Annotated in this window: 50 protein-coding genes and 1 tRNA gene (2 of these 51 only partly in view); 30 read left to right on the plus strand and 21 right to left on the minus strand. The window is 70.9% G+C overall.

What is annotated here, in order from left to right; all coding sequences use genetic code 11:
• From NR792_RS25385 to NR792_RS25400, 4 genes are all read right to left on the minus strand, one after another.
• Positions 1-339 carry the 5' portion of a hypothetical protein gene (locus NR792_RS25385; protein ID WP_375755266.1) on the minus strand. 762 nt of this gene lie to the left of the window's left edge, so the window shows 339 of its 1,101 coding nt (coding positions 1-339); its start codon is at positions 337-339; the stop codon falls past the left edge of the window.
• Between the two features lie 189 nt (positions 340-528).
• Positions 529-1,146, minus strand: a complete 618-nt coding sequence (locus NR792_RS25390; protein WP_375755267.1) for a hypothetical protein — start codon at positions 1,144-1,146, stop codon at positions 529-531.
• Between the two features lie 40 nt (positions 1,147-1,186).
• Complete coding sequence (locus NR792_RS25395) at positions 1,187-2,479, minus strand: AAA family ATPase (protein ID WP_375755269.1); 1,293 nt, start codon at positions 2,477-2,479, stop codon at positions 1,187-1,189.
• An 82-nt stretch (positions 2,480-2,561) separates the two neighbouring features.
• Positions 2,562-3,851 carry a tetratricopeptide repeat protein gene (locus NR792_RS25400; RefSeq protein ID WP_375755271.1) on the minus strand — a complete coding sequence of 430 codons (1,290 nt, stop codon included), beginning with the start codon at positions 3,849-3,851 and terminating at the stop codon, positions 2,562-2,564.
• 71 nt (positions 3,852-3,922) lie between these two features.
• Here NR792_RS25400 and NR792_RS25405 point away from each other — a divergent pair, with 71 nt between their 5' ends.
• The 7 genes from NR792_RS25405 to NR792_RS25435 all read left to right on the plus strand — a co-directional run bounded on the left by NR792_RS25405 (position 3,923) and on the right by NR792_RS25435 (position 13,120).
• Entirely contained in the window at positions 3,923-5,464 is a 1,542-nt protein-coding gene (locus NR792_RS25405; RefSeq protein ID WP_375755272.1) for an AAA family ATPase, read from the plus strand.
• Complete coding sequence (locus NR792_RS25410; RefSeq protein ID WP_375755273.1) at positions 5,461-6,288, plus strand: hypothetical protein; 828 nt, start codon at positions 5,461-5,463, stop codon at positions 6,286-6,288. The genes NR792_RS25405 and NR792_RS25410 overlap by 4 nt, the downstream gene beginning before the upstream one ends.
• Positions 6,285-7,991, plus strand: coding sequence for a M48 family metalloprotease (locus tag NR792_RS25415; protein WP_375755274.1), 1,707 nt, complete (start codon positions 6,285-6,287; stop codon positions 7,989-7,991). The genes NR792_RS25410 and NR792_RS25415 overlap by 4 nt, the downstream gene beginning before the upstream one ends.
• On the plus strand, positions 7,991-8,554 hold the full coding sequence (locus tag NR792_RS25420; RefSeq protein WP_375755275.1) for a hypothetical protein: 564 nt from the start codon (positions 7,991-7,993) through the stop codon (positions 8,552-8,554). The genes NR792_RS25415 and NR792_RS25420 overlap by 1 nt, the downstream gene beginning before the upstream one ends.
• Positions 8,551-9,849, plus strand: coding sequence for an AMP-binding protein (locus NR792_RS25425; RefSeq protein WP_375755276.1), 1,299 nt, complete (start codon positions 8,551-8,553; stop codon positions 9,847-9,849). The genes NR792_RS25420 and NR792_RS25425 overlap by 4 nt, the downstream gene beginning before the upstream one ends.
• 87 nt (positions 9,850-9,936) lie before the next feature.
• Positions 9,937-10,947: an aldo/keto reductase gene (locus tag NR792_RS25430; RefSeq protein ID WP_375755277.1), complete on the plus strand. Its 1,011-nt coding sequence runs from the start codon at positions 9,937-9,939 to the stop codon at positions 10,945-10,947.
• A 34-nt stretch (positions 10,948-10,981) separates the two neighbouring features.
• Positions 10,982-13,120 carry an ATP-binding protein gene (locus tag NR792_RS25435; protein WP_375755278.1) on the plus strand — a complete coding sequence of 713 codons (2,139 nt, stop codon included), beginning with the start codon at positions 10,982-10,984 and terminating at the stop codon, positions 13,118-13,120.
• Here NR792_RS25435 and NR792_RS25440 read toward each other — a convergent pair whose 3' ends face one another.
• Complete coding sequence (locus tag NR792_RS25440) at positions 13,121-13,915, minus strand: radical SAM protein (protein ID WP_375755279.1); 795 nt, start codon at positions 13,913-13,915, stop codon at positions 13,121-13,123.
• A gap of 11 nt (positions 13,916-13,926) precedes the next feature.
• A complete protein-coding gene (locus NR792_RS25445) occupies positions 13,927-15,864 on the minus strand; it encodes a RecQ family ATP-dependent DNA helicase (protein ID WP_375755280.1) in 1,938 nt (645 codons plus the stop codon).
• Between the two features lie 111 nt (positions 15,865-15,975).
• On the opposite strand from NR792_RS25445, the gene NR792_RS25450 reads away from it, so the two are divergent.
• The 8 genes from NR792_RS25450 (at position 15,976) to NR792_RS25485 (ending at position 23,755) form a co-directional block, all read left to right on the plus strand.
• Positions 15,976-17,466 (plus strand): asparagine synthase-related protein, encoded by a 1,491-nt coding sequence (locus tag NR792_RS25450; RefSeq protein WP_375755281.1) that lies wholly within the window; start codon positions 15,976-15,978, stop codon positions 17,464-17,466.
• Positions 17,467-18,660 (plus strand): glycosyltransferase, encoded by a 1,194-nt coding sequence (locus NR792_RS25455; RefSeq protein ID WP_375755282.1) that lies wholly within the window; start codon positions 17,467-17,469, stop codon positions 18,658-18,660.
• On the plus strand, positions 18,657-19,514 hold the full coding sequence (locus tag NR792_RS25460; protein ID WP_375755283.1) for an ROK family protein: 858 nt from the start codon (positions 18,657-18,659) through the stop codon (positions 19,512-19,514). The genes NR792_RS25455 and NR792_RS25460 overlap by 4 nt, the downstream gene beginning before the upstream one ends.
• 23 nt (positions 19,515-19,537) lie before the next feature.
• On the plus strand, positions 19,538-20,479 hold the full coding sequence (locus NR792_RS25465) for an HNH endonuclease (RefSeq protein WP_375755284.1): 942 nt from the start codon (positions 19,538-19,540) through the stop codon (positions 20,477-20,479).
• Positions 20,480-20,499: 20 nt separating this feature from the next.
• Entirely contained in the window at positions 20,500-20,994 is a 495-nt protein-coding gene (locus tag NR792_RS25470) for a hypothetical protein (protein ID WP_375755285.1), read from the plus strand.
• A 140-nt stretch (positions 20,995-21,134) separates the two neighbouring features.
• Positions 21,135-22,025: a S1C family serine protease gene (locus tag NR792_RS25475; protein WP_375755286.1), complete on the plus strand. Its 891-nt coding sequence runs from the start codon at positions 21,135-21,137 to the stop codon at positions 22,023-22,025.
• Positions 22,026-22,037: 12 nt separating this feature from the next.
• Positions 22,038-22,952: a S1C family serine protease gene (locus tag NR792_RS25480; protein ID WP_375755287.1), complete on the plus strand. Its 915-nt coding sequence runs from the start codon at positions 22,038-22,040 to the stop codon at positions 22,950-22,952.
• 80 nt (positions 22,953-23,032) lie between these two features.
• The gene (locus NR792_RS25485; RefSeq protein ID WP_375755288.1) at positions 23,033-23,755 is read left to right on the plus strand and encodes a phytanoyl-CoA dioxygenase family protein; all 723 of its coding nucleotides are present in this window, start codon (positions 23,033-23,035) and stop codon (positions 23,753-23,755) included.
• 3 nt (positions 23,756-23,758) lie between these two features.
• Here NR792_RS25485 and NR792_RS25490 read toward each other — a convergent pair whose 3' ends face one another.
• Positions 23,759-24,373, minus strand: a complete 615-nt coding sequence (locus NR792_RS25490; protein WP_375755289.1) for a DUF6992 family protein — start codon at positions 24,371-24,373, stop codon at positions 23,759-23,761.
• 294 nt (positions 24,374-24,667) lie between these two features.
• The gene (locus NR792_RS25495) at positions 24,668-24,904 is read right to left on the minus strand and encodes a hypothetical protein (protein ID WP_375755290.1); all 237 of its coding nucleotides are present in this window, start codon (positions 24,902-24,904) and stop codon (positions 24,668-24,670) included.
• A gap of 164 nt (positions 24,905-25,068) precedes the next feature.
• Here NR792_RS25495 and NR792_RS25500 point away from each other — a divergent pair, with 164 nt between their 5' ends.
• On the plus strand, positions 25,069-26,058 hold the full coding sequence (locus tag NR792_RS25500; RefSeq protein WP_375755291.1) for an oxygenase MpaB family protein: 990 nt from the start codon (positions 25,069-25,071) through the stop codon (positions 26,056-26,058).
• Here the strand turns inward: NR792_RS25500 and NR792_RS25505 are convergent.
• From NR792_RS25505 to NR792_RS25530, 6 genes are all read right to left on the minus strand, one after another.
• Complete coding sequence (locus NR792_RS25505) at positions 26,034-27,005, minus strand: nucleotidyl transferase AbiEii/AbiGii toxin family protein (protein WP_375755292.1); 972 nt, start codon at positions 27,003-27,005, stop codon at positions 26,034-26,036. The genes NR792_RS25500 and NR792_RS25505 overlap by 25 nt on opposite strands.
• A complete protein-coding gene (locus NR792_RS25510) occupies positions 26,980-27,582 on the minus strand; it encodes a hypothetical protein (protein WP_375755293.1) in 603 nt (200 codons plus the stop codon). Before NR792_RS25510 ends, NR792_RS25505 begins: the two co-directional genes overlap by 26 nt.
• Before the next feature lie 126 nt (positions 27,583-27,708).
• Positions 27,709-28,296 (minus strand): redoxin domain-containing protein, encoded by a 588-nt coding sequence (locus NR792_RS25515; protein ID WP_375755294.1) that lies wholly within the window; start codon positions 28,294-28,296, stop codon positions 27,709-27,711.
• Positions 28,297-28,363: 67 nt separating this feature from the next.
• The gene (locus tag NR792_RS25520) at positions 28,364-30,691 is read right to left on the minus strand and encodes a protein-disulfide reductase DsbD family protein (protein ID WP_375755295.1); all 2,328 of its coding nucleotides are present in this window, start codon (positions 30,689-30,691) and stop codon (positions 28,364-28,366) included.
• A 165-nt stretch (positions 30,692-30,856) separates the two neighbouring features.
• Positions 30,857-32,221, minus strand: coding sequence for a VWA domain-containing protein (locus NR792_RS25525; protein ID WP_375755296.1), 1,365 nt, complete (start codon positions 32,219-32,221; stop codon positions 30,857-30,859).
• A 419-nt stretch (positions 32,222-32,640) separates the two neighbouring features.
• Entirely contained in the window at positions 32,641-32,802 is a 162-nt protein-coding gene (locus NR792_RS25530) for a hypothetical protein (protein WP_375755297.1), read from the minus strand.
• Between the two features lie 455 nt (positions 32,803-33,257).
• Between NR792_RS25530 and NR792_RS25535 the strand changes: the two genes are divergently transcribed.
• Positions 33,258-35,468: a (Fe-S)-binding protein gene (locus NR792_RS25535; protein ID WP_375755298.1), complete on the plus strand. Its 2,211-nt coding sequence runs from the start codon at positions 33,258-33,260 to the stop codon at positions 35,466-35,468.
• 85 nt (positions 35,469-35,553) lie between these two features.
• On the opposite strand, the gene NR792_RS25540 is transcribed toward NR792_RS25535, so the two are convergent.
• Positions 35,554-36,054, minus strand: coding sequence for an ankyrin repeat domain-containing protein (locus NR792_RS25540; protein WP_375755299.1), 501 nt, complete (start codon positions 36,052-36,054; stop codon positions 35,554-35,556).
• Positions 36,055-36,269: 215 nt separating this feature from the next.
• Between NR792_RS25540 and NR792_RS25545 the strand changes: the two genes are divergently transcribed.
• The 3 genes from NR792_RS25545 to NR792_RS25555 all read left to right on the plus strand — a co-directional run bounded on the left by NR792_RS25545 (position 36,270) and on the right by NR792_RS25555 (position 37,804).
• A complete protein-coding gene (locus NR792_RS25545) occupies positions 36,270-36,692 on the plus strand; it encodes a DUF3592 domain-containing protein (RefSeq protein WP_375755300.1) in 423 nt (140 codons plus the stop codon).
• A gap of 93 nt (positions 36,693-36,785) precedes the next feature.
• Positions 36,786-37,256 (plus strand): DUF3592 domain-containing protein, encoded by a 471-nt coding sequence (locus NR792_RS25550; protein ID WP_375755301.1) that lies wholly within the window; start codon positions 36,786-36,788, stop codon positions 37,254-37,256.
• An 8-nt stretch (positions 37,257-37,264) separates the two neighbouring features.
• The gene (locus NR792_RS25555; RefSeq protein WP_375755302.1) at positions 37,265-37,804 is read left to right on the plus strand and encodes a DUF3592 domain-containing protein; all 540 of its coding nucleotides are present in this window, start codon (positions 37,265-37,267) and stop codon (positions 37,802-37,804) included.
• Here NR792_RS25555 and NR792_RS25560 read toward each other — a convergent pair.
• From NR792_RS25560 to NR792_RS25570, 3 genes are all read right to left on the minus strand, one after another.
• Positions 37,801-38,757, minus strand: coding sequence for a TolB family protein (locus tag NR792_RS25560; protein WP_375755303.1), 957 nt, complete (start codon positions 38,755-38,757; stop codon positions 37,801-37,803). The two genes, NR792_RS25555 and NR792_RS25560, sit on opposite strands and share 4 nt — an antisense overlap.
• Positions 38,758-38,892: 135 nt before the next feature.
• Positions 38,893-39,423 (minus strand): non-proteolytic archaemetzincin-like protein, encoded by a 531-nt coding sequence (locus NR792_RS25565; protein ID WP_120529853.1) that lies wholly within the window; start codon positions 39,421-39,423, stop codon positions 38,893-38,895.
• A gap of 59 nt (positions 39,424-39,482) precedes the next feature.
• Positions 39,483-39,556: transfer RNA gene (locus tag NR792_RS25570), tRNA-Gln, on the minus strand.
• 334 nt (positions 39,557-39,890) lie between these two features.
• Between NR792_RS25570 and NR792_RS25575 the strand changes: the two genes are divergently transcribed.
• From NR792_RS25575 to NR792_RS25610, 8 genes are all read left to right on the plus strand, one after another.
• Positions 39,891-41,282, plus strand: a complete 1,392-nt coding sequence (locus tag NR792_RS25575; protein WP_375755304.1) for a dihydrolipoyl dehydrogenase family protein — start codon at positions 39,891-39,893, stop codon at positions 41,280-41,282.
• Between the two features lie 42 nt (positions 41,283-41,324).
• Positions 41,325-42,545 (plus strand): glycosyltransferase family 87 protein, encoded by a 1,221-nt coding sequence (locus NR792_RS25580; RefSeq protein ID WP_375755305.1) that lies wholly within the window; start codon positions 41,325-41,327, stop codon positions 42,543-42,545.
• An 82-nt stretch (positions 42,546-42,627) separates the two neighbouring features.
• Positions 42,628-43,401, plus strand: coding sequence for an energy transducer TonB (locus NR792_RS25585; RefSeq protein WP_375755306.1), 774 nt, complete (start codon positions 42,628-42,630; stop codon positions 43,399-43,401).
• 31 nt (positions 43,402-43,432) lie between these two features.
• Entirely contained in the window at positions 43,433-44,194 is a 762-nt protein-coding gene (locus tag NR792_RS25590) for a MotA/TolQ/ExbB proton channel family protein (RefSeq protein WP_375755307.1), read from the plus strand.
• Positions 44,178-44,585 carry a biopolymer transporter ExbD gene (locus NR792_RS25595; RefSeq protein ID WP_375755308.1) on the plus strand — a complete coding sequence of 136 codons (408 nt, stop codon included), beginning with the start codon at positions 44,178-44,180 and terminating at the stop codon, positions 44,583-44,585. Before NR792_RS25590 ends, NR792_RS25595 begins: the two co-directional genes overlap by 17 nt.
• 16 nt (positions 44,586-44,601) lie before the next feature.
• Positions 44,602-45,033, plus strand: coding sequence for an ExbD/TolR family protein (locus tag NR792_RS25600; RefSeq protein ID WP_375755309.1), 432 nt, complete (start codon positions 44,602-44,604; stop codon positions 45,031-45,033).
• Positions 45,034-45,178: 145 nt separating this feature from the next.
• Positions 45,179-48,307, plus strand: coding sequence for a TonB-dependent receptor domain-containing protein (locus tag NR792_RS25605; RefSeq protein WP_375755310.1), 3,129 nt, complete (start codon positions 45,179-45,181; stop codon positions 48,305-48,307).
• A 35-nt stretch (positions 48,308-48,342) separates the two neighbouring features.
• Entirely contained in the window at positions 48,343-49,713 is a 1,371-nt protein-coding gene (locus NR792_RS25610) for a hypothetical protein (protein WP_375755311.1), read from the plus strand.
• A gap of 71 nt (positions 49,714-49,784) precedes the next feature.
• On the opposite strand, the gene NR792_RS25615 is transcribed toward NR792_RS25610, so the two are convergent.
• From NR792_RS25615 to NR792_RS25625, 3 genes are all read right to left on the minus strand, one after another.
• Complete coding sequence (locus NR792_RS25615; RefSeq protein WP_375755312.1) at positions 49,785-50,282, minus strand: hypothetical protein; 498 nt, start codon at positions 50,280-50,282, stop codon at positions 49,785-49,787.
• 123 nt (positions 50,283-50,405) lie between these two features.
• Positions 50,406-51,527: a metallophosphoesterase family protein gene (locus tag NR792_RS25620; RefSeq protein WP_375755313.1), complete on the minus strand. Its 1,122-nt coding sequence runs from the start codon at positions 51,525-51,527 to the stop codon at positions 50,406-50,408.
• Complete coding sequence (locus tag NR792_RS25625) at positions 51,524-52,903, minus strand: hypothetical protein (RefSeq protein WP_375755314.1); 1,380 nt, start codon at positions 52,901-52,903, stop codon at positions 51,524-51,526. Before NR792_RS25625 ends, NR792_RS25620 begins: the two co-directional genes overlap by 4 nt.
• A gap of 335 nt (positions 52,904-53,238) precedes the next feature.
• Between NR792_RS25625 and NR792_RS25630 the strand changes: the two genes are divergently transcribed.
• Together NR792_RS25630 and NR792_RS25635 are read left to right on the plus strand one after the other, a co-directional pair.
• A complete protein-coding gene (locus NR792_RS25630) occupies positions 53,239-56,049 on the plus strand; it encodes a protein kinase (protein WP_375755315.1) in 2,811 nt (936 codons plus the stop codon).
• 151 nt (positions 56,050-56,200) lie between these two features.
• Positions 56,201-56,724, plus strand: the 5' portion of a protein-coding gene (locus NR792_RS25635) for a hypothetical protein (protein WP_375755316.1). The gene runs 34 nt beyond the window's last position; only the first 524 of its 558 coding nucleotides appear in the window; it begins with the start codon at positions 56,201-56,203; its stop codon lies off the right edge, out of view.

Genomic DNA, 56,724 nt, shown 5'->3' on the forward strand with positions numbered 1-56,724 from the left:
CGCGGCCAGAAGCCGTGTGTCCGGAGCCTGGGTGCCAGTCCACACCGCACGGATGGCCTCCGGACCCCAACCAGGCGTCTCCTCCGGCAGGAGCGGATCCATCCCGAAGTCCGGACGTCCCGCCTCGAGCCATGCGGCGATGAAGGCCTCGCGCCATCCCCCCGCCGGATTCGCCCGGCGCAGCCGGACGAGTGCTTCGAGGACACGGCCTTCCGCCTGCTCGGGGGCCGCCTCGCGCAACCGGACCACGGTCTGGGCCGCCGCGTCCAGGGCGCCTTGCTCCAGCAGCACGCAGGCCTGGACCATCAAGGCTCCTGGGGTCTTCGGCGCTTCCTTCAAGGCCGCGCCGGCCTCCTGTCCCGCCTCGGCCAGCGCCCCCTTCCGAGCATGACTCGCGGAATCGCGGATCCGGTCCGCGACGGACTTCCGGGGCGCCTCTGTCACGGAGGGAGCAGGAGCTGCTCCGGTGAGGAGCACTCCCAGGGCCAGCAGGGACAGGGACCGCCGAGGAGAAATCATCCGCGCAGTCTACGCCTTCTTCCTGCTGCCTCCGGAAGGAGAGCTCCGCCTCCGAGTGGCAGGTGACACCTCCACATGAGAGCGGTCCATCTGGTTGCTGCCCACGGACCACCGGCGGCCTTCACGTGACTCCCAGGCACGTACCGCGCGACCCACCAGGGGAGCCTTGTCCTCCAGGTAGTCGAGCGTCACACGCCGCTGCTCATACTTCTTCAGCCACTGCCTCCGATACCGGACCACCCGCTCATCATGGTCCAGCCCCAGCAGGCGGAGTGTCTCGGCGGCCCGCTTCCGCAGTCGAGGCGGGCAGCGTTCTGTCACCTGGAGCTGAAGCGATGGAAGGAGAAGCGCGAACCAATCATCCTGGATGGCGCAGGGATCCAGCAGGCGCGTGGAGACCAGGGCCTGCTTCCGGCTGTTGAGCCATCCAGCGGCATACCGGAAGTTGGTCCACTCGTAGGCAAGCCGCCGGTCCTCGTCGACGGAGACGAAATGGTCGACCGTGCCGGGTGAGCCCAGGTACATCGCGGTGTACGCACATCGCTCGGAGAAGGCCTCCGCGAGTTGAGCAGTGCAGTGCCTCCAGTACGCGGGCGGCCGGCCGGGGACCTTCGAGTTGCGGCGCAACCACAGACGTCCAGGCTTTCTCACCCGGGAGTCGAAGTCCTCAGGCTCTCTTCCGGGAACGCACCGGATCACGGTCGCCTCCTCCATCGCGAGCGACGATCCACCGGGGCCAGAAGGGGTCCTGCTCCGGGAGCAGGCGCCGCAGTTCGGCGTCGATCTCCTTCAGCGTCCCCACGCCCTTGCGCTCCCCTCGCATGTAGGCCTCCGCGGCCTCCACCGCGCGTTCAGCCTCCCAAGCTCGCGCCTGGGCCAGCCCCATGACAGGGGACGTCAGCCAGTCATTCGCATCTCCGTGCTTCGCCCAGGGGAGATGGCGCAGGCGCACCTGCCCCTCTTCGAGCTGGAAGAGGAAGAGGGCATCCTGTTCATCGTCGAAGAATGGCTCCAGCGAGGCCAGGACCAGGGGAGAGTGGGTCGTCAGGAACGTCTGGACGGAGGTCTCGGGTGCGAGGCCGTCGATGACCTGGATGAGCGACCCCACGATGCGGCGCTGCCAGAGCGGATGAAGATGGGTCTCCACCTCGTCCACCAACAGGATGAAGCGGGGGTCTTGAGGCCTCCCCAGGAACTCCGAGGCCTGGAGATGCTCATGCCACGCCCAGACGACGAGATAGGCCAGCCCGAGGATGCGCCGCATTCCCGCGGAGGCGTGCACCACCGGAATGGTGCCGTACGGCATGTCGATGGTCGGGTAGTTCTGGACGTCTTCCACGGCCAGCCGCGTGGGCCTTCCAGGGCGGATCGGCTCATCCCTGGGGGAGAGCTGCTCCAGCGCGCGCTTCAGCATCTGGAACGGTGAGTGCGCCGAGCCATCGTCCTGCAACTGCCAGGTCAACCAGTCCCGGACGAGCCCGTTACAGACTGTCTTCCCTTCGTACTTCAGCCCCTCCCACAGGTCCTGGGGAGAGAAGTGGAAGGCATCGGGTCTGCGCGGCAGGTCCGGATCCGAGCGGGATGTCTTGTGCCAGTAGTTCCGCGCGGGATCCCACACGGAGAAGCTTCCATCGACGCGGGCATAGACAGTCAGGCCCGGCATGCTCGGGCGCCCTTCGGACCAGGGCCATAGCTGCCGTTCCGGATCGAAATGGCTCGTCTTGTTCGACGCCCGCTGCGTCTTGCCCGTCAGGGTCCAGCCAATCTGACGCCGCTTCGCGCCACGATGGGGCCACGCGGGCAGGCCAGGCCAGGTCCCCGTCAGGCTCCACCACGCCACATCCAGCAGGAAGCTCTTGCCCAACCCGTTGTCGCCCGTGAGGACGTTCAACCGGGGTGCGAACTCGACGTCCAGGCGAGGCGCGGGGCCGACCCCCTGAAGGTGAAGCTCTCGGAGCATGCCCCGACACTTAGCGCATCCCGTCCATACCGCCCACTTTCGGAGGCCTGAATGGAGGGGGGCCCCATCCAGTCTCCACCACTCAGCGCGCGACGAAGGTCTCCAGGAGGCGCTCTTCATCCTCCAGGTTCGCGTCCAGCCACTCGCGCTGGAAGGAGGGAAGAGGCCACAGCCTGAACCGGAACAGGGTGGCCGCCACTCCCGCCATCAGGTTCCGTTGGACCTCCGCCGCAGCCAACGCACGTCCGGCTTCGTCTCCGGTCAACAGGGCCCCCTGCTCCATCAACCTGTGGCCCATCAGCCACTCAACGGAGGTCCCCCCTTCCGTGATGCGCCCGCCCAGCTTCCACACGGCCTGTCCCAGCCGGATCCGCTCCTCGGGCGTCAGCTGCTCCTGCGGCACCCTCAGCCGGTAATGCAGCTGCCAGGAAGCGTCCATGAGCCGCGTCCCCATGGCCGCCCAGTAGAAGCTCCAGTCCGGATGGCGGACCCCCAGGGGCTCCAGCCGCCACTGCGCCTCGTCGCCCAGCCGGGCGATGCGCGTGTCCCGGTAGCGCGGCAGCTCCGCGATCCGCTCCAGCTCCCGCAACTCCTCGCGCGTGAGCGGCGCCTCCACGGAGGTCTCCCCCAGCAGCAGCAACAGCGGCAGGTCGGAACGATTCAACCCGGTGGCCAGTGACGCCATCTCCGGCCTCAACAGGTCCCTTCCCCGCTTGCGCGCCGCCGCCATCTCCCGCGTGCCGAGGGCCCGGTGGAAGTATTCGAACGCGGCGAGCTTCAGGACCGGGTCCCGCAGTCCGGAGAGGTGGTCCATCATCCACTGCTCCTGCGCTTCGGAAGCCTCTCCCATCAGCATGGCGAGGAACCGGTTCTCCACGTCCTCGGTCCGTCCCCAGACGATGGCGATGACGTCCTGAATCCCGGGCTCGAGCTCCTCGCGATCGCCGTCGTAGAAGAGGCTCGGGCGTCCCGCGTCGAACCACGCCTGCCGCATGGCCTCCAGCCAGCTTCCCTGGGGCCTCAACCGGCGCCGGTCGATGAGGGCTTCCAGCACGCGGGGCTCCGGATCCCCGGGCGCCAGCGTCCGAAGGTGCGCCACCGCTCGGGCCGCCGCGTCCAGCTGGCCCTCCTCCAGGAACAGGCAGGCCCGGAGGATCCACGCCGACCGGCTCAACGGAGCCTCTTCCAGCACCCCGTCGACTGCCGCGTGCGCCAGGTCCGACTTCTTCTCCAGGGCGTGGATCACCGCCCGCTGGAGCCGCGCGGCCACGGGCTCGCGCTGGGGAGCAGCGGGCTTCGGCACGGACGCGCAGGAGCAGAGCAGCCCACCCAGGACCAGCACCGTCACGAACCGCCAGGAGGCCGTCTTCATCCCCCCCAGCCTAGCGGGTCCCCGGAGGGGCTCCGCCAGATGCTTGCCCGCTGCTACACTCCCCACCCTCCATGGCCAACCAGGATTGGGTCTCGCGCCTGCTCACCGGGCGCGCGTCGGCGGACAAGGGCCTCAGCGTCCATCTCTCCGAGCGCGACGGCGGCAGCCTCCACGACAAGATGCGGCAGGCGTATTGGTGGATCACCAACAACGCCGTCATCTGCCCGTACTACGACATCGAGTTCGGCGGCACCGCCGCCCTCAAGAACACCGCGGGCGACGAGGTCCACCTCCCGGAGGACATGAGCTACAGCTCCTTCGTCCTCATCCCGCTGCTCACCCTGTTCACCTGCCGCCGCGCCCTGCTCGTCGGCGGTCCGGGCCGCGGCAAGACGACGTCCGCCATCCTCATGGCGCTGCTCTCCGGCATGGGCCGCGAGGACGTGCACCGGGGCATCCAGCGCGGCCACCCGCAGCTGTCCATCGCGGACCTGCTCGGCGCGCCCCTGCCCTCCGACATGCTCAAGGCGGAGGACCTGTCCGCCGTGAAGGTCAGCTGGCGCAAGTGGATCGGCCAGCGCGTGAAGATTGTCGACGAGTACAACCGCATCCCCACGAAGACCCAGTCCGCCCTGCTGTCGCTGCTGGGCGAGGGCTACGCGGAGATGATGGACCAGTACGTCTACACCGGCCGCTCGTCCTGGTTCCTCACCGCCAACGACGACCAGGGCGGCGGCACCTTCCAGGTCATCGAGGCGCTCAAGGACCGCCTGGACGTCGTCGTGCGCGCCGTGCCCTTCAACTCCGGCTTCGTGGACACGCTGCTCCAGCGCATCGAGTCCGACAAGTCCCCGGAGGAGCTGCTCCCCAAGGACATCGTCTTCACCCCGGGCGAGCTGGAGAAGGCCTACAACGCCATCCTCGCCGTGGAGGTGCCCAAGGGCGCCCTGGAGCGCGTGGCCTTCTTCCTGGGCCAGCTGGACTTCTGCCGCATGGCGTCCCCGCGCTTCGAGTTCAAGCACAAGGACACGCTGAAGCTCGCCGGACAGACCGTGTCCGCCGTGTGCAACGAGCAGTGCCCCTTGGACAAGAAGGTGCACCTCTGCACGCAGACGGAGAACGGCACCAGCGTGCGCGCGTACCAGACCATCCTCCACTTCGCGAAGGCGCTCGCGTTCTTCCGCGGCCACCGCGTGGTGGAGCTGGAGGACTTCCGGCAGATCATCCCCTGGGTGCTGCACGAGAAGCTCACCCCCAACGCGCGCAGCCCCTTCTTCGAGGCCAAGGGCAACAAGCTGCTGCTCCAGGACCGCGTGGCGTGGATCCGCAACATGTTCGACATGGCCATGGCCCGCTACGGCACGCACGCGCCCGTGCGCCAGAAGGTCTCCCAGCTGCGCGCCGAGCTGGACCTGGGCCTGTCCGGCGTGGACCTGCGCACCACGGAGAAGCGCCTGTCCTCCGTCACCGCGCTGATGAACGACCTGATGACCCGCCAGGAGCTGTCCGGTCCGGTGTACGAGGACCTCATCCACTTGAAGTCCCTCTACAGCCGCTACCGCAACTACGCGACGTGGCTGAAGGAGAACCCGGGCGGTCAGGGGCAGCCATGAGCGAGTTCGTCGACGATCTGGAGAAGGAAGCACGCAGCCGCTTCGTGCGCTGGGACCGCGCGCTGTGGAGCGCGTTCCTCAACGGCCCGGTGGTCCGCATGGGGCAGGGGCTCGCCAGCGGGGACGCCGCGGCGGGAGAGGAGGTCCTGCGCAACTACCTGCGCCTGGGCGCGGAGGGCATCGGGCTGGGCTACCTGTACCCGCTGTCCTCCGGGCGGCAGAACTTCTTCACGCTGGCGTGGCAGGAGCTGCTGCCCAACCTGTTGCCGGACCTGCGGCAGGAGGAGCAGCCCCAGGCGCTCGCGCGCATGTGGAACCTCAGCGAGAACCTGGAGTCCGCGCCGCCCTGGGTGCAGCGGCTGTTCTGCCGCCTGGGCGCGAACCTGAAATCGCTGGAGGACCTGGAGGGCCACCTGCACGCCATCGCCAACGAGGCGATGGAGCCGCCGGGCCAGACGCTGGGCGACACCTCCACCGCGCAGTGGGTGGACCTGTCGCAGGAGGACGCGCGCTTCATGCCCGGGGAGATGCACTTCCTCGCGCCCGCCGTCGTCTGCGTGCACGACCGGCACCGCGCCACCGCCGCGGGCGGACGCGACGCGGCCACGCAGGGCGTGTGGCTGGTGAAGAAGCCCGTGCTGCTGGGGCCCATGGGCTGCAACGAGCGGCTGGAGCCCTCCACGGGCAAGCCCTCCAAGGCGCTCACCTCGCTGGCGCAGCGCGACCCGCGCGCGGGGGACTGGTACAGCACCCACCACAACGAATGGCGCGCGGTGGCCACGATGCACACGTCCCAGTGGCTGGCGGTCATCCTGCCGGCATGAGCGCGGGCGCGGCCTTCACGCCGGAGGAGGTGGAGCGGTGCTGGCGCGACGCGCTGGCGCTGTGGGACGTGCACGTGCAGCTGAGCCCGCCCGAACCGCACCAGCCCTTCGACTCCGAGAGGGTCGGGACGAACGAACCGCTCGCGTACATCGACCTGGTGCGCCGGCAGGTGTTCGTCCACTTCGACCTGCTGGCCCGCATGGGCGCGCGCCACAGCCTCACCGCCGTGCTGGCCCACGAGATTGGCCACCACGTCCGCTTCCCGCACACGCTGGGGTGGGACGCGGAGCTGCGCGTGCTGGAGCAGCGGCTCATCCCCGGCCTGGGTCAGTCCCTCACCAACCTGTTCTTCGACCTCCAGGTGAACGAGTTCGTGGGGCGCACCCACGCGGATGCGCTGTGCGCGGTGTACCAGGGCTTCCTGCGCACGCCCGACGGGCGCAAGAAGAACAAGAAGAAGCCCCAGAAGGACGAGGACACGGGCGGGACGTCGCCGCTGTTCTGCTTCTACCTGGCCATCTACGAAGAGCTGTGGCGCAAGCAGCCCGGGCACCTGGTGCCCGAGGCCATGCTGACGCGGCTGGAGGAGGCCTACCCGGGCTTCCGCGCCCAGGCGCGCATGTTCGCGCAGACGTTCTACGCGCTGCACGACGGGCGGCTGCAATTCCTCTACTTCTGCGCCGCGTTCATCCGCTTCATCGACCTGCCCTCCGAAGTGGCCTTCTGCATCCCGCTGGCCGGCGACCTGGGCATCCCGGACGAAGGCGACCTGGACGCGGCGGTGCAGTCCGGCGGCCGGTGGGCGGACGCGCTGAAGGAGGCCCGCGCGAACGGCTGGCTGGACGACTCGCACGACACGCAGGAGTCCAGTCCGCTGGAGACCATCCGCCGCGCGACGGCGCACGTGCCCGGCGACGAAGGCGGCAGGCTGCGACGCGCGCTGGTGGGCCGGTACTACCGGCGGCTCGTGGATCAGTACATCCTGAAGCTGCCCGCCTCCCCTTCGAAGCCGGAGCCCTACCTGCGCACGATTCCGGAGGCGTGGGAGTACGGCGACGACCCGTCCACCATCGACTGGACGCTCACGGTGATTTCACAGGGCCCGCTGGCCGCCGTGAACCCGCTGCGCCGCGAGCTGGAGGCGGACCTGCCGCCGCCGTCGGACCTGGGCGTGCCCGCGCTGGAAATCTATCTGGACACCAGCGGCTCCATGCCCAACCCGCAGCAGGACCTCAACGCGATGACGCTGGCCGCGCAGGTGCTGTCCGCCTCCGCGCTGCGCAAGGGCGCCACGGTGCGCGGCATCATCTACTCCGCGGACCACCCCATCGTGTCCCCGTGGATGTACGACGAGGAGACGGCGCGCGACTTCTTCCTGCAATACATCGGCGGGGGGACGTGGTTCCCGGTGGACGTGATGGAAGCGCTGTCCGTGGAGCGGCCGGACGCGCTGCGCGTCGTCATCTCCGACAGCGACTTCCTGTACAACATGGGGCAGGAGGACGCGCTGCCGCGCTTCATCCGTGGGATGAACCGTTCGCGCCGGGTGGTGGCCTTCCTCGCGCTGCCGGATACAGCCTCCGCCCGGCCGGTGCTGGCGCCGGTGCTGGGCAGCCCGCGCTTCCGGCTGGCGACCGTGCAATGGATGTCTGACTTTGGCCGTGCCGCCGCGGCACTGGCCGATGCCCTGTTGGAGAAATGATGGCGGTCTCGATTCCCCACCTCCGTGAGCAGCTGGCGGCCACGCCCATCGTGTCGCCGTATCCGCACGACCTGGCGGTGGCCATCGTCTGCGACACCTTCCGTCTGGCCAGCCAGCGTCCCCCGTCCCAGGCCGAGTGGGCGAAGCTGGAGCAGCGCGTGAAGAACCCGCTGTTCCGCGAGCAGGTGGGCATGCTCGCGCACGTGCTGGTGTCCTCGGACCTGCGCAAGAAGACGGTGCTCTACCTCACGCCGGACCGCACGCCGCAGGCGCGCCTCCAGCAGTTCTTCGAGGAGGTGCATCCGCTCACCGCGGAGATGGTGCGCTCCAACGCCTTCCGCCAGGAGGAGTTCCTGCGCAAGTGGCTGGCGGCCCTGGGCGCGGACATCGAGGGTGAGACGGAGGCCGAGTCCAAGCGCCACCTCAGGGACCTGGACTACCGGCAGGCCACGGCGGACCTGCGCAAGGTGGAGGCGGTGCGCAAGCAGGAGGCGGACCGGCGCCAGAAGATGCTCGAGGAGGCCCAGCGCAAGGACGCCGAGGCCCGGGGCTGGCGCGAGTGACGCTCGGGGTCGCCCCCAGGGCGCGCATCCGCCGCGACAGCCACACGCAGCGCCCGCACCTGCCGTGGGCGCTGGACGTGGCGGCGGGCCTCGCCCGGCACGCGGCCACGGTGGACGAAGCCGCCGCCCGCGCGGAGCTGGAGGCGCACCTGCCGGCCTTCCGTGAGGCGCTGTTCGGTTCGCCCTACTACGTGCGCGTGCTGCGCGAGTCGGGCCTGCACCCGGGGGACCTGCGGCGGCTGGAGGACCTGCGGCATTTTCCCGCGCTGGACCGCGCCACGCTCGCGCGCCACTGGGAGGACGTGCCCACGCTGCCCGCCGCGTCCGACGAGTGCGTGGTGGTGAAGAGCTCCGGCACCACCGGGGACCCGGTCAACGTGCTGCGTGACCGGCGCGACTGCCTGCTCATGTGGGCCGTGCTGCGCTTCTTCACCGAGCGCACCAACACCGTGCCCCCGCCGCGTCCCCGCGTGGTGTTGCTGGACGCGCTGCCGGGCGGGCTGGAGTACTCCGTGCGCCTGCCGCTGTTCCACGACGGGGCCCTGCACCGCGTCTCCGTGCTGCGCGACGACGCCGTGGCGCGCCTGCGACGGGTGAAGGCCGCGGTCGTCTTCTCCGACCCGGAAGGGCTGCGCTGGCTGCTCGCGCACCCGGAGGTGCCCTCGCCCCGGCTGGTGCTCACCTCCGCGCAGCACCTGCCGCGGGCGCTGCGCGACGCATGGACGCAGGAGCGCGGCGTGCCGGTCCTCAACTACTACGCCGCCACGGAGACGGGGCCGCTCGCGTGGGAGTGCCTGGAGGACGCGAACCGGGGCCGCTTCCACGTGCTCACGCCGGACGTCTGGCTGGAGCCGGACGGGGACGAGGTGGTGGTGACGCGGCTGCGGCCCAGCGTGCTGCCGCTGTTGCGCTACCGGCCCGGAGACACGGGCACCGTGCGGCGCGACGCGTGCGCCTGCGGCTTCCACGGCTGGACGCTGACGGGCTTCGGGGGACGCGGGGCCTGTGCGTTCCACACGCCCGGCGGACGCGCGGTGGACGCGTGGTCCCTGGCGTGGGTGTTCAAGCACCACCCGCTGCGCGCGTTCCGGCTGACGCAGGTGACGCGCGAGCGCTTCACGCTGGAGCTCGCCGGCGCGCCCCCGGACAGCGTGGCCCCGCTGTGCGAGCGGCTCCATGCGGCGCTGCGCAACCTGGGCTGGTCGGATCCGGTGGTGGAGGCGCGTGGCGCGGAAGGACTGTCGCCGGTCGCCAAGCCGCTCCCCTTCCGTTGCGAGCTGGCGCCCTCTGGGTGAGCCGGGCCTTCGCCCTGCCGTTTGCCCTGGATTCCCACGCCTTGCATGAAGATTCTCCCAGAGACGTCGCACCCGCATGGAGGACAGATGAAGACTCGGAAGCTGGGCAGGCAGGGCCTCACGGTTTCGGCGCTGGGCCTGGGCTGCATGGGCATGTCGGACTTCTACTCGGGCCGCGACGACGCGGAGTCGGAGGCCACGCTGCTCCACGCGCTGGAGCGGGGCATCACCTTCTTCGACACGGCGGACGCCTACGGCCCCGGACGCAACGAGGAGCTGGTGGGCCGCGTGCTCGGGCCCCACCGCCAGCGCATCGTCCTGGCCACGAAGTTCGGCCTCGTGCGCGACCCGGCGAATCCCCAGGCGCGCGGCGTCAACGGCCGGCCGGAGTACGTGAAGCAGGCGTGCGACGCGAGCCTCAAGCGCCTGGGCATGGACGTCATCGACCTGTACTACCTGCACCGCGTGGATCCGAAGACGCCCATCGAGGACACCGTGGGCGCGATGGCGGAGCTGGTGAAGGCCGGCAAGGTGCGCTTCCTGGGGCTGTCCGAGGTGAACTCGGAGACGCTGCGCCGCGCGTGCGCCGTGCACCCCATCACCGCGCTCCAGTCGGAGTACTCGCTGTGGAGCCGCGACCCGGAGGACGGCGTCCTCCAGACGTGCCGCGAGCTGGGCGTGGGCTTCGTGCCCTACAGCCCGCTGGGCCGCGGCTTCCTCACCGGCCAGTTCAAGCGCATCGAGGACCTGCCGGAGGACGACTACCGCCGCCACTCGCCCCGCTTCCAGGGGGAGAACTTCCAGCGCAACCTCCAGCTGGTGGAGCACATCGACCGGCTCGCGCGCAAGAAGCAGTGCACGCCCGCGCAGCTCGCGCTCGCCTGGGTGCTGTCGCGCGGCGAGGACCTGGTCCCCATCCCCGGCACCAAGCGCCGCAAGTACCTGGACGACAACCTGGGCGCCCTGGACGTGAAGCTGACGGAGCAGGACCTGGCGGACATCGAGGCCATCGCGCCGCCGGGCGTGGCCGCGGGCGAGCGCTACCCCACCACCATGCAGGGCCTCCTCCAGCGCAACACCCCCCAGGAGGCACGCTGAGCACCGGCCCGAGGCCAGGCAGCCCCCCGAGCCCATGACCGTCCCCGTCCCCTCGCATCCCGAGCAGCCATCACCGGCGCCCCGGCCGTCGCTCGCGCCTCCGGAGCCTCCAGCGGGAGACCGGAAGGAGGAGGGCTCCGCCCTGCTGCGCTACGGGCTGGCGGTGACGAGCGTCGTGGTGGGCTTCCTCCTCCAGCGGACGCTGTGGCCCTTCATGGCCAGCAGCCCGTTCCTCGCCTTCTTCGCGGCGGTGATGTTCGCCAGCTGGCGCGGAGGCTGGGGACCGGGGCTGCTGGCCACCGGACTGTCGCTCCTCACGGTGCACTACTTCTTCCTGGAGCCCCTGGGCGCCTGGCACGTGGTGCCTGGCAACCTGGTCGCGCTGGCCCTCTTCCTGGCGCTGTCGCTGTTCGTGACGACCCTCAACGTGCGCCTGCGCCGGGCCAACGCGGAGCGCGCGGACCTGCTGGAGCGCGAGCGCGCGGCCCGCGCCGCCGCCGAGTACGAACGCGCGCGGCTGCGGGAGCTGTTCATGCTCGCGCCCGCGCACCTGGTCATCTTCCGAGGCCCCCAGCACATCATCGAGCTGTCCAACCCCCTCAACACCGCGATGCTGGGCAACCCGGAGCGGCTCCTGGGCCTGCCCGCGCGCGAGGTGGGCCCGAAGGAGGAGGCCGAGCGCGTGGCCCAGATGCTCGACCGCGTCTACACGACGGGCGAGCCCTTCATGGGCCGGGAGGTGCCCCTCAAGCTGCCGCAGCCGGACGGCTCCATCCGCGAGTACATCTTCGACGTCACGTACACCCCCACGCACGACGTCCGGGGGCAGGTGGACGGCGTCGCGGGCTTCGCCTTCGACGTGACGGACCTGGTGCGCGCCCGCGCGCGGGCGGAGCGGCTGGCGCGCGAGCTGTCGCACAACGAGGAGCACCTGCGCCTGCTGGCGGGGGCCAGCTCCTTCCTGGCCACGTCGCTGGACTCCAAGGCCACGCTGAGCAACGTGGTGCGCCTGGCGGTCCCCACCGTGGCGGACTGGTGCATCGTCGACATGACGATGGGGGACGGCAGCTTCCAGCGGCTGGAGGTCGCGCACGCGCCCGGCGAACCCGCGGAGCTGCGTGAGCAGCTGTGGGCCCCGGCCCCGTACGAGGCCGTCGCCCCGTCGCTGGGGGGCGCCATGCCGCTGCTGCTGCGGGGCCAGCCCTTCTTCATCGAGGACGTCACCGAGGAGGGCTTGCGGCAGCTGACGAGCGACCCCGCGCGGCTGGAGGTATTCCGCAAGCTGCACCTGCGCTCCGTCGCGATGGTGCCCATGGTGGCCGGGGAGCGGCCGCTGGGCATCCTCAGCTTCGGCACCACCTGGAGGTCCGGCCGCGGCTACACGGCCGCGGACCTGCCCTACCTCCAGGAGCTGGCCAACCGTGCCGCGCTGTCCATGGAGAACGCGCGGCTGTACCACGAGGCGCGCGAAGCGGTGCGCCTGCGCGACGAGTTCCTGTCCATCGCGAGCCACGAGCTGAAGACGCCGCTCACGCCGCTCAACCTCAAGCTCCAGGCGCTGCGGCGCGAGCTGGACCGCACCCCGGGCCCGGTGCGGCGCGAGCTGGTGGAGAACTACCTGGACGTCGGCTCGCGGCAGCTGAAGAAGCTGGCGGAGCTGGTGAACGACCTGCTGGACGTGTCGCGCATCGCGGCCGGGCGGATGTCCCTGGAGCCGACGCCGGTGGACCTGGCGGAGCTGGTGCGCGACGTGGTGGCCTCCTACGAAGGCCCCGCCGCGCGCGCCGGCTCCGTGCTCCAGCTGGAGTGCGAGGACGCAGGGGTGATGGGCGTGTGGGACCGGGCGCGCCTGGAGCAGGTGGTGGTGAACCTGGTGGACAACGCCATCAAGTACGGCCAGGGGCGTCCCATCCACGTCCGCCTGGAGACGCGCGAAGGCAGGGCGGTGCTGACGGTGCGGGACCAGGGCATCGGCATCGCGGAGGACTCGCTGCCGCGCCTCTTCGGCCGCTTCGAGCGCGCGGTGAGCGGGCGGCACTACGGCGGCCTGGGGCTGGGCCTCTACATCACCCGCACGCTGGTGGAGGCCATGGGCGGCACGGTGCGCGTGGAGAGCCGCCTGGGCCAGGGCTCCGTCTTCACCGTGGAGCTGCCCGTGCAGGCACCGCCCTGATCAGGAAGCGGCGCGAGCGCGAGGCAGCTGCGCATGGGGTTCCCAGGGGCCGCTGGACCCCAGGCAGTGGCGGCAGGTGGCCAGCGGCGTGTCGCGTTCCAGGTAGGCCAGCAGGCGCGTGAGCAGGTCGGGGTCATCGAGCGGCACGCCGTCGTGCTCGGCGAGCGCGGGCAGGTGCGGGTGCTCCGCGGCGAGGACGGTGGCGACGTGGGGCGGCCGGGTGCAGGTGTAGAAGCGGCCCCGGTGGACCAGATGGCAGCGCTGCTTGAGCCAGCACTGCGCGAAGACGTCGTGCACCTCCGCGTCGGACGCGAGCGGCGCGTCCGGGGTGATGCGCTGGAAGCGGTCGATGGCCTTCACCGTGAGGTGGACGCCGTGCCGGTCGCAGCGCTCGGTGATGCGCGCGATGGAGCGCTCCGGCAGGGGCGCGGACGTGTAGAACGACAGCGTCATCCGGTCGAGCCGTTCGTACACGGCGTCCGGAGCGCTCTGGGCGAGGAAGCCGTTGGTGGTGACGGAGACCTGCTCGGTGAGTCCGGAGGCGCGCACCACGTCCAGCACGGCGGGCAGGTCCGGGTGGAGGAAGGGCTCACCGCCGGTGAGCTTGAAGACGTTGGGCTTGAGCACGCGGGAGAGCCGGCGCAGGTCCTCGGCCAGCGCCTGGGGAGACACGGCCCAAGCCGGCAGGTGCGGCGACAGCGGGCAGCACTGCGCGCAGCGCAGGTTGCAGTGCGTGGTGACGTGCGTCTCCAGGGACCAGGTGAGGACGCGGCTGTCGTGAAGCTCGTAGCGCACGGTGTGGGAGTCTAGCGGCTCGGCCGGGCTTCGCAGAACGCCAGCACCTGGGTGAACGGCCACTCGGCCAGGGTGCCGAAGAGCTTGTGCCCGGTGAGCTTCGCCTTGGACAGTGCCGGACTGCTCAGGCCGCAGAGGAAACGGGCCGCCTGTCTCGGGTGCCCCAGCGCCTCCGGGTGCTTCGCGACGAGGGTCTTGAACGTGGCCACGTCCAGCTGTTCACGCAGGTCCGGCCGGGGGTGCGGTGGCGGCAGCACGCGCGCCACGCCCGTGCGACAGAAGGTGCAGTGGCCGCAGGGGGCTTCGCGCTGCTCGCCGAAGTGGGCCACCAGCGCATTGCTCTGGCAGCCGTCGTGCGTGACCAGCCGGAGCACGTCGCGCACCCGTGACACCTCCTGGACCTCGCGCTTCTGGAAGCGCTCCTGCAACAGGGCCACGAGCGCCTTCGCGTCCTCGTGCTCCCGCAGCCGCGTGTAGCGCTGGCGCGGCTCGGCCACCTGGACCTCGGCCCAGCCCTGCTCCTGGAAGTAGTCGAGCGCCTTCACCACCCGGTCTCGCGGCTGCTCCAACGCCTTCGCGACCTCGGCGACGTCGAACGTGTACCAGGTGCGGCCCTTCTTCGCGTGCGCGAACAGGTCCTTCACGAAGCGCGCGCGCTCCCCCTGGAACTTCCCGATGAGCGCTTCCACCGAACCCGCCGGCTGCACCTTGTAGCCCGCGTAGAACGGCGTGCCCTGGCGCAGCACGCCCTCCAGCTCCAGGTACGTCAGCGCCGTGCGCAGCACCAGGGGCCGCAGGTCGTGGCGGTTGCCCAGCGCGTACATGTCCAGGTGCAACTCAGGCCCCGAGGACAACAACTCCTTCACCAGTGCGCTCAGCGCCTCCGGCAGCGGCGTGTCCCCGAGCGCGAAGTTCTCCAGCGTGGGCACGTCGTCCGGACACGCGAGCAGCTCCACCACGGAGGACTTGCCGTCACGGCCCGCGCGGCCGATCTCCTGGCTGTAGCTCTCCAGGCCCTTGGGCAGGTTGTAGTGATACACGGCGCGCACGTCCGCCTTGTCGATGCCCATTCCGAACGCGATGGTCGCCACGACGATGCCCTTCGCCGAGTGGGTCCACGCCTCCTGCACCCGCTCGCGCTCCTCGGACTCGAGGCCCGCGTGATAGGCGCTCGCGGGCAGGCCCTCCGCGCTCAGGAGCGCCGCCACGCGCTCCGCGGTCTTCTGCAGCGTCACGTAGACGATGGTGGAGCCGGGCGGGCGCGACTTGAGCCGCTCCACCAGCAGGGCGTCGCGCACCTCCGGCCCCGTGGGCGTGGTCTCCAGCGTGAGGTTGTTCCGGTAGAAGCCGGTGACGACCGCGTGCGACTCCGGGATGCCGAAGCCCTCGCAGATGTCGTGCACCACCTGCGGCGTGGCGGTGGCGGTGAGCGCCAGGATGCGCTCGGCCCGGAGCGTGCGGGCCGCCTGCGCCAGCTTGAGGTAGTCCGGCCGGAAGTTGTGGCCCCACTCAGAGACGCAGTGCGCTTCGTCCACCGCGAAGAGGGAGATTTGAAGCTCGCTCAGGAGCCCCATGAAGCGCTCGTTGTTGAAGCGCTCCGGGGCCACGTAGAGGAGCTTGAGGGTCCCGTCGCGTAGGGACTCCGTCACTTCGCGCGACTCCTCCAGTGACAGTGAGGAATCCAGTCGCGCGGCGCGGATGCCCCGCCGCTCCAGCGCGTCGATCTGATCCTTCATCAACGCGATGAGCGGTGACACCACCACCGTGAGCCCGTCGAGGAGCAGCGCGGGCAGCTGGTAGCACAGCGACTTGCCGCCGCCCGTGGGGAACACCGCGAGCGCGGAGCCCTGGGGCTTCAACAGCGCCGTGAGGACCTCACGCTGTCCCGGCCGGAAGGCCTCCAAGCCAAAGCGCTCCCGCAACACGACATCCACCGCGTCCGCCTGCATGTCCCGCCCTTCCCTGTTCGCGTGAAGCGAAGCGTCTCCCCGGGAGGATAGCCCACCGTCTCCGGGCTTCCCCCTGATACGACCGGACGCAGCCCCTATGATGTAGACCGCATGCCGACCCGTGCTCCCGATGTTCCACCGCAGGGAAGGACTCCCACGCGCGGCCTGTCTCCTCGGGCGGTGAGCGGCCTGCTGTTCCACGCCCGGGCCTTCAACGCGGGCCTGTGCCTCGACGTGACCCTGCCGCGCGTGGTGCGGCCCGGGCACGCGCATGAGGATGAGGACACCCTCGCCGCGCGGCTGCTGGCCGCCTGGTCCGACACCGTGCGGGCACATGTGGAGGCAGGCACGCACGAGGTGAGCCTGAGCGGCGGCGTGGACAGCGCGGCCCTGTGCGCGATGGCGGCCCGGCATGCTCCCGGGAAGGTGCGCGCGTGGACGATGGACGTGCACTTCGCGGACGCGGTGGAGCGGAGCAACGCGCGGCGGATGGCGAAGGTGACGGGCGCGGAGCTGGTGGACGTGCTCATCCCGGACGCGGTGCTCCCAGACCTGTTCGAGCACGCGGTCCTCGCCAACCAGGCGGTCATCCTCAACGCCCGGGCCGTGGCGAGCTACGCGTTCTATCGGGAGGCCCGGCGACAGGGCGCGGGCCCCGTCCTCCTGAGCGGCGCGGGAGCGGATGAAGTGCTCCAGGGCACTCCGGGCGCGCTCGCCTCCGCGAAGGCTCGCGTGGATGAAGACCGGACGCTCGCCATGCGGGCCCTGGGATTTGAAGCCATGGCGCTTGTGGACAACTTGCGGGCCCCCTTCCGGGGCGACTCGCACGATCATGATGCGGCACGGGGGGCTGTGGACAACTCGGGGAGGCCGCTGGCGGGGGCACCGCGTGGCGATCAGGAATCAAAGCCATCCACCGGGCGTCCTCCCTCTGGAAACGACGGTTCCGATCAAGCCGTGGGACGGCGTGAAGACTCCACCCCTGTGGACAACTTGAGGACTGTTTCCGAGCGCGGGAACAGCGATCACGCCTCACGAGGCCCCCCTGTGGACAACCTGGGGACCGTGCTCGCCTCGCTGCCCGCGCCGTGGGATCTGCCGTCAGATGATGCGCTCCCCACCGAGGAGCTGCGCTACGCGAAGTGGGTGCTGTCCGAGCTCATCCTCCCGCCCGAGCTGCGAGGCGCCCGGGCCCATGGGCTCACGGTCCGCACGCCGTACCTGGATGAAGGCTTCGCGCGGGTGGCCCTGGCCCTGCCGGAGTCCGTGCTGATGCGGGACGGGTTCGGCAAGTGGCTGTTCCGGTACGCCGTGCGGTCGCTGGTGCCAGAGGAGGTCCGCCTCGCGCGCAAGACGCCCCGGTATGGGCACACCGCCCTGTCCAGTCCGGTGCGGGAGCGCTGGCTGGAGCTGTATCGCGCGTGGATCTCTCCCGCGCGCCTGGATTCCCTCCAGGTCATCAACACGCAAGCGATGCTGGGATTGCTGGAGCGCTACTTCCGCCTGCCGTCCGACGACGCGCAGGCAGGACCGATGGATCGGTTGTTGATGCGACTCGTGTCCCTGGCCATGCTCCAGGCCCACGCCGAGGCGCCCCCCTGAATGTCCCGAGTCCTCATCGCCACCTCTCCTGAGAAGGGCCACCTCAACCCGATGGTCGGCGTGGCCCAGTGGCTGCGCCGCCTGGGGCACACCGTCGGCTGGCTGTGCATTCCCGAACCCGCGCCGCAGCTTGAGTCCCTGGGCGTGGAGGTGCTGCGCCTGCCGCACGTTGAAGCCGCGCCGCCGGGCATCGAGACCGGAGGCGAGGCGCTGGCGAAGCTGGTGCTCGATGACGTGGCGCTGGGGAAGTGGATCCGCGGCCTGTTGCTGGATTCGGTCCCCGCGATGCTGGAGCCCGTGCGCGAAGTGGTGCGCGCCTTCCGTCCCGACGTGATGGCCCTGGACGGAATGCAGTACGCGGCGGTGCTCGCGGCGCACACGGAGGGCATCCCGTGGGCGGGCGTGTCCTCCGCGCTGACGCTGCTGGAGCCAAGGCCGGAGATTCCCCTGCTGCGCAACGTGCGGGCATTGAAGGATGATCGTCAGGCGCTGTTCCGCCGTCACGGCTTCGACGCGCGCTTTCGCACCTGCGAGTGCCTGTCGCCCCGGCTCAACGTCATCTTCGCCACCGAGGACTTCCTGGGCCCAGATGCGGGAGTGCCCCCGGACACGCTGCTCGCGGGCCCGTCCATTCCGCCGGAAGCCCGGGGCGACGAGGTGCCCTTCCCATGGGAGCGCCTGGGCGAAAAGCCGGTGCTGTACGTGTCCTTCGGCAGTCAGATTTCGTATCAGCCAGAGCTGTTCCGCCTCATCGCGGAGGCCGCGAAGCCCTTTGGCGTGACGCTGGTGCTGTGCGCGGGCGAGCTGGCGGACACGGACTTCCCGAGCACGCTGCCCGGTGACGTGGTGGCGGTGCGCTACACGCCACAGCGGCAGGTGCTGGAGCGAGCGGCGGCGTTCATCTCCCACGGCGGTGCGAACTCCGTGATGGAGGCGATGACGGCGGGCGTCCCGATGTTGCTGCTGCCCGTGTGCAACGACCAGCCCGTGCAGGCGCACTTCCTGGAGAAGGCCGGAGCGGGACTTGCGAGAGATCCGCGCACCCTCACGGTGGAGTCGTGCCGGGAGGCCATCGCGCAACTGCTTGCACCGAAGTCATCCATGCGCGACCGCGTGGCGGAGATCTCCCGCTCCTACCGTGCACACGACGGCGCGAGGACCGCCGCCGAACGCATCGCCGGGCTCGTGGCATGAGCCCCCTGAGGTGGAGTCCTCGTCGGCATCACCCCGAGGGCGTCACACCGCTGGAGGTGTGGAACCTGCCTGTGTTCGGGCGTGAGCTGTGGGAGCTGCTGGGCTCGCCGCGGGTGGAGGACGACCGGCGAGCGGGAGTGCCCGGAGCGAAGCTCGCGGCGCGCGTGATGCCGCCGCTGGCGGAGGCGCTCTTCCTGCTGGTGAAGCAGCACGCGCCGGACGCGGCGTACCTGAGTGGAGGTCTGGCGGAGCTGGACGGCTTTCCCGCCGCGTTGAGGGAGGCCACGGCGGCGCTGCGCTGCCCGGTGCACATCGCGCTGTCACCGCGCTTCGCCCCCGTGCGCGCGGGGCTGCGCATGCTGGAGGCCACCGGCGCGCGAAGTCCCCTCTGCGTGGACGTGGGCCAGACGAGCATCAAGGTCGCGCGTCCCGGCGCCACGCGCGTCTTCGAGCGGAACCTCTCCACGCTGCCCCCGCTGTTCATCGGTCAGCCTCGTCCCGCGGACGGCCATCACATCCGGGACACGGTGGCGTTCATCGCGGGAGCGCTGCGGACGTTCCTCGCGGAGGACGCCCGCGTGCCTCCGGACGCGCTGTGTCTGGCATTGCCGTGTCCGCTGACCGAGGACCTGATGCCCGGAGGCTGCACCTACGGCTTCGAGGGCACGGCCTCCCTGGTCCCGGACATCCTCGCCCACGTGGGCCTGCCGGACACGGGAGGGCCAGTGCTCGCGCTCAACGACGCGGAGCTGGCGGCCGAATCCGCGCGGCGGGCCCCCCAGGTGAAGGGACGCCGCGTGCTGTGCCTGTCGCTGGGCTTCGGCCCGGGGGGAGCCCTGCTCGACCGGGGCTGAGCCTGGTAACCTGGTCGTGGACCGTGCCCACGCCCTCCGACAACGACCAGGCCATCCGACTGGCGGCCTTCAATGCCTTGCAGGCGTTGGTGGAGCGGTACGGTGAAGTGCTGCCGTGGGAAATCATCGCGGACGGCTTCCAGCTCCACGGCGAGCAGCACCTGTTCGCCAACCGGACGCGCGGCATCTTCTGGCCCCGGCAGATGCAGGAGACCGCGCTGTCCATCAAGACCACCGTGCCACGAGGAAGCCGCGTCGCCCGGTACGACGATGACAACATCGCCTCGGACGGGGCCTTCCTCTACAAGTTCCAGGGCACGGACGTGGAGGCGCGAGACAACCGCCGGCTCGTGCGCGCGCAGCAGCTGGACGCACCCCTCATCTATTTCTACGGCATCGAGCCCGGATTCTACCGGCCCCTGTGGCCCGTCTACATCTCCGACGTGGACCGCGCTTCGCACTCCTTCCACGTCACGGTGTCCGAGCCCGAGACGGTGAGGCAGCACCAGCCTCAGCGCTATGTGGCGGACGCGAAGCTGCTGTCCCTGGAGCGGCGTTACACGACGGTACAGGCCAAGAAGCGGCTGCATCAGGCAGCCTTCCGTCAGCATGTCCTGAACGCCTACGAACACCGCTGCGCGGTCTGCGCGTTTCCTCGCAAGGAGCTGCTGGACGGCGCCCACATCCTTCCGGACCGCGACGAACGCGGCCACGCGGAAGTCCCCAACGGACTGGCGCTCTGCCGGCTCCACCACGGCGCCTTCGACACGAACCTGATGGGCTTCCGTCCCGACGGAATCATCGAGCTGGCGCCCAGTCTGCTCGCCACCCAGGACGGCCCCACGCTGGAGCACGCGCTGAAGGGCTTCGTGGGCAAGACGCTCCAACTGCCGCGCGCGAAGGAGCTGCGGCCCAAGAAGCTCTACCTGGAAGAGCGTTACGAGCGCTTCCGCAAGGTGGGCTAGGTTCGTCAGGGGGGACCGGGATGACCGAGGCGTCCGTGAATCTGGAGCTCCTGAGCGCGTATGTGCCTGGCGAGGGCCGGGAGCAACTTCCCCTCACCGAGCTCAACGAGGACGAACCCCACATCCATGGCGAGCTGCGATGGACCCTCGCCGGCAGGCAGGTCCCCGCGATGGGATTCTGGGGACCCGATGACGTGTGTCTGGGGGAGTGGTGGGACGGACTCAACGCCACCCTGCCCGAGCTCGCGGCCGGAGAATCCTACACACTCGACTCCTGCGAGCAGGGCAGCCCGGCCTTCCTCTTCGAGCGCCGAGGTGAGTCCGTCCTCCTCTCGATCGTCGCCGGCATGGGCGGTGGCAACCCGAATCCCGACTGGCAGCAGGTGACGTTTGCCTGGGACGACTGGGTACAGGAGGTCCGTGCCTTCAAACGAAGGCTGCGGGAGTGGGTCGAGACCAAGGGACCACGGGAACTCCCAGCCGAGTGGAAGGCTCGATTCTCGGAGCTGGTGTAACGCTGCACCTGGATGAACGGCCGGGCACCTCTCCGGATGGAGAGGACAACCTGCCCGAACGGCCAGGTCTCCGTCCTGCCCGGTCCGCCGATGTGGCGCGATTTCGAGCCCTTTAGCTTCAGGCTCGAAAGGAACACGCCATGTCCACCGACGCCCTCCAGTCCCTCTCGCAGTCCATCTCCACCGTCGTCGAACGCATCGCTCCCTCCCTCGTCCGCGTCGAGGCCCGCCGTCGCCGGGGCGCGAGCGGCGTCGTCTGGGATGCCGACGGCCACATCCTCACCACCAGCCACGCCGTCGAACACGAGGGCTCCATCCAGGTGGGCCTCGCGGACGGCCGCTCGGTGTCCGCCGAGCTCGTCGGCCGTGACCCGAGCACCGACCTCGCGCTCCTCAAGGCCGATGCCACTGGCCTCACCGCGCTCGCACCCGCGCCGCTCGATGACGTGAAGGTGGGCCACATCGTGCTGGCCCTCGGCCGGCCGGGACGCACGGCACGGGCCACGCTGGGCATCGTCAGCGCGTTCGGCGGGGACTGGCGCACGCACGCGGGCGGCCAGGTGGACCGCTACCTGGAGACCGACGCGGACCTGCCCCCGGGCTTCTCCGGCGGCGCGCTGGTGGACGCGCAGGGCCGCTTCCTCGGCATCCCCACGGCGGCCTTCTCGCGCACCGCCGCGGTGGTGATTCCCGGCGGCACGCTGGCGCGCGTGGCGAACTCCCTGCGCGAGCACGGCGGCATCCGCCGCGGCTACCTGGGCGTGGGCGCCTACCCGGTGCGCCTGCCGCGCGAAATCGACGGCACGAAGGCGGGCCTCATCCTGCTCTCCGTGGATCCGGACGGCCCCGCGCAGAAGGCCGGGCTGCTGCTGGGCGACGTGCTGGTGAGCCTGGGCGGCCAGTCGCTGCACGGCGTGGAGGACCTGCTGGGCTACCTGGGCGACGAGAAGGTGGGCGCGTCCATCCAGGCGAAGGTGTTGCGCGCGGGCGAGCTGCGCGAGGTGCCCATCACCGTGGGCAAGCGTTCTTGAAAGGAGCCGGCCATGAAACTGTTGCAGCAGCTCTCGGATGACCTGGAAGGACTCGTGGCCGGCGCGGCTCCGGCCGTGGTGGGCGTGGAGCACGCTCGCGGCCACGGCACCGGCCTGTTCCTCACGCCGGACGGTTACGTGCTCACCAACCGGCACGTGGTGATGCGCACGCCCAAGCGCCTCACCGTGCAGCTCCACAATGGAGAAGAGCGCCGGGCCACGTTGGTGGGCGCGGATGCTCCCACCGACCTCGCCGTGGTGCGCGCGGAAGGAGACGGCTTCCCCACGCTGCCGCTCGCGGATCCGGAGACGGTGCGGGTGGGGCAGCTGGTGATGGCCATTGGCAATCCCTTCCGCCTGGAGCAGTCCGTGTCGCTGGGCGTGGTGAGCGCCATCAACCGCAGCATCACACTGCCCGACGGCGTCATCCTGGAGGGGATGCTCCAGACGGACGCGGCCATCAACCCGGGCAACTCCGGCGGGCCGCTGCTCGACACGCGCGGGCGCGTGGTGGGGCTCAACACGCTGGTGCTGCCCTTCGCGCAGGGCATCGGCTTCGCGGTGAGCGCCACCACGGCGGCCTGGGTCGCCAGCCTGCTCATCCAGCGCGGTCGGGTGGACCGGAAGTTCCTGGGCATCGCCGCCACGGCGGTGAACCTGGAGCCCGCGCTCGCGAAGGACACCGGCCAGCCGCGCGCCGTGCGCGTGCTGAAGGTGCAGGAGGGCACGCCCGCGGATGACGCCGGGCTCCAGCCGGACGACCTGCTGCTCGGCATCAACAGCCGGCCGGTCAACAGCGTGGACGACCTGCAGCGGCTGATGGCGCTCGCCAACGAGGAAGAGGTGCACCTGGACGTGCTGCGCAAGGGGCGCCGCAAGGACGTCTCCGCCCGGGCTCGCCACCGCCGGGAGCCGGTGGCGGCCTGAGCCTCCCGGGCTCCGGTTCCATCGGGTGGGTGCCCGCGTGGAACCGCGCCCCCGCTATGCTGCGCTCCACGATGTCCGCATTGAAGACACACGGTCTGGCCTCGGAGGAACTGGCCGCGCGCATCGAGCGCGAGGGCTTCGCCATCCTCCCGCGGGGAATCACGCCAGACACCGCGGACGCCCTGCTCCACGCACTGCGCTCCGTGAGCGAGGAAGCCGAGCCCGCCCAGCGGCGCGGAGGCGTGCGCAACCTGCTGGAGAACGTGCCCGCCGTCCATGAGCTGGCCCGCTCAGCCCCCGTGCGCGAAGCCGCCGGGTCCGTCCTGGGTCCGCACTGCTTCGCGGTGCGGGGCCTGCTGTTCGACAAGACCCCGGACGCGAACTGGAAGGTCATCTGGCACCAGGACCTCACCGTCGCCGTGCGCGAGCGCCATGACGTGCCCGGCTTCGGTCCCTGGTCGCAGAAGGCCGGCGTGCCCTGCGTGCAGCCGCCGACGTCCATCCTGGAGGCCATGGTCGCGGTGCGCGTGCACCTGGACGACTGCGGCGAGGACAACGGCCCCGTGCGCGTGCTCGCGGGCTCACACCTGGAAGGACGGCTGTCGTCCTCGCGCATCCCGGCCTGGCTCGAACGCAGCACACCCGTGGACTGCCTCGTGCCCCGCTGCGGCCTGCTGGTGATGCGGCCCCTGCTGCTGCACGCCTCGTCACCCGCGCGCGTCCCCGCGCACCGCCGGGTCATCCACCTGGAGTTCGCGGCGAGCCCCCTGCCCGGCGGGCTCGAATGGCACTCGCGCGTCTGAAGCTCACGGCCACGTCAGCATCAGGCCCACGCCATCCGGCGCGGGCACCAGCCGCGCCGTGAGTTCGCCGTTCAGCTTCGCGTTGAGGAACGTCAGCACGCCGTCGAACACCAGCAGGAACGCGCCCTGCATGAGCACGCTCTTGCCCCAGCCCTTCAAGCGGTCCGAGTCCTTGCGCAGCCCGCGCTCCCACAGGAACCCGCCAAAGGCGATGTAGCCCACGTCCAGGCCCGCGTTGAGGAGCAGCAGCTTCTCCATCCGCTGCCCTTCGGACAGGCTGCGCGCCAGGTCCCATGCGGCCGGATCCGCGGTGGCCTGCCCGTGATACCCGAGCCCCGCGATGACGAGGTTCACCACGTTCCACGCCGCGTTCGCCTGGAAGAAGGCCCGCGTCTCGCCCTCGCTCGCGAAGTGCCCCGCGACGCCCGTGCCGATGTTCAGCACCGCCCAGCCGAACAGGATGCCCATGGCGGTCTGGTTCACGCGCACCGCTTCCGCGTTGTGCTCCGCGAGCCACGCCTTCGCATCCGGTGCGGGCGCCTCCTGCGCCACCCCTGGCAGCGCGAGGAACAGCAACACCAGGACGCAGCAGGAACGCACGAGGCGGGCAGGGGCCATGGCGGCACTCTAGGCCCTGGACTTCCAGGTGGTGCGACCTCCGCCCGACGCGGCGCTCCAAACCTGTCCGACTGTCGGACAGGTTTCCGCTGCCCGGCGGGCGGGGAAGCCTCCCTCAGCCACGGCGCTCCAAACCTGTCCGACTGTCGGACAGGTTCGTGCGGTGCGCCGCTGACGGTGAGTCCCCGCAGGATTCTCACCTTCTCAGCCATGGGGACGAGTCCACAGCCGGGCGCCTGGGAAGCCGCCCCTGGCACCGGGGCCGAGGCCTGACACCCACGCAGCGGGCGACGGCTACCGATCGCCGTCGTCGCTGAGCGGCGGCGCTTCCCTCGCGGGCTCCGTGCCCTTCTGGGCTCCGTAGCCGCCAATGCCCTTCTGGAGGATGCGGTCCTCGCCCACGTCCTCGTCCGTCACGTCGCCCCGCTCGGTGCCCGGACGCTGGTGTCTGGCTTCCCGCTCCAGTTCGTCCGCGCTGTGTGTGTCCGTGCGCTCGGGCCCCTTCACCGGCGGCCCCTTGTTGCTGGCCATGGTCGCATCTCCTATCTGGATGTTCTGCCCTCCAGGACAAGGTCCGGCGCGCCCCCGCCTCCGACAAGGCCGGGGTGTGCGACACACGGGCCAGCGGGGGCACGGCATGCCGTCACGGCCCGGGGTAGCATCACCGGTCGCCTCGACTCACGGAGCTTCCCGCCATGAAAGACCCGGCATCCCACGCCCGTCCCCCGCAGGACGCCGTCCCCGCCGGGTGTCCCTTCACGGCCGGCGGGAAGCAGCCCGGCACCCATGTGCCCGGCCCCGTCTATTGCAAGCCCTTCTGGCGGCCGCGCCTGCCCGAGGTGCGCCGGGAGATCGCCTCCCTGGACGCACGGCGGGACTGCCAGCGCATCGTGCACCTGCTGACCAACTACGAGTTCCCCTTCGACATCGTACGGTCCACGGAGATCGCCCTCTTCCACACCTACGGCAGCCGCTCTGTCTCCCGCCTGCTGGACCGCACGGGCGAGTTCCGCAAGCGCGGCCAGAAGCGCTACGACGACACGCGGCTGCTCATCGCGCGGTTCATGCAGTGCGGTTGGGACGTGGAGGCCGGACGCCAGTCCCTGGAGCAGATGAATCACATCCACTCCTTCTTCCGCATCCCGAACGAGGACTTCCTCTTCGTGCTGTGGACGTTCATCGACTTCCCCATCCAGTGGATGGACGACTTCGGCTGGCGCCCCTTCACCGCGCACGAGCGCGAGGCCTGGTTCCATTACTGGTGTGAAATCGGCCGCCGCATGGGCCTGAAGGACATCCCGGAGGACAAGGCCGCCTACGACGCCTTCATCCGCGACTACGAGGCCCGCGAGTTCGTCCCCGACGCCGCCAGCCACCGCGTGGCCCAGTCCACCGTGGACATCCTGGCCGGCTGGGTGCCGCGTCCGCTGCGTCCGCTGGTGTCCCCCATCAGCCTCAGCCTGGTGCCCCCGCGCCTGCTGCCCGCCATCCAGTTCGAGTCCCCGCCCGCCTGGGTCGGAGGCATGGTCCGGGGCGCCCTCAAGCTGCGCAAGCGCGTCAAACGCCACGTCTCGCTGGAGCGCTATCCCTCCACCCTGGAGACCACGCTCAACCGCACCTACCCGGGCAACACCTACCGCATCGAAGGCCTGGGCCCGGACTACGCCCACCGCGACGCGGAATGAAACCGCGTGAGCCACGCACAGAGGGTGGCCACGGCTTCATCCAGCGTCTGACGTGGCCCCCAGAACATCGGGGCAATCGCCTCGAAGGCGGATTGGATGGCCTCTGTGCCTTCACCGCCTGGCAGGAAGTGCCGCGCTTCACCGGCAGGAAGCGCCGCGATCTGCTTCTGCCGAATCATCTCCGCGGCAAGCGCACGGACGTCGCGGTAGTCGGCAAGAGGCGGTAGCGCATCCTCGGCGGCGATGATCCGCGCCGCGTCCTCGTAGTGACGGACGAAGGTGGCAGGCTCCAGCCGCTCCTTCTGGAGCCGCCGCTGGATTGCGTCCACCTTCTCCAACAGTGTGACCATGGGATGCACGCACCTCACGGTCCTGGGGCGGTTGTCCTTGAAGTCAGCCAGCTGCTGCTGGGACTCAAGTTCGTCGTGGACGAACGACGTCATGTCCCGCCGGACAAAGGGCGTCACCCGCGCATGACCAACCTCCAGGAGGACGAAGGGGCGCAGGATGCCCACCATGCCGCCCAGATGCTGGGCCGGATACACGATGCGGATATTCGCGGAGCGCCAGTAGCGGTCCGCTCCGTCGACATCCAGCTCCGTCCGCGCCCCGGGAACCTGGATGCATTCAGCCAGGGTCTCGAAGTACGCCCGGCGGGCCTTCGTCGCCCCCGCTCCGGTGCGGCTCCAGTCCGTCACCTGGGGAAGGTCAACCGTCCCCGACTCCAGCTTGAGGTCCAGGTCCTCCGAGAACCGTTGGATGAGCGAGAAGCCCTTCGACAGCGACGTGCCTCCCTTGAACCAGACCTCGAAGCCCGAGTCATGCAGGGCCCACAGCGTGTGGGTGACCCAGTAGTCCTTCTCGGTGAGGCCCAGGGACAGCCGCCGCTTGTCGGCGACGATTCGCAACAACTGCTCGAACTCAGGGTCGTCGTGGACGAATTTCATGCAGGGCAGCGCGGATCGCGTCGTGAATCAACGCACGCGTGCTCTGCCTACCAAACCGGTCAGACATCTCTCCCAGCCGCTTGGAGTCGAACGCCCCTCGCCCCAATGCACGCGTCAGGGCATGCGCCAACATCGTTGGCGAGGCACTGACGCTCCCCGCATTCTCGAAGAGATCCACCACGAACCATTCCGGCGTCGGAGGCTGGGGGAAGGCGACCCGCCGCAGCTCGAAGGTCCTGCTCCCCAGTTCGAAACGACCCGAGCGCTTCGTGTTGTAGACGAGCGCCGAAGCGAAGACCGCGGTGGACCCCAAGCCGAGCGCGTTCCATCGGTCAGGCCCGGTGAAGACGAACGGGCTGCCTTCCAGGAAGGCCTTCATGATGGCTTCATCGGACGGCGCCACCACACCGAAGCGTCCCCGCTTCGGACAGGCGTAGAGCCCGTGCGCCAGTGGCACCAGCACGCCCTCGCCCACCAGTCTCCGGGCCAGCCGGGGAGCATTCGCCCCCCACGTGGCCAGTTCCTTCGTCCGGTAGACACGGCCCGGCTCCAGCACGGGATGGACGGTGGCAGGCATGGTCGTACGAAATTTCCCGAAAATTAGATACAACGTCAATATCGACACCGCGACGCGGAATGAAAAGGCCCGCGTCCCTTCGAGCGAGGGACACGGGCCTTCAAACCTCATGACGCGGGCAGCGGCTCAGCTCTTGTACTTCACGGAGCAGCCGTAGGGCTCGGAGGTCGCGGTGGGGACCTGCTTGCCGTTGAGGAGCGCGTCCACCGCCGTCTGCACGTAGTTCACCTTGGTGGCTTCCTTGCCGCGCGGGTCGTTGTCGATGGCGCCCGCGTAGCGGACCACGCCCTGGCCGTCGATGACGTACATGTGCGGCGTCGTCTTCGCCGCGTAGCTCTTGCCCACCTTGCCGTCCGTGTCGAGCAGCACCGGCTGGCTGAAGCCCTCCTTCTTCTTCCAGTCCGCGGCGCTCTTCGCGTCGTGCGTGGCGGACGAGTCCACCGTCAGCCACACCACCTTCTTCGCGTCGAAGCCCTTCTGCGTGTTCTGCATCGTCTTGGCATCGTAGTGCCGCTTCACGAACGGGCACTCCGGGTTCGTCCACTCGAGCACCACCACCTTGCCCTTGTACTCGGACAGCGAGTGGGCCTTGCCCGCCTCGTCCTTCAGCGTGAACGCCGGAGCGGGCTTGCCCACCTCCGCGGTGTCAGCGGCGAAGACGGGGGCGGACACGAATGCCGCGGTGAGAGCGAGTGCCTTGAAGACCTGCTTCATGACGGAACCTCCAGTGGATGGAACGCTGCGCACGAACGAACAGCACAACCGCGACTTCACTCCCGGCTCAAGGCCGGGCACACACCACCGAGCCACCCTTCAACGGCGACCCGCACTCCGCCGCGCGCTGCACCGCCTGGATGACGCTGTCCGCGGTGAGCAGCTCGTTGAGCACCTCCGGCTTGTCCGGCGCGCCCGGGCTCAGCACCAGGTACATGGGCACGCCCGCGCGGCCATGCTCCGCCAGCTTCGTGGTGATGCGCGCGTCCCGCCGCGTCCAGTCCGCCACGAAGAAGGCCACGTTGTGCTTCAGGAACGCCTGCCGCACGTCGTCGCGCGACAGCACGGTGCGCTCGTTGAACTTGCACGTGAGGCACCAGTCCGCCGTGAAGTCCACGAACACCGGCTGCCCCGCCGCCAGCGCCGCCGTCACCGCCGCCTCGTCCCACGGCTGCGAACCGCCATGCGACGACGCCACCGCGCCGCGCGTCTCCAGGGAGGCCTGCGCCTCCTCGAAGCGCAGCGCCACCGCGCCCGAGCCCACCAGCACGAGCACCGCCAGCGCCACCGTCACGCCCCGCCTCCCGCCCTCCAGCCCCTGCGCCTGGCCGTACAGCCACGTGCCCAGGCCCACCGCGATGAGGAACGCGAGCAGCCGCGCCATGCCGTCCACGCCGGCCAGCCCGCCCATCACCCACACCAGCCACACCGTCGTGGCCAGGAGCGCGAAGCCCAGGAACTGCTTGCCGCGCTCCATCCACATGCCCGGCTTGGGCAGCCGCTTCGCCAGCCCCGGCACCAGCACCAGCAGGCAGAAGGGCAGCGCCAGCCCCAGCCCCAGCGCCACGAACACCGCCACCACCGTGGCCGCGCCCGCCGCGAAGGCGAAGCCCACCGCCGTGCCCAACAGCGGCGCGGAGCACGGCGTCGCGAGCACCACCGCGAGCACGCCCTCGCCCGCGCTGCGCAACAGGCCGTGGCTCTGGTCCACCTTGCCCGCCAGCGCCGTGCCGTCCGTGCCCAGCGTGTAGACGCCGAAGAGGTTGAGCGCGAACGCCACCACCACCGCGCTCACGCCCGCGACGAACAGCGGCTCCTGGAACTGGAAGCCCCAGCCCACGCTGTTGCCGCCCGCGCGCACCGCCAGCACCGCGCCCGCCAGCAGCAGCATCGTCGCCAGGATGCCGCCCGCGTACGCCGCCGCGTGCGGCGCGACCTTGCCCTTCTCCTCCGCCACCATCCGCGTGAAGCCGTACGCCTTGATGGCCAGCACCGGGAACACGCACGGCATCAGGTTGAGCAGCGCGCCGCCCAGGAACGCGAACAAGAGCGCGAGCCCCAGCCCCATGGGCGCCTCGGCCGCCGCGGGCGCCGCCGCCACCGGAGGCTGCACCTTGCCCAGCGCGTCCTTCACCGACGGCATCTTCAGGGGCGCCGCGGCCACCGGAGGCGTAGCCCCGGCCGCGGCCACCACCGGCGCGAGCGCCGTGTCCACGTCCACCGCCGTGAAGCCCGTGGCCTTCGTGCCCAGGCGCAGCGCGCCCGTGAGCCGGGGCTCGTCCTTGGGCGCCACCGACGACGCCTGGCCCTCCAGCGCGAACGTCCCCGGCCCCTTCCGCTTCAGCGTCACGGTGTCCACGCCCGCGATGCGGCCGGGCACGAAGAAGTCATCCTCCACGTTGCCCGCGAACGGCTTGCCGTCCGCCGTCGTCACCCTGAGCGTGCCGGTGAACGGCTTGCCCGCCGTCAGCGACGTGCCATCCAGCGCCAGGGCCACGCGCGGCGCGCCTTCCGCGCCCGCGGGCAGCGGCACCTGGGCCTGCGACGCGTCGAACTGGGGCGCGAACTCCGGGTCCGGCACCGTCTCCGGCCCCACCGGCACCGTGCGCGACAGCACCAGCTGCGCGGGGATGCAGTGCACCTTGCACGCGAGCGCGTCCACCGCCGCGGACACCGTCAGCGTGCCGTTGGCCTTCTCGGACACGTGCGCGGGCGCGAAGAGCAGCACCTCCTCGTGGTAGCCGTGCGTGGTGATGAAGCCGTCCGGCGTGCGGAACGTGCTGGGGAAGGGCCAGCGCAAGTCGCCCACCGTGATGCCCGGCGCGTCCCACGACACCTCCGTGGCCAGGCCGGAGTCGCCCGGGTTCTTCCAGTAGACGTGCCACTCCGGGTCCAGCCTGAGGCGCACGCCCACGCGGAAGTCGCCGCCCGCCTTCACCTGCGTGGCGTCCAGGAGCAGCGCGCCCTCCAGGCGCGGGTCGCCCTCGTCCGGCGCGGTGCTGCCCACGGCGGTAGGCGGCAGCGCGGCCTGGGCCATCGTCGCCAACAGCAACGCGCCCACCGCGCCCAGCCCACCGAGCCGGCTTCCAGACCTCTTGCTCCACGGATGCGTCATGCGACTCCCGTTAATCCACCTGGAAACGCCGTGCTACCTGGGATGCGTCCCCACAGGGTGCACTCAACCGTCCGGGCAGCCGTGCATTCCGCACGCCCGCACGCCCGGTGCCAGGGACCCACCCGGGGCCCGCGCCCTTCCCATACGGTCAAGGACTCCAGGCGGTTACGACTCGGTGTTGCCCGTCTTCCAGGGCAGCAGCCCCGCACCGTCCAGGGTTCCCCCCTTCGGCGCCCCCCCATTCGCCACGGCGGGCAGGGCCCGGGGCGCGGGCGGTCCGTCGTGGACCTGGACCGGGACCGGGACCGCGGCCGGGAGCGCCGGCCCGATGCGGCTCATGGTGATGCGGGACACCTCCGACTGCGCCCGGCGCACCCCCAGGGCGGACGGCTGGGCCGCCCGGCGCTCCACCGCCCGGCGCAGGTCCGACAGGCGGTCCACGTGCCGCTGCGCGGGGACGTCCGCGGAGCCCAGGCGGGCCAGCTTGTAGAGCCCCTTGTCCGCGCCCTCGAGCGCCCGCTCGGCCGCGTCCTGCTGACGGCGGGAGAGCGCCTTCCACGCGGCGGCCTCGCAGGAGACCAGCTCCAGCTCCGCGGACACCGCGCGCACGAAGCGGCCCTCCTCGCTGTCCGGCAACAGGCGCGTCACCGGCACGGACAGCCGCCGGGTGTCGCCGTGCTCCGTGTACGAGGCGGTGACGGTGAGGTTCCAGTCGCCCTTCTCCAGCACGCCCGCGAAGAGCACGCGGCGCGGGAACGCGTGCGACACCGCCCCCAGCGCGGCGCTCATCGCGTCCCCCTCCACGCGCGACGGGTAGCGGTGGCGGCACCTCAGGTCCGCGAAGCCCGTGGGCAGCACGTACACGCGCGCGTCCGCCACCACCTCGCCGAACAGCTCCGCGCCCAGCGCGCCCACCGCCAGCGGCAGCCCCTCCGCGTCGTCCACGTGCGTGAAGCCCGTGCCGGACGGGCCGGTGAGGGCCTCCAGGATTTCGGGCAGGTAGTGCCGCCCCAGGCCCAGCGCGTGCAGCGCCACGCCGGAGTCGTGCACCCGCTGGCCCAGCACCTTGAACTCGCCCAGCGCGGTGGGGCCCACGGAGGGCTCGCCGTCGGTGAGCATGAGCAGCTGAGGCCGGGCGCCCGGCACCAGCACGCGCCGCACCGCCTCCGCGCCCTGCTCCACGGCCTCGTGCAGCGCGGTGCCCTCGCCGGACTCCAGGCGGGAGAGCGTCTTCAGGAAGGCGGCCTTCGCGCCCGGCTCCATGGCGCGCACGGGCAGCACCTGCTCCGCGTCCGCGTCGAAGGTGAGCAGGCCGACGTAGTCCTTGGGCCCCGCCCGCTCCACCAGCGCGCGCGCCGCCTCCACCGCCGCCGCCAGCGGCGCGCCGCGCATGGACGCGCTGCGGTCGATGACCAGGTTCACCGCCACCGGGGCCCGAGGCGTCTCCGCTTCGGCCTCCAGGGTCACCAGCAGCAGCACTTCGCGGCCGCCTTCCGCGTCGCGCTCCACTGCCCAGGCCGTCTGCTTCATCCGCACTCCCGCATGGTGGGTGGGCCCCATCCCGCTTTCGCCGCGATTTCGTCGCGACAACCCCCTGGCCCCGGACGCCCCTGCGCTGGCCCGCGTCCGCCCGGAAGTCCTGTCGCTGTTCCCACAGAGGATGTCGGGTTTCCGGTCGTGAAAGCAACGTGTCCGGCCCGACCGGGCCCGCCGTCCCGCGCGCCCTCGCGCCCTCGCGCCCCCGGCGATCACCCACGCCCGAGCCTGGCCGGCGTGCCTCGGGACGCCTTGCGTCACCCACAGACACCCGCGTTTCGGCAGCTTCGTTCAGCCTTTTACGGATTTACTTCCGGAGAGTCCGGCACCGGTCATTCCCGGGGACCTCTTCGGGGTGCTCGACCTGCTCAACGGAGGCCCCCGCGCAATCCACTGGCCGCGGGGGCTTCGCCTCACTCCGCCACGTGCCAGCCGCCCCAGGCCTCTTCATCCAGGTGGCCCCAGCGCCGGTCATCCGTGGGGTCCAGCGGAACCGAACGGCCGTTTTCACCCGTCGCGGACAGCTCCAGGTCTTCCAACCCCTCGTCCAGGTACGTGCTCTCGTCGTGGCTCATGTCCGGCTCCTCGGCGCTCCATTCACGGGGTGTACGGCCTGTGACGGCTCGCGTCCCCTTGGACGCCCTGCGTCGGTCAACCGGGCCCGCCCCATGCGGGTCCCTTTACAAGCACATCTTGACCGATTTACCGACATGTTGGGAGCCCGCTTCCGTTTTGTAAAGCCCTTGGCACCCCCAAGTTCCCCAACCGTCCAACGGGACACGCACGCCCGCCTGCCGTCCTGCACGACAGGCACGGGCGTTTCCCGCACGGGAAGCCTGGGATGGGGGCTAGAAGGGCACCGGCCTGGACGGCGGTCCGGAAGCAGTGCAGGGACCGCTGCCGGACACGCCTTCCGCACGGCGCTTGATTCGCGAATCACCCCTGCTAGGGTTGATGACCACTCCAGAATTGCCGCGACGCAGCAACCGGGCGTTGCCCGCCGTGCGGCCCCAGAGGGTCCCGAGGTTCCATGAACCCCATCATCACCGGCCTGCTGCTGGCAGGCGCAGTCTCGCTCTTCGTCATCACGATGTCCGGCCGCGTGGGCGTGCTGCTCGCGATGAAGAAGGAGAACCGGCTGGACCACATCCCCTACCGCGTGGCGCAGCTGGTGCGCTTCGGGTTGGGCCAGAAGCGCATGGTGGACCCGGAGGAGTTCACGCCGGGCCTGTTCCACATCTTCATCTACGCGGCGTTCATGGTGCTGGCGGTGCGCACCGTCATGCTGTTCGTGATGGGCTTTTCGTCCACCGCGCTGGACGTGCTCACCGACCTGTCCCACCCGGCGTGGGACGTCGCGCCGCCGCTCTTGGGCCTCTACAAGGTCTACCTGCTGGTGAAGGACATCGTGGCGGCGCTGGCGCTCGCGGGCGTGGCGTACTTCGTCTGGACGCGCTGGAAGGTGAAGCCGGACCGCATGTCCCAGTCCTGGGAGGCCTACCTCATCCTGGGCTTCATCGCGGGCCTGATGATCACCGAGTTCATGTTCGGCGGCAGCCACATGGTGGCCGCGCACGCCGCCGCGCAGCAGGTGCCCATGGGCGCCACGCAGGTGCCGGCGGCGCCGGCCGCGATGGTGTGGTGGGAGCCCGTCACCAGCCTGACGGGCCTGGCGATGATGCCCCTGGGCGCCACCACGGCGCACGTGCTGGGCGTGGCGGGCTTCTTCATCCACCTGACCATCATCCTGGCGTTCCTGAACTTCCTGCCGCTGGGCAAGCACTTCCACATCATCACGGGCCTGCCCAACGTCTTCTTCCAGCGCACGCACTCCACCGGCAAGCTGCCCACGCCCAACCTGGAGAAGGAGGAGTTCGGCGCCGCCACGGTGAAGGACCTCACCTGGAAGAACGGCCTGGACCTGTACTCCTGTACGGAGTGCGGCCGGTGCCAGACGCACTGTCCCACGTACATCACGGGCAAGCCGCTCACGCACAAGGGCGTCAACCAGGACCTGAAGCACTGGATCTGGGAGAACGAGAAGTGGGTGGAGGAGGGCTACGGCCCCCACGGTATCAAGGAGCCCCTGCCTGAAATCGTGGGCAGCGCGCTGAAGGCGGAGACGGTGTGGGCGTGCACGAGCTGCGGCTGGTGCGAGCAGGCCTGCCCGGTGTTCATCGAGAACGTCCCGCGCCTCATCGACATGCGCCGCTACCAGGTGCAGGTGAAGGCGGAGTTCCCGCCGGAAATCCAGCGCGTGTTCGAGGGCATGGAGCGCCAGGGCAACCCCTGGGGCATCGGCCAGGACCGGCGCGACGAGTGGGCGGAGGACCTGGCGCTGCCCACCTGGGGTGACGGCGGCGAGTACGAGTACCTCTTCTTCGTGGGCTGCGCGGGCAGCTACGACGACAAGCAGAAGAAGGTGAGCCGCGCGCTGGTGAAGATCATGCGCGAGGCGGGCGTGTCCTTCGCGACGCTGTCCAAGCAGGAGATGTGCAACGGCGACTCCGCGCGCCGCATGGGCAACGAGTACCTGTACCAGACGCTGGCCAAGACGAACGTCGAGTCCTGGAACGCGATGGGCGTGAAGGCGGTCATCACGCAGTGCCCGCACTGCTTCAACACCATCAAGAACGAGTACCCGGAGTTCGGTGGCGAGTACCGCGTCATCAACCACACGCAGCTCATCAACGAGCTGCTCAAGGACAAGCGCATCAAGCTGTCCTCGGTGATGAACGCCGGAACGAAGCTCACCTACCACGACCCCTGCTACCTGGGCCGGCACAACGGCGTGTACGACGCGCCCCGTGAAGTGCTCAAGAGCATCCCGGGCCTGGAGGTGGTGGAGATGCAGCGCAGCCAGCGCGAGGGCTTCTGCTGCGGCGCCGGTGGCGGCCGGATGTGGATGGAGGAGCACATCGGCACGCGCATCAACCACAACCGCATGAACGAGGCGGCCCTCACGCTCAAGCACGCGGAGGACCCGAACACGCCCTACCCCGACGCCGCGGACAAGAAGAAGCCGGGCATGGTGGGCGACTACAAGGAGCAGGGTGGCAAGGGCATCGTCGCGGTGGCCTGCCCGTTCTGCTCCACGATGCTCAACGACGCGAAGAACGACACCGGCCGCGAGCAGATTCAAATCAAGGACATCACCGAGCTGGTCGCGGACTCGATGGAGACGAGCAACAAGGGCGGCACGGTGGCGCCGAGCCCCGTGGTGAGCGCCAAGCCGGAGTAGTGCTTCCGTCCGGCTCCTGAAGTGACAAGGGCCCGGTGGCTCCCCGAAATGGGAGCGGCCGGGCCCTTCGCCTTTCAGCGGGAGACTACTTGCGGCCCTTGAAGGGCCCCTTGGGGGCGTTGCCCTCCGAGCGCAGCACGCGCTCCAGGCGCTTCGTGGCGCCGTCGTCGCCCAGCTTGCCCGCGACGTAGGCCCCCGCGGAGGCGAGCTTGCGGCGGAAGTCGTCGGGCGCGACCTCCGAGGCGCGCGAGGGGCGCGCGGGAATCTCGTCGATGCCCTGGTTGCGCAGCAGCGTGCGCGCCATGTCCTTCTCGTCGGCGGTGGCGTGGGGGGACAGGAGGGCGCAGACGGAGAGGTGGCCGTAGGCGGCGGCGGCGACGAAGGGCGTCTCTCCCAGGCCATCCGGCAGCGTGGGGTCCGCGCCGGCCTCCAGCAGCGCGCGCACCAGGTCGTCCTGGCCCGAGCGCGCGGCGGCCATCAGCGGCGTGCGGCCCTCCGCGTCGAAGGGGTTGGGGTCCGCGCCCGCGTCGAGCTGGGCGCAAAGGGCGGCGCGGTCACCCGCGGCGACGGCATCGAACAGGGACACGGTGCGGACCTCCGGGAAGGGCGCGCGGGAGCATGGCGGTTCGGCGGACGCGATGCCAGGGCGGGTCCCGCGCTGGCTCTACGGCGGGGCACGGAGGGCATTGCCGTTTCTCGGCGCCGGGTGCCTGCTTAGAGGGGGGTGGTACGCTTCACGGGAAGGCCGCGCCGCGGAAGTCCTCCAGGCGGCCTCCCTGCTCCCTGCATCCCGAGGTCGCCATGCACTCCCTCAACGTGGTCCTGTTCACGGTGTTCTTCGTGTTGGCACCTCTGGGAGTGATGGTGTTGCTGGTGCGCCAGCACCGGCTCACCCTGGCGCTGCGGGAGCGCGGACGGCTCGCCCAGGGCAAGGTGGTCCACATCCGCGAAAGCTGGCTGAAGCGGAACGTCTTCGTCGTGGAGTACGTCTTCCGCCCGCCGGGGAGGCCGGAGATCCGCGGCGAGTACAAGGTCCACAAGCACAGGCTGCCGTCCCAGTCCGTGTTCGAGGGCATCCCCGTGGAGGTCCGCTACCTGCCGGAAGACCCCCACCGGCACCAATGCGCGGAGGCGGAGGTCGAGCGGCACACCGTCGTGGCCGGGATCTTCGGCCTGGTGGTCCTCATGACCGTGGCCTTCGCCAGGGTGTTCTACATGCCCTGAAGGGGACCGGCCCGCACGCTACGGCGGAGCGTGGCGGGCCTTGCCGTTTCGCGCGGCCGGGTGCCTGCTTAAGGGGGAGGCAGGAGGCATGGCGTGGCCCTCTTCGCGGCGCGGGTGCTGGGAGCGACGTTCGTGGTGCTGGGCCTGTCCATGCTGGTGATGACCTGGGGGTCGTACCGGCGGGACCTGGGCATCCTGCGCGAGGGCCTGCACGCGGAGGGCACGGTGGTGAAGAAGGAGTTCCTCGCGGCCTCGGACGACAGCGACTACATCCTCGTCTACGCCTTCACGCCTCAGGGCGGAGAGCGCCAGGAGCACCGGCGGAACGTCTCCTCGGAGCTGTGGAAGCGGCTGCGCGTGGGGGACCACCTCCAGGTGCAATACGGCCGGGGTGACCCGCGACGAAGCTTTCCGGAGGGCCATGGGGTGATGTCGCTGGGGCTCGCCCTCTTCTTCAGCTTCGTGCTCGTGCTGCTCACCCTCATCGGAGGGGTGGCGCTGTTCGGGAGGGCGGTGCCTGAAGTCCCCCCGGTTGCCTCCACCTCCCTCCCCCCGTCATCCTGAGCGCCGCCATGCCCTTGAACGCGATCGTGGTCGGGGTGTTCCTCGTGGGTTCCATCCTGGTGGTGCTGGTGCGGCTGCTGCTCCAGCATCAGCTCACCCTGGAGCTGCGGGAGCGGGGGCTGCACGCCCGGGGCGAGGTGGTCAGCGTCCGCACGAGCTGGATGAACGGGAAGCAGCGCATCGTGGAGTACGTCTTCCACCTGGAGGACGGCTCGGAGGTCCGTGGCAAGTATTCCGTGAGCTCGGCCACGCTCTTCTCCTCCACTCCTTCCGAGGGGGATCCGCTGGAGGTCCACTACCTGCCTGACAACCCGCACCGTCACCAGCGCGTGGGGACGGAGGTCGGGCTGCTGGGCGCCGCGACCGGGGTGATTGGCATGGCGGTGTTCCTGGTGCTGCTCGTCCTCATGCTGATGAGCGCGCCCACGAAGAAGGCTCCGGCGCCGCGCGGGCCCACGCCCGCGGGCAGGCTGCGGAACTACGACGAGCCGTCCCCGGGCACGAGGCCGCTTCCCCCCGGGGAGAAGCGGCAGCTCGGTGCGTACTAGTTGGGCCCGTAGAAGGGCTCGTTCGCGGCGGGCACCGCGAGCGTGACGGAGCTGGCCGTGGAGGACACCGGCGCGAGGTAGATGCTGGGGTCGCCGCCGGAGTCGTTGAAGAGGAAGCCCAGCTGCGTGCTGCCCGCCCAGCTGGGGAAGCTCTCCTGCACGGTGCTCGCGGTGTAGTCCGTCAGCCGCCGCAGCGTGCCGCTGATGCCCGTGGCCGTCACGTTGCCCACGAAGATGCGCGTGCTGCCGGACGACAGCCGCCCGTCCAGCGCCACCTGCCGCCCGTCCGGCGACACCACCGCGCGGTTCGCGATGGCCAGCACCTCGTTGCCCAGCGACACGTAGCTGGGGGGGCTGCCACCGTCCACCGGCACGAACGCGAGCTGGTTGAACTGGAACGTGTTGCTGCCCGCGGGGGCCAGCACCGTGTTGCCGCTGGGGAAGAAGGACGGCGAGCCGTAGGAGATGGTCGTGCCCGGCGTCAGCTCCGTGAAGCCGCTGCCGTTCACCGCGATGCGCCCCAGCGAGCTGACCGACCCCGAGCCCCGGTCGAACGCGAACACGATGGTGCGCCCGTCCGGGCTGAACGTGGGCCCGCGGAAGTTGGTGCACGCGCCGCATGCCGCGTCGTTGCTGCTGATGAGCGTGGCCACCGGGCCGCCGGAGGTCGGCACCGTCTGGATGGACGACGTGCTGCCCGAGCGCTGCACGAACACGATGCTGCTGCCGTCCTTGGAGATGGCGGGCGTGTACGCGCCGCCGGCCGTCGTCAGCCGCTGCGGGCTGTTGGGGTCGCCGTCGTCGTCCACCACGTAGACGTTCCGGTCGCCGCGCACGAAGGCGAAGCCCCGGTCGAAGAGGACGTCACCAATGGTGCCGCCACCGCCAAAGTCCGTGGGCTCACACGCCCCCAACAACCCCACCGCCACCACACCGCCGAGCCATCGCCGCATGCCCATCATCCTGTCTCCCGCTGTGCCGGCCCTGTCACACGCACCGCGCCTGAACACTACAGGGCGCGCGGGACAGGACGTCAACGCACTCGGAGGCATTCACGCGCACCCGTGTCCGGGAGCGCGCACGGGTGTTCAGCGGTTGAGGCGGTTCAGTTCGTTGCGGCAGACGTTGCAGGGGCCCAGCGACTTGCGGTCGATGTCCTGCGGGGACTGCGGGAAGAACATCACGCAGCGCGAGTCCTCGCAGTACGACAGGCCGATGAGGTGCCCGGCCTGGTGCACCGCCTCCACCTGCACGCGGCGGCGGAGCGTTTCGCCCTCCGCGCCCTGGCGCAGCCGGAACAGGCTCATCACCGCGACCTTGGACTCGCGGTCCGCCTGGCCGAAGACGAAGGGCGAGTCCGGTTCAAAGAGGTCCGCGTCCGTCACGCCCATCACCAGGTCCTGCGGCGCATCATCCAGCACCGTGCCCAGCCGGCGCATGATGGCGTTGCAGTGGTACTGGCTCCGGTCCTTGTTGAACGCGTAGGCCGGCGACGACAGCGCCATCCGGCTCACGACCGCGCTGACGCCCAGGTGGGTCGCCAGCGGATCCTGCAAGCCGTTCACGAGCGCGGACGGTGGACTGCCCACGGTGACCAGCAGGAGCGTCTTCTGCGGCATCAGCCCACCGCCTTCTACCTCCGGACGGACGACGTTGACCGCGTCCCCCCGGAGCGGAGTGGCTGGGGCGCAAGGATTCGAACCTTGATAATCAGAGTCAAAGTCTGACGTCCTGCCATTAGACGACGCCCCAGCAGGTTCGCACGCGTACTCGTGGGCCGATACTACGGCACTTTGACGGGCGCGGGAACCCACTCTGACGATGGGCCCCTCCAGTCGTGGAGTACGGGGGGTGGATCACGCCCCTCGGACGCCACTCGGGGGGCAGGCGGGGGGGCGGGCTGTCATCCACCCGACAGGCGCCCCCTGGCCTTTCCGCCCTATGGACGTCCGGACGCGGGGCGTCACGAAGCCCTGGCGGGGCTGTCGTCCTCTGGTGACCAGCCACTCCATCCACCATCCGACGCGCGGCGGCGGTCGGATTGGCGGGACGGCCTTCCCCGGGCAAGCAGGGGCCGGGAGGCTTCATGGCCGAGACTTTCGACGTGGTGGTGATTGGGGCGGGTCCCGCGGGCGAGAACGCGGGCGCGCGGGCGGCGGCGGGTGGCTTGAAGGTCGCGCTGGTGGAGCAGGAGCTCCTGGGCGGCGAGTGCTCCTACTGGGCCTGCATGCCCAGCAAGGCGCTGCTGCACCCCGGCGAGACGCTGTGGCTGGCGAAGCACACGCCCGGCGTCCGCGAGCTCATCCAGGGTCCCCTCAAGGCGGACGCCGTCCTCAAGCACCGAGACCAGATCGTGTCCGGCTACGACGACCGGAGCCAGGTGAAGTGGGCGGAGGGCGCGAAGCTCACCGTGGTGCGCGGCCAGGGCCGGCTCGCCGGTCCGCGCAAGGTGGCCGTGACGGGCAAGGACGGCAAGGTGCGCGAGCTGGAGGCGAAGAGGGCCGTCGTCGTCGCCACGGGCAGCAAGCCGCGCCTGCCGGACATCCCGGGCCTGAAGGACTCCAGGCCCTGGGACAACCGCGAGGGCACCGGCGCGAAGGCGGTGCCGGGCCGGCTGGTGGTGCTGGGCGGCGGCGTGGAGGCGGTGGAGCTGGCGCAGGCATGGCGCGAGCTGGGCTCGGAGGTGACGCTGGTACAGCGCGGGCCCCGCGTGCTGAAGCGCTTCGAGCCCTTCGTGGGCGAGCAGGTGGCCGAGGCACTTCGCGACTCGGGCGTGCGGGTGCTGCTGGAGACGCAGGCCACCAAGGTGCAGCGCTCCGGCGCGCAGGGCGAATACACCGTGACGCTGACCGGCGGGGACACGCTGCGCGCGGACGCGCTGCTGGTGGCCATGGGCCGCACCGCGCGCACGGACGACCTGGGCGTGGACACGGTGGGGCTCAAGCCCGGCGCGTCCATCGAGGTGGATGATCAGCTCCGCGCCAAGGACGTGGACGGCGGCTGGCTGTATGCCTGCGGCGACGCGAACGGCCGCAACCTGCTCACGCACATGGGCAAGTACCAGGCGCGGCTGTTGGGCGACATCCTCCTGGGCAAGCCCGCGCAGGCGTGGGCGGACGCGAAGGCCGTGCCGCAGGTCGTCTTCACGCACCCGCAGGTGGGCAGCGTGGGGCTCACCGAGGAAAAGGCGCGCAAGGCGGGCGTGCCGGTGAAGACGGTGCAGTACGAGCTGGGCAACGTGGCCGGCGCCTCCGTCATGGGCAAGGACCTCAAGGGCACCGCCAAGCTGGTGGTGGACGAGCAGCGCCGGGTCATCGTGGGCGCCACGTTCACCGGACCGGGCGTGGGGGAGATGATCCACGCGGCCACCATCGCCGTCGCGGGCGAGGTGACGCTGGACACGCTCTGGCACGCGGTGCCGTCGTACCCCACCGTGAGCGAGGTGTGGCTGCGGCTGCTGGAAGCCTACGGGCTGTGATTGCGGCGGGGCGCCCCCGCGTGGAATGGTGCGCGCCCCACCGTGTCCCCCTCCGTGAACGAGCACCGCCGCCACGCATCCCTGAAGGTGGAATGGGCGCTCCTGCTGGTGCTCGCGGTGGCGGCCGTGGCGGTGGGGCAGCATCCCCGGCGCGGCGCGGACTTCCGCGTCTACCTCACCGCCGCCGAGCGCTTCCGCGAGGGCACGGACCTCTACCGCGCCGAGGACGGCACCATGCCGTTCAAGTACGCGCCCGTCACCGCGCCCCTGTTCCTGCCCTTCACCGCCGTGCCTCCGCGCGTGGCCGTGGCGCTGTGGAACCTGGGCTCCGTGCTCGCGCTCGGCGCCGTGTCCGTGCTCACGCGCCGCGCGGCACCTGCCTCCGGTGAGGCGACTCCGTGGCGGTGGGCGCCGGTGCTCGCCACCGCCGTGCTGCTGCCCGCGTTCTCCTTCGAGATCTTCTACGGCCAGGTGGACGCCGTGCTGCTGTGGCTGCTGGTGCTCGCGGCGGTGGGCGCGGAGCGGGGCCGCATGTGGGGGCCGGGCGCGGCCTTCGCCATCGCGTGCCTGCTCAAGCCTCCGGCCGCGCTCCTGGGGCTGTTCTTCCTGGCGCGCAGGCACTGGCGCGTCGTGGGCACCACGGCCCTCTTTGGCGTCCTCCTGGTGCTGCCCACGCTGGGCCGCTACGGCTGGACGGGCACGCTGTCACAGCTGCGTGACTGGACGGAGATCCTGGCGCGGACCACGCCGCCGTGGGCGCTGGGGCACAACCCGCAGGGCCTGCCCACGCTGCTGCTGTCCCTGGTGCTGCCTCCGGAGTCGCTGCCTCCCGCTGGTGCGATGACGCTGGCACAGGCCGTGGCGCTGGGGCTGTTCGTCGTGGCGCTGGTGTGGGCGCGGCCCGGGCCCGTGGAGCTGCTCGCGTTCTGCTGCCTGGGCGTCACGCTGTTGTCACCTCTGGCGTGGCGCGCGAACTACCTGCTCGCGTGGCCGGTGATCCGCGCGGCGTTGGAGGGACGCTCGCGGCTGGGGCAGGTGTGCGTGGCGGGAGTCGCGCTCATCGGCATGACCGTGTCGGACGCGGTGCTGGGAGCGGACCCGGCCCGGCGCGTGCTGCTCTTCCGGCCGTTCGCGGTGGCGTACTCCGCGCTGCTGATCGCGCTGTTGTGGCAGACGCGGCGTCACGGGACGCCCACGGCGGTTCTTTCCGACAAGGCCGTGACGCACCTGCCGCGTGGCTTCCTGAACGCCCGCGGTTCGTGACCCAATCGAGACACGGCCGGGGGCAAAGTGTCACGGAGCCTGAACCTTCGTGACACACGGCGTCGCTATATGCGTCCCCGTCATGTTCGAAACGTTCGACAGCGCCTCCAGCGCCCCCGCCGCCCGGCGGTTCGCGCTCTCCACGACCGCGTCGGTCGCCGTCTTCGGACTCATCGCCGTGGCGGCGATGACCGCGGCCAACACCGTGAAGGAAGTCATCAAGGAGAAGAAGGTGGACGTCGTCTTCCGTCCCCCTCCCCCTCCGCCGCCTCCCGTCGTGGAGGTGAAGCCGCCGCCCCCGCCGCCTCCGCCCGTCGCGAAGCCTCCGCCGCGCGCCGCGCCTCCCGTCGCCAGGGCCGCGCCTCCGCCCGCGGTGCCCACCGTCGCGCCCGCGCCGCTGAAGGCCCCGGACGCGGTGCCGCTCGACAAGCCGCCCGAGGCTGAGAAGGAAGTCGTCGCCGCGGCGCCCATGGCCGTCGGTGGCACCGGCACGCTCGTCCCTGGCGGTGTGGTGGGTGGCACCGGCAGCGGCGAGGGCATGGCCATTGGCGGCGGCCGCGCGCAGCCCATCAACCTGCCGGAGACGGGCACGCCGCCGGAGCCGCTGGCCGCGAACCTCATCCCCGAGTACCCCTCCGACGCCCGCTCCAAGGGGCTCGAGGGCCTGGTCATCCTCAAGGGCGTCGTCGAGGTCGACGGCCGCGTCACCGGCCTCAAGGTGATGCGCGGCGATGAGCCCTTCGCCAGCGCCGCGCTGGCCGCCGTGCGCACGTGGCGCTTCAAGCCCGCCGTCGTCTCCGGTCAGCCGACCGCCGTCTTCCGCATCTTCAAGGTCCCCTTCCGCCTCAAGTCCTGACGCCTTCCTCCCCCTTCGGAGAGCCACCGCCATGAACTTCAATCTCAAGGAAATCTACGAGCACATGGGCGTCTTCGCCCTGGGCATCGCCTGGACGCTGATCGCCTTCGCGGTCGCGTCGCTGGCGGTCTTCTTCGAGCGCCTGTTCGTCTTCTTCCGCTCGCGCGCCGCGTCCCGCCAGTTCGCGGGCCGCGCCGGTCCGCTGCTCGCGCAGCAGCAGCACGACGCGCTGGTGAAGGAAGCGGACGGCAACAAGAGCAGCCACCTGGCGATGATGCTGGGCGGGGGCATGAAGACGTTCCTCGCGAAGTCTCGCGCCCCCGCCGGCAAGCTGGGCGCCGTGGAGCTCACGCGGCGCGACCTGGTGCGCATCAACGAGCGCATCACCGCGGACGTGCGCCGGGGCATGTCGGTGCTGGCCACGGTGGGTTCGGTGGCGCCGTTCGTCGGTCTGCTCGGCACGGTGGTGGGCATCATCGAGGCCTTCGCCGGCATCGCGAAGGAGGGCTCCGGCGGCCTGGGCGCGGTGTCCGCCGGTATCGCGGAGGCGCTCGTCGTCACCGCGCTGGGCCTGCTCGTCGCGATTCCCGCGGTGCTGATGTTCAACTTCCTGTCCACCCGCGCGGACGCGCTGCTGCTCACCCTGGAGCAGGCCCGCAGCGAGTTCATGGACCACCTGGAGGACATGGCCGGCGACAAGCGCGCGGTGGCGGCCCACGGCGGCTCGCACGCGCCGGGCGCCTCCGACGTCGTCTCCACGCGGACCGAGGCGGGCGATGTCGGCCACGCGTAGGAGCCTCACGCCGGAGATGAACGTGACGCCGCTGGTGGACGTGGTGCTCGTCCTCCTGATCATCTTCATGGTCGTCACGCCGCAGCTGGAGGCCGGCGCCGCGGTGGACCTGCCCGCGGCGATGAACCCGGACGCGGAGAACAAGAACCTGGAGCCCACCACGGTGAGCCTGGCGGCCAACGGGTCGTTCTACCTGGACCGCAAGCAGCTGACCCGGGACGCGCTGGTGGTGGAGCTCAAGGCGCTGCACCAGGCGAAGCCGGACGCGCCCGTGGTGCTCAAGGCGGACAAGGGCGTGGCGTACGCGCAGGTGCGCGGCGTGTTCAAGGCGATGCAGGACATCGGGTTCCCGGGCATCAGTCTCCAGGTCATCGACCGGAAGAAGAACTGAAGGGGAGGCACGCGCCATGGCTTTCGACGTCGGAGGCAGCAAGGGCGGCGGTGTCCGCCCCACGATGAACGTGACGCCCCTGGTGGACGTGGTGCTCGTCCTCCTCATCATCTTCATGGTCGTCACGCCGCTGATGACCAAGAACCTGTGGATGAACGTGCCGGCCAAGCCGGACAAGACGGAGGCCACGCCGCCTCCGCCGCCGGACGCGAAGCCGCCCGTGGTGCTCACGGTGGACAAGGCCGGCACGCTGCGCATCAACCGCGAAGAGGTGCCGCGCGACCAGGTGGTGGCCCGCCTGCAGCGCATGCTCAACGCGCGCGCGGACAAGATCGTCTTCTTCGACGCGAGCGACGCGGTGCCGTATGGCAGTGCCATGGAAGTGCTGGACCTGGCGCGGGGCGGGAACATCACCGTCGCCGTGCTGCCGGAACGACTGGCGGACTGACTCCGGGCGCCCCGCGCGCGGCTCGTGAAGCCGCGCGCGGTTCGTGACGCCGAGTTTTCCCGCCCCCGCCACAGACGTCACAAACCCTTCATCCCAATGCCACGGGCGTCGCGTTGAGTGCGCGTCGCTGTCGGCAAGGAGAGCCGTGTTGTCTTTCTCGACCTTCGTGCGCGCCGCTGTCGCGTCACTCGTGCTCATCACCCTGCCTGCCTTCGCGCAGGCGCCCGGCGCGGACTCCACCGCGCCCGCCGCGCCTTCGCCTTCCGCGTCCCCTGGCCAGCAGCCCGCCGGAGAGCTTCCGCCCGTGCCGGGCACGACGCCCGCCCCTTCCGCGCCGTCGCAGCCGGACGGAGCGCTGCCCACCAGCCCCGCGCCGTCCCTGGGCACGCAGCCCGGCAGCGCAGCGAACCCGCTGCCTGTTGATCCGTCCGCCACTCCCGCGCAGGCCGCGCAGCCTGTGGATCCTTCCGCTCCGGCCGCCGCGCAGTCCGGCACTCCGGCCGACGGTGCCACGCCTTCGGAGGCCACGGCTTCCGACGAAGCCGCCATGGGTGATGAGGCCCTGGCCGAGTCCGCCGCGCCTCCGCCGGGCTTCACCGGCATCTACGGCCGCCTGACGGACGAGGCCAACGGTGAAGGCCTCATCGAGGCCACCGTGAAGGTCGTGACGGGCGCCGACAAGCAGGCCCTCACCGACCTGGACGGCAACTACAAGCTCGCGCTGCCGCCGGGCAAGTACGACCTGCGCGCCTTCTACGACGTGTACCAGGGCCGCCGCATCACGGGCGTCGTCGTCACCCAGGGCAAGGCCACGAAGCTGGACGTCGCGCTCAGCGCGGACGTGGGCGCGGTGCAGGAGGTCGTCGTCGAGGCCCGCTCCGACCGCCGCGCGGAGGGCGCCCTGCTCCAGGACCGCAAGAAGGCCGCCGCCGTCTCCGACGCCATCAGCGCGCAGGAGATCGCCCGCACGCCGGACTCCAGCGCCGGTGACGCCGTGAAGCGCGTGGTCAGCGCCACCGTGGTGGACGGCCGCTACGTCCTCCTGCGCGGCCTGGGTGGCCGCTACGCCACCACGCTCCTCAACGGCGCGCTCCTGCCCAGCCCGGAGCCGGACGAGCCCAGCGTGCCGCTGGACCTGTTCCCCACCAGCCTGCTCGCCAACCTCAACGTGGTGAAGAGCTACACGCCGGACCTGCCGGGCACCTTCGGCGGCGGCACGCTCCTCATCGAGACCAACACCTACCCGTCCCAGTTCGAGTTCAAGCCGCGCCTCACCCTGGGCGGCGACACCGTCACCACCTTCCGCGAGCGCAACTCGCAGGCGCAGGGCGGCTTCGGTGAGACGCTGGGCTTCGCCTCCTCCGACCGCGACCTGCCGGACTCCATCCCCCGCGACCACCGCCTGGGCGCGGGCGGCGAGTCCGCGCAGCAGCTGGAAGGCCAGTGGGAGAGCTTCACCAACGTCTGGGAGAAGCGCACCACGCGCGCCGCCCCGAACCTGGGCCTGGGCGCGTCGCTGGGTGACACGCTGCGCTTCGGCAACCAGCGCCTGGGCTACCTGGCCACCGTCAACTACGGCCACCGCGACGGCGTGCAGACGGGTGACTTCGCCCGCGCGGCCCGCGACGAGTCCGGCAGCCTCATCTCCCAGGACGTGGCGCGCACCACGCAGGGCTTCTCCACCGCGAACCTCAGCGGCCTGGCCAGCCTGGGCTACCAGTTCGACCGCGACAACGAGCTGACCCTCTTCAGCCTCTACACGCGCGGCACCGACACGCGCACGTACACCGCCAACGGCAACAACAACGTGCGCGGCGACACCTACGCCAGCACCCGCCTCCAGTTCATCACCCGCGCGCTGTCCTTCACGCAGCTGCGCGGCTTCCACCGCCTGGGCCTCCTGGGCGACTCCGAGGTGGACTGGCAGGCCAACGTCTCCCGCGTGGACCGCGACGAGCCCGACACGCGCGACACGCTCTACAGCGCCGCCCTCAACAACCCGGACGCGCAGCTGTCCTTCCCCAACCAGCCCAACAGCGGCGAGCGCTTCTTCGCGGAGCTGGGCGAGACGTCCACCGGCGGCAGCCTCAACCTCACCCTGCCCTTCACCTCCGACTTCCGCCTGAAGGTGGGCGGCCTCACGCAGGTGTCCTTCCGCGACTTCAACGCGCGCCGCTTCCGCTACCTGCTCACGGAAGAGCCGGTGGACCGCACCCAGTCCCCCGAGCAGCTCTTCTCCCCGGACAACGTGGGCACCTCCATCACCGTGCGCGAGACGACGCGCGCGGATGACGCCTACAACGCCTTCCTGGGCATCTACGCCGGCTACGTGTCCGCGGACTACAAGCCCGTGGAGCCGCTGCGCCTGGTGGGCGGCGTGCGCCTGGAAGCGTCTTCCCAGCAGCTCACGCTCGAGGACCCCTTCACCGGCGTGGAGAGCGACACCGGCGGCGCGGATCAGCACTACCTGGACGTGCTGCCGTCGCTCAACGCCACCTACGCGCTGTCGCCGGCGGTGAACCTGCGCGCGGGCTACAGCTACACGCTGGCGCGGCCCACCTTCCGCGAGCTGGCGCCCTTCATCTTCTTCGACTTCGTGCGCCGCCGGAACGTGTCCGGCAACCCCGACCTGCTGGAGACGCGCATCCACAACGTGGACCTCCGCGCCGAGTGGTTCGTGGGCGAGAACGACGTGCTGGCCGCGAGCGCCTTCTACAAGCGCTTCCAGAACCCCATCGAGCGCGTCATCCGCAACCCGGACTCGGGCGACCTGGGCTTCGAGAACGCCGCGGGCGCGGACAGCTACGGCGTGGAGCTGGAGGCGCGCACGTCGCTGGCGCGCTTCAGCCCCTCGCTGCGCCCGGTGCGCGTGGGCGCGAACCTCACGCTCATCCAGTCGCAGGTGGACCTGGGTGACTCCGCGGTGGTGGGCGCGCAGACGAACAAGGACCGCCCGCTCCAGGGCCAGTCGCCCTACGTCATCAACGTGAACGTGGGCTACGAGCGGCCGGAGAGCGGCACCGAAGTGGCCGTGCTCTACAACGTGTACGGCCAGCGCATCAGCGAGGTCGGCGTGCAGGGTCTGCCGGACGTGTACGAGCGGCCCTTCCACCGCGTGGACATCAGCCTCACCCAGAAGCTGGGCGCGACGCAGCTGAAGCTGACCGCCGCGAACCTCCTCAACGCGTCCGTCACCCTCCGCCAGGGAGACGTGACGGTGCAGACGTACAAGCCCGGGGTGGCGTTCACCGCGTCGCTCGGCTGGGCCCTGTAGCTCCTCCCAGTTCCCCCCTGAAAGGACGCACCGACATGAAGAGCCTCTTTGCCTCCGTCCTCACCCTCTCCAGCCTCGCGCTGCTCTCCGGCTGCGGCGACGACGAGCCCAACAAGACCCCGGACGGCGGCGACCCGCAGGCCACCGAGCAGGACGTGTCCGGCAGCATCACCGGCGACACCACGTGGAAGGCGGGCACGACGTACACGCTGAAGAACTACGTGTTCGTGGAGAGCGGCACGCTCACCATCGAGCCGGGCGTCACCATCAAGGGCAACGAGGGCAGCGCGCTGGTCATCACCCGCGAGGCGAAGCTCCACGCGGTGGGCACGGCGGAGAAGCCCATCGTCTTCACCAGCTCGCAGGCGGAGGGTTCCCGCGCGGCCGGCAACTGGGGCGGCGTGGTGCTGCTGGGCAAGGCGCGCATCAACGTGGCCGGCGGCGAGAACACCATCGAGGGCTTCTTCGCCACCAGCGGTGACACGCGCACGAAGTACGGCGGCACGGACGACGCGCACGACTGCGGCAAGCTGAAGTACGCGCGCATCGAGTTCGCGGGCTACGAGCTGGCCGAGGACAACGAGCTCAACGGCCTGACGACGGGCGCGTGCGGCAGCGCGACGGACATCGACTACGTGCAGGTGCACAAGGGCGCCGACGACGGCGTGGAGATGTTCGGCGGCACGGCGGGCCTGAAGCACATCCTCATCAGCCAGCCGGACGACGACGGCCTGGACTACGACCTGGGCTGGCGCGGCAAGGTGCAGTTCCTGGTGGTGCAGCAGAACGCCATCGTGGGCAACCGCGCCATCGAGGCCTCCGGCAACAAGAACGACAACGCCGCGCAGCCGCACTCGGTGCCGGAGATCTGGAACGCGACGTTCATCGGCTCCGGCCGCGCGGCGGGCACGACCCCGGCGCAGGAGGGCCTGGTGTTCAACACGGGCGCGGGCGGCATCCTGCGCAACGTCATCGTGGCGAACTTCGCGGACACGGCGATCGACGTGGACGGCACGGCCTCCGCGGCGCTGTGGAACGCGGCCACGCCGGAGCTCTCCATCCAGAACGCGTTCTTCTGGTCCAACAAGGGTGACACGGCGTCCATCCCCAACGCGCCGAACCCGAAGAAGGACGCGGCGGGCACGGTGACGGATCCGGACGTGAGCAAGTTCGTGGAGGCGGAGAAGGTGCTGGCCACGGGCCTGAACAACAAGGTCGCGGACGTGCAGCTGACGGCGGCCACGAACCTGGATGCCCCGAACTTCGCCCCGGCGGCGGGCTCCCCAGCGCTGAACCCGGACAACGCGGCCACCCCGGGCGCGGGCTTCGACGCCAGCGCGCGCTTCGTCGGCGCGGTGGGCAGCAGCAACTGGCTGACCGGCTGGACTGCGTTCCCGAAGAACTAGCCCTTCGGTGAACCAGGACCGCGTGCTCCCGGAAACGCCGTACGGGGGCACGCGGTCTTCTTCTTGCGGGCCTACGACTGGAGGCTCGCGGGGGCCTCGTCCTGCGCGGAGTCCGGGCCGTTGCTTCCGTCCGTGAAGAGGTTGGCCACCGGGCGCAGCTTGGGGGGACGGCCGCGGCGGCGCGGGGCGTTGTCGTCGTTGCCCGGCGCGGCGCCCACCGGCTCCACCTGGGCCTGGCCCGCCTTGCGCACCGGACGCGGCAGGTGGATGGCCTCCAGCTTCGCTCCCAGCTCCGCGTCGTCCTCCGCGAACACCTTCGCGTACGCCAGCGCGCGCTGGCCCTTCTGGAGCAGCGACTCCTGGCTCTCGTTCAGCGCCTGCCTCGCCGCGTCCAGCGCCGCCTGCGCGCGGGCCACCGCCTCCGCCTTCTCACGCACGTGCGCCGCGGACTCGCCCAGCACCGCCGTGTCCACGTCCGGGAACTTCACGTCCGCCAGGTCCGTGGCGAACAGCTCGAGCAGCGCGCGCAGCGCGGGGGAGATGGAATCGTTCTCGGGGGTTTCGAACATGGGCAGGCCTCCTCACAAGGCGTTTGAACGGCGCCTATCTGCCCAGATGTTCAGTGCCCTTTCAAGGGGGTCTTCTCGCGGGCCGGAAAGTCGGCCCCGCGTCCGCCGTCAAGACCCCGCGGATCAATCCACCCGCACCAGCCCCACGTCCCGCACCCCCGCGGACGGATCCACGTCCACCGCCAGGTAGTGCCGGCCCACCCCGTCGAAGCGCTCCGGAATCGCGCCGCCTCCTCCGGAGATGAACGCCGGGATGCCCGCGTTCGAGTACGAATAGTAGGAGTGGATGTGGCCGTAGAGCGTCAGGTCCACCCCGGCCCGCGCCATCTTCCCCACCAACCCCGCCGCCTCGTTGCGCACCGCGAAGCCTCCACCCCGGACGCCAATCGGATCCAGGGGCGGAATGTGCATCGCCACCACGTGCACCGCGTCGCGCGCTTCCTCCAGCCAGCCGTCCAGCGCCTCCTCCACCATCGGATCCACCGTGCTGCTGCCGGAGTCCACCAGGCTGAAGTGCACGCCCCGGAAGGTGAAGTGCTGGCTGGCACGGCCCACCAGCCGCTGGTACTCGCGCGCGTCGTCCGTGAAGGTCTCGTGGTTGCCCAGCGTGGCGAACAGCGGGATGCGCGAGTCCGCCTCCAGCCGCTGCTGGAACTCCTCCAGCTGCTCGCGCGTCCCGAACTCCGTCAGGTCGCCCGCGAAGAAGATGAAGCGCAAGGAGGGGTCTTCGTTCAGGCGCGCGTAGATGTCCCCCACCTTCGACAGCGCCTCCTGCACGTCCGCCAGCGCGGCGAAGCGGAAGGGCTCTCGCGTGTCCCAGTCCGGCGGCGCCACCGTCAGCCGCGCCGTCGTTCCTGGCCTCAAGGCCACGCGCCACGCCTTCATCGTCGGGTGCGCGTCCGGCAGCGCTACAACCGTCAGCGGCGTGCCCGCTTCGTCCACGGCGTCCAGCACCGCGTCCGGCATCGCGTTGTGCACCGTGAACAGCCAGTCCGTGCGCGCATCGGATCCGGCCGTGACGCGCGTGGTGAACGCCGGCGCCTGGCCCCACAGCTCCAGCGTGCCGGACGACAGCGTCCGCACCGACGCGAGCCCGCCTTCCACCTCCACCGTCAGCGCGTCGGCCTGCGCCTGACCCACGCGCGTGTCCCGCACCGCGCGGTCCTCGCTGGGGCGCACGCAGCCCGTGGACAGCAGGGCCGCCGTCAGTCCCAACGTGCCCAGGGTCCGAAGTCCACCGCTCACGTGTCACCTCCCACCGCGTACACCAGCGACAGCCGTCCCATCAGCGCCCCACCCGCCTGCGCCTCCGCCGCCACACCCCAGCGCTCCGTCACCAGCACGCGCCCCTTCACACCGAAGGACCCCACCATGCCGCCGCCGCGCCCCCGGAGCCCTCCCACCAGCCCGTCCTTGCGGTGGTCGTAGTAGAGGACCGCCTCTCCCCGGAGCGGCCCGCCGCGCCCCAGCCACACGCCGTAGCCGAACGTGTAGAGCAGCTGGGTGTGCAGGTTGTCGTCGTCCACGCGCCCCGGATAGCTGTACGCCTGCGCGGACAGCCCCACGCCGCCCTCCACGAACGAGCCCGCGAAGCGCGGCCCGAAGCGCGCCATCGCGTAGCGCCCCTTGAGCGCCAGCTCCCCGCCTCCCAGCGTGAAGCCCTCCGTCGGGTAGCGGTGGTAGGTCGCGAAGCCCTCCACATCCAGCGCCGTGCCGTCCCCGTCCAGCCCCAGCGTCCGCTCCGGCGCGCCCCACAGCCGGTACGCCGCGCCCGCGCGGATCAACGTGTTGCCCTCGTCCGGCGCCAGCCGCGCGGACGCTTCCAGCCGCACCGCCGACAGCCGCGCCACCGCGCCCAGCGCGAAGAAGTTCCGGTACTCCGCCGTCGCGTCGTGCACGTACTGGTAGCCCAGGTCGAACTCCAGCGGCGGCAGCGTGTCCGGCACCCGCCCCGGGTCGAACGCGGGCGACGTCACCGCGTACAGGTTCGCCAGCATCGACAGCGAGAACACCCCCGCCCCCGTCAGCGTCACCGCGTACAGCGGCCCGATGGTCTTGCGCGACGCGCCCGTCAGCGCGATGGGCACCAGCCCCGCCGCGATCAACCCCAGCCCCGTCGCCTCCGCCGCGAACAGCCCCCGCGCCGTCACCGAGTCCCCCGCCGACCACGCCCCCAGCCCGTGCAGCAGCAGGCCCGGCACCACCGCGACCGCCACCGGCAGCGGCTTGAACGGCGGCCTCGGTCCACCTTCCGTCAGGCGCACGCGGGGCTCCGACACCCGGCCGCCCTCCGGCCCCCCCGGAGATTCCGCGCTGGCGCCCTCCGGCGCGACCACCGGACCGGACTCCGCCGCGGACGCCGTGGGCACCGGCCGGGGCCCGTCCTCCGTCAGCACCCGGGCCATCACCTCCGGCGGCACCACCGACGGCGCGGCGGCCCGGCGCGGCGGCACGTCCCGGGGGATGTCACTGCCGCCCAGCTCGGGGCCGCTCGCCAGCAGCTCGAAGGCGGACCGCCAGCCACCGCCGTCCTGCGCCCGCGCGACCCCCGAGGCCAGCACCAGCCCCAGCACCACCGCGAAGGTGGCCCGCGCACTCCACACCGGGCGCCCATGCCCCATGACCGTCGTCTCGCTTCCCTGGGGACGGCCTTCCACCGCCCCCACCCCGGCCCGAAGCCCGGAATGGCGCAGGTGATAACCCCGCCCCCGGAATGCGCTGAACGAAGCAGCGTGAAGAAGTGTGAACCGGCGCAACAGTCCGCCTCACGCCCCCCCGCCCACCCACCTGGGACGTCCCCTCCCACCCGAGGGCGGTTCCGACCCACCAGGGCGCCCGTGGCAGCCCCTCCACCACCCGGAGCGAAATCTTCGCATGCCATGCGAGCGCGCCCGGGACTTTCACCGGAAGGGGAGTATGCTGGGGCTTCCCCAATCCCGGCCCCGCCTCCCCGCCCGTGGCAGAACCCAGTCCCCAGCAATTCGGCAAGTACGTCCTGGTCTCCAAGCTTGCCGCGGGGGGCATGGCGGTCACCTACCGCGCGCGTATGACGGGCGCGATGGGCGTCACCAAGCCCTGCGTCATCAAGCAGATCCTCCCGCACTTCGTGGACGACCACGACTTCGTGGAGATGTTCATCAGCGAGGCGCGCCTGGTGGCGGGCCTGACGCACGGGAACATCGCGCAGGTCTTCGACTTCGGCGAGGTGGACGGGCAGTACTTCATCGCCATGGAGCTGGTGCACGGCCAGCCCCTGTCGAAGGTGCTGCGGCGCGCGGCGCGAGCGGGCGTCGGCTTCTTCCCGCAGCCCTTGGCGCTGCACATCGCCAGCAAGCTGTGCGAGGGCCTGGACTACGCGCACCGCCACGTGGGCGAGGACGGCCAGATGCTGGGCCTGGTCCACCGCGACGTGTCCCCGGACAACGTCCTCATCTCCTACGAGGGCGAGGTCAAGGTCATCGACTTCGGCATCGCCAAGGCGACGAGCGCGGTGGAGGCCAAGACGTCCCCCGGCACGCTCAAGGGCAAGTACCCGTACTTCTCCCCGGAGCAGGCGCAGGGGCGGCAGGACCTGGACGCGCGCACGGACGTGTACGCGGCGGGCATCGTCCTCTACGAGATGCTCTGCGGCCGGCGCCCCTTCGAGGGCGAGTTCGTCACCGTGCTGCCGCGCATCATCACCGGCGACTGCCTGCCCCCGTCCGCCATCAACCCGGCCATCGGCGAGGAGCTGGAGACCATCGTCGCGCACGCCATGGCGGTGGACCGCGAGGCGCGCTACCAGACGGCGAAGGACCTGAGCGAGTCCGCGGTGGAGCTGCTCTACCGGGACACGCCGCGCTTCACGCCCACGATGCTGAGCCAGCTCATGACGTACCTCTTCGCGGAGGAGCTGGCCGCCGAGGGACGCAAGGTGGAGCTGCCGCCCGGCTTCAAGGAGCAGCTGGCCGCGTGGCAGTCGCCGGGGTCGGAGCCCTCGCAGGGCCGCGCGCGGATGCCCTCCAGCAACGGCGCGGCGCGCCCGTCCAGCCCCGGCGTGGCCCGCGCGTCCAGCCCGGGCGTGGCGCGGCCCTCCAGCCCCGGCGTGCGCTCCCCCAGCAGCGCGTCCGGCCTGCGCCCCGCGACGGATGGCAGCGCCCCGCGCCGCTCGGCCACCCAGGCCACCGCCGTGCGCAAGAGCACCACCGGCGCGCGCCGCGTGACGCCGGGGGGCTCCCGCGAGAACACCGGCACCGGCCGCCGCCCCCTGCCGCCCGAGCTCCCGCCCGAGCCGGACACCGACTCCGGCACCGAGCCCACGGCGATGCCCCAGGCGCTGCCCACCCTGGCCGCGCCGCGTGACACGCCGGTGGAGACGGCCATCGCGCCGGAGCCGCCAGAGCCGCCGGAGCCCGAGGAGAAGGAGGCCCCCCGGGCCCGCACCACCGCGGACGACGCGCGCGACAAGCTGGCCGCCGAGGCCGCCGAGCGCGAGGTCAAGCGCGTGAAGCAGGTGCGCCAGCTGAGCATGCTGGTGTTCGGCGCCACCGCCGTGGTCATCCTCATCGGCCTGCTGATCCACTTCCTGTCCCCGCCGGAAGTCCCCGCGGGCGCGGACGAGCCCGTCGTCCTGTGGATCACCTCCAAGCCGGAAGGGGCCGCCATCGTCGTCAACGGCCGGCCGGTGGGGAACACGCCCAGCCGCGTCATCGGCGCGGACCAGACGATGCCCCACACCATCGTCATCACCCGGCCGGGCTACCGCGCCTGGACGCGGCGCTTCACCCCCAACCAGGCGGAGGTCCACCTCAAGGCGGAGCTGGAGGTGGCGCCCGGCACCACCCAGATGGTGTCTGAGATTCCCACCGCCGCCTCGCTCGACGCGGGCGCCGCGGCCCCGGACGCGGGCGCCGCCGCCGCCGTCGTCGCCGCCGCGAGCGCGCCCGGCGAGGACGGGGGCACCGCGACGGAGGCGGACGGGGGCCTGGCCTCCACCGACGCGGGGGCCCTGGCCGAGGCCGAAGCGGAGCTCCCCGACCGCGAGATGCGGCACACGGAGTACCCCACGCGCCTGCTGGTGCTGCGCCCCATGTACAATGCGCTGCCCCTGCCGGAGTACCCGACGGCCACCATCGACGTGTCGCCCGGGGCCGCCTACTCCGTGTGGACCGAGGGCAGCGCGGCGCTGGCGGAAGGCGACGGCACCGCGTCCGGCACGCTCGTCTATTACGCGGAAGGGGACCTGCCGGCGGACAACGCCGTGGGCTTCGTCAGCGCAGCGCCGCGCACCATCAAGGGCGCGAAGAAGCTCCACTTCTTCGCCCTGGACGACACCGGCCCCGAGGACAACCGCGGCTCCGTGCGCGTGCACCTGCGGCAGTCCGCGTACATCCCGCCCCGCTCGGTGCTGTTCGAGGCCGACAAGAACGCCCTGCAGGTGAAGCCCCTGCACCAGATGCTGCTCAAGGGGCTCAACCCCAGGTCCACCTACGCCTTCACCGTGCGCGACGACTTCGCGGAGGTGCGCTCCGGCGCCCAGGGCCGCGTGCACACGGTGCTGTGCGTGGAGAAGGGCCCCAAGGCCGAGTCCGTGCGCAGCTCGCACCGCCTCTTCGAGACGGGCAAGCGCTACCAGGTGTCCGGCGTGCAGGACCTGCGCTGCGTCTTCCCCGACCTCCAGCTGGGGGACAACGCGGGGGCGCTCGACTTCGACATCGTCGACGTGACGAACATGTCCCGCAAGGAGCGCGCGGAAGCGCTGCGCGGGGCCAAGCGCTCCGAGCGGTAGCAGCGGCCGGGCAGCCGGGCCCCCGCCTGGGAGGACGTCCGGCGGGCCGACGTGAGATCCAACACCTGCCTCGCCCTGACGCGCTGCTCCCGCGCCGGAGGCCCGTGCCTACCCTTACGGACATCCACTTCTTCTCCAATGGAGTCCGTCCATGATGCCTGTCCTGTCCTCCACCGGCCTGGTGCTGCACAACCTGGGGCTCGCCGCGGGTTTCGGCGGTTCGCTCTTCGGCAAGGTGGCCCTCAACCCCGCGGTGAAGGTGATTGGCTCCAAGTCGGAGCGCGGGCAGGTGGTGAACGCCGCCTGGAACGGCTTCAACATCGTCAACGCGGCGTCCGTGGGCCTGGCGGCCATCACCTGGCTGGTGGGCCGCTCGAAGCTGACGGGCCGGGAGATCGACCCCACCACGCGCGCGCTGGTCATCGCGAAGGACGTGCTGCTGGGCGCCACCGTGGCGCTGGGCGCGGCGAACATCTACGGCGGGGCCTTCCTGGCGAAGCAGGCCCCCGAGGGCGCCGTCCCCGTGGAGACGGGCCTGACGCCCACCGCGGGCACGCCGGAGAAGGCCGCGAAGACGATGAGGGCGCTGGACGCGGGCGGCATCGCGAACATCGCCGCCATGGCGGGCGTCATCGGCATCACCGCCATCCTCAACATGCGCGCGGGGGCCTCCTC

The sequence above is a fragment of the Corallococcus exercitus genome, from assembly GCF_042231735.1.
In the GTDB taxonomy this organism is placed as follows: domain Bacteria; phylum Myxococcota; class Myxococcia; order Myxococcales; family Myxococcaceae; genus Corallococcus; species Corallococcus exercitus_B.

What these genes read in the sequence shown, in the direction of transcription:
- NR792_RS25410 (WP_375755273.1), top strand. Translation starts at nt 5,461, where the DNA reads ATGAGCGAGTTCGTCGACGATCTGGAGAAGGAAGCACGCAGCCGCTTC.
- NR792_RS25625 (WP_375755314.1), bottom strand. Translation starts at nt 52,903, where the DNA reads ATGGGGCATGGGCGCCCGGTGTGGAGTGCGCGGGCCACCTTCGCGGTG.
- NR792_RS25460 (WP_375755283.1), top strand. Translation starts at nt 18,657, where the DNA reads ATGAGCCCCCTGAGGTGGAGTCCTCGTCGGCATCACCCCGAGGGCGTC.
- NR792_RS25545 (WP_375755300.1), top strand. Translation starts at nt 36,270, where the DNA reads ATGCACTCCCTCAACGTGGTCCTGTTCACGGTGTTCTTCGTGTTGGCA.
- NR792_RS25535 (WP_375755298.1), top strand. Translation starts at nt 33,258, where the DNA reads ATGAACCCCATCATCACCGGCCTGCTGCTGGCAGGCGCAGTCTCGCTC.
- NR792_RS25435 (WP_375755278.1), top strand. Translation starts at nt 10,982, where the DNA reads ATGACCGTCCCCGTCCCCTCGCATCCCGAGCAGCCATCACCGGCGCCC.
- NR792_RS25565 (WP_120529853.1), bottom strand. Translation starts at nt 39,423, where the DNA reads ATGCCGCAGAAGACGCTCCTGCTGGTCACCGTGGGCAGTCCACCGTCC.
- NR792_RS25490 (WP_375755289.1), bottom strand. Translation starts at nt 24,373, where the DNA reads ATGGCCCCTGCCCGCCTCGTGCGTTCCTGCTGCGTCCTGGTGTTGCTG.
- NR792_RS25455 (WP_375755282.1), top strand. Translation starts at nt 17,467, where the DNA reads ATGTCCCGAGTCCTCATCGCCACCTCTCCTGAGAAGGGCCACCTCAAC.
- NR792_RS25600 (WP_375755309.1), top strand. Translation starts at nt 44,602, where the DNA reads ATGGCTTTCGACGTCGGAGGCAGCAAGGGCGGCGGTGTCCGCCCCACG.
- NR792_RS25420 (WP_375755275.1), top strand. Translation starts at nt 7,991, where the DNA reads ATGGCGGTCTCGATTCCCCACCTCCGTGAGCAGCTGGCGGCCACGCCC.
- NR792_RS25590 (WP_375755307.1), top strand. Translation starts at nt 43,433, where the DNA reads ATGAACTTCAATCTCAAGGAAATCTACGAGCACATGGGCGTCTTCGCC.
- NR792_RS25450 (WP_375755281.1), top strand. Translation starts at nt 15,976, where the DNA reads ATGCCGACCCGTGCTCCCGATGTTCCACCGCAGGGAAGGACTCCCACG.
- NR792_RS25610 (WP_375755311.1), top strand. Translation starts at nt 48,343, where the DNA reads ATGAAGAGCCTCTTTGCCTCCGTCCTCACCCTCTCCAGCCTCGCGCTG.
- NR792_RS25520 (WP_375755295.1), bottom strand. Translation starts at nt 30,691, where the DNA reads ATGACGCATCCGTGGAGCAAGAGGTCTGGAAGCCGGCTCGGTGGGCTG.
- NR792_RS25430 (WP_375755277.1), top strand. Translation starts at nt 9,937, where the DNA reads ATGAAGACTCGGAAGCTGGGCAGGCAGGGCCTCACGGTTTCGGCGCTG.
- NR792_RS25515 (WP_375755294.1), bottom strand. Translation starts at nt 28,296, where the DNA reads ATGAAGCAGGTCTTCAAGGCACTCGCTCTCACCGCGGCATTCGTGTCC.
- NR792_RS25495 (WP_375755290.1), bottom strand. Translation starts at nt 24,904, where the DNA reads ATGGCCAGCAACAAGGGGCCGCCGGTGAAGGGGCCCGAGCGCACGGAC.
- NR792_RS25395 (WP_375755269.1), bottom strand. Translation starts at nt 2,479, where the DNA reads ATGCTCCGAGAGCTTCACCTTCAGGGGGTCGGCCCCGCGCCTCGCCTG.
- NR792_RS25555 (WP_375755302.1), top strand. Translation starts at nt 37,265, where the DNA reads ATGCCCTTGAACGCGATCGTGGTCGGGGTGTTCCTCGTGGGTTCCATC.
- NR792_RS25505 (WP_375755292.1), bottom strand. Translation starts at nt 27,005, where the DNA reads ATGAAATTCGTCCACGACGACCCTGAGTTCGAGCAGTTGTTGCGAATC.
- NR792_RS25525 (WP_375755296.1), bottom strand. Translation starts at nt 32,221, where the DNA reads ATGAAGCAGACGGCCTGGGCAGTGGAGCGCGACGCGGAAGGCGGCCGC.
- NR792_RS25470 (WP_375755285.1), top strand. Translation starts at nt 20,500, where the DNA reads ATGACCGAGGCGTCCGTGAATCTGGAGCTCCTGAGCGCGTATGTGCCT.
- NR792_RS25480 (WP_375755287.1), top strand. Translation starts at nt 22,038, where the DNA reads ATGAAACTGTTGCAGCAGCTCTCGGATGACCTGGAAGGACTCGTGGCC.
- NR792_RS25500 (WP_375755291.1), top strand. Translation starts at nt 25,069, where the DNA reads ATGAAAGACCCGGCATCCCACGCCCGTCCCCCGCAGGACGCCGTCCCC.
- NR792_RS25510 (WP_375755293.1), bottom strand. Translation starts at nt 27,582, where the DNA reads ATGCCTGCCACCGTCCATCCCGTGCTGGAGCCGGGCCGTGTCTACCGG.
- NR792_RS25405 (WP_375755272.1), top strand. Translation starts at nt 3,923, where the DNA reads ATGGCCAACCAGGATTGGGTCTCGCGCCTGCTCACCGGGCGCGCGTCG.
- NR792_RS25475 (WP_375755286.1), top strand. Translation starts at nt 21,135, where the DNA reads ATGTCCACCGACGCCCTCCAGTCCCTCTCGCAGTCCATCTCCACCGTC.
- NR792_RS25445 (WP_375755280.1), bottom strand. Translation starts at nt 15,864, where the DNA reads ATGCAGGCGGACGCGGTGGATGTCGTGTTGCGGGAGCGCTTTGGCTTG.
- NR792_RS25615 (WP_375755312.1), bottom strand. Translation starts at nt 50,282, where the DNA reads ATGTTCGAAACCCCCGAGAACGATTCCATCTCCCCCGCGCTGCGCGCG.
- NR792_RS25400 (WP_375755271.1), bottom strand. Translation starts at nt 3,851, where the DNA reads ATGAAGACGGCCTCCTGGCGGTTCGTGACGGTGCTGGTCCTGGGTGGG.
- NR792_RS25595 (WP_375755308.1), top strand. Translation starts at nt 44,178, where the DNA reads ATGTCGGCCACGCGTAGGAGCCTCACGCCGGAGATGAACGTGACGCCG.
- NR792_RS25585 (WP_375755306.1), top strand. Translation starts at nt 42,628, where the DNA reads ATGTTCGAAACGTTCGACAGCGCCTCCAGCGCCCCCGCCGCCCGGCGG.
- NR792_RS25575 (WP_375755304.1), top strand. Translation starts at nt 39,891, where the DNA reads ATGGCCGAGACTTTCGACGTGGTGGTGATTGGGGCGGGTCCCGCGGGC.
- NR792_RS25530 (WP_375755297.1), bottom strand. Translation starts at nt 32,802, where the DNA reads ATGAGCCACGACGAGAGCACGTACCTGGACGAGGGGTTGGAAGACCTG.
- NR792_RS25560 (WP_375755303.1), bottom strand. Translation starts at nt 38,757, where the DNA reads ATGCGGCGATGGCTCGGCGGTGTGGTGGCGGTGGGGTTGTTGGGGGCG.
- NR792_RS25415 (WP_375755274.1), top strand. Translation starts at nt 6,285, where the DNA reads ATGAGCGCGGGCGCGGCCTTCACGCCGGAGGAGGTGGAGCGGTGCTGG.